A 41,477-nucleotide genomic window follows, 5' to 3' on the forward strand; every position below is an offset into this window, starting at 1 on the left:
GATTCTCCCTGTCGCGTTGCGACAGGGAGAGCAGTAAAAGGGAAAGTAGAGTGATAACCCGTTTGGGCGAGGTGGGAAAAATCACCAGTAAACTCCCGCCTCCAAGTTTGGGGCCCTTTTCAGATTTTGGTTTCGTTTCTGCGCGACGCGCAGAGGCGAAACCAAAATCTAAATGGGTGCAGCGATACGCTGCCGCCCCACGCGTAGTGGGAAAAAGCGTATCAGCGCGGCTCGCGTCTCAAACGCGAACAGCCCCTAGTACCAGCGGTACAAAAACAGATACACGAGCACGCCGGTGATCGATACGTAATACCAGATGGGGAAGGTCCAGCGTGCCCACGCGCGGTGGCGTACGGTGTCGCCCCGAATCGCCAGCAAAAAGGTGCGCGGCACGAGGTAGGCGATCGACATCGCGAGCAGCACATGCGAGAGGAGCATCGCGTAATACACGGTGCGTATCGCGCCTTCACCGCCGAAGGGCGTGTGCACGCCGCGCACGAGTGCCTTGTGCGTCACGTAGCCGACGAGAAACACTGCCGAGACCGTGCAGGCCCCGATCATGATGCGTCGGTGCAGTTCGCGCTTGCCGCACTTGATTGCGATAAAGCCCACCGTGAGGAGCACGGTCGCCAGTGCGTTGAGCCCGGCGTTGAGTGCCGGAATGTCGTTAACTTGCATTTGTGTTCTTAAGTTTTCCCTAAAAAAAGAGGAGCCGGTCGGCGAGTAGCCCCATCAGCACGACGGGCAGGTAGAGCAGCGAGGTGATAAAGAGCGCGCGTGCAGCGAGCTCCCGCGCGTTGCCTGCGCCCGCGCTTGCGCTCCGGTCGTCGCTTGGGCGTAGAAACCGCCACGCTCGCCAGCAAAACCACAGGCCGCTCAGCGCGGCGACCATGCCATAATAGCCGCTTGCGAGCCCCAGCCACCAAGGCAGCAGGCTGACGCCGAGCAGTGCGATCGCGTTGATGAGCGACCACGCGGCAGTCCAGTTTCCGCTCTCGTCGCGCACGGCCAGCATCGGGAAGTCGACCGCTGAGTAGTCGCGCCGATACACCCACGCAATCGCCATGAAGTGCGGGATTTGCCACAGGGCGAGGATGCCAAAGAGGATCCACCCGAGCGGCGAAATCCCCGCCTCGGCCGCCGCCCAGCCGATGAGTGGCGGGAAGGCCCCGGCGATCGCGCCGATCTCGGTCGACCAGCGCGAGCGCCGTTTTGCGGGCGTATACCAGCCGACGTAGGACGCGATGGTGAGCAGCGTAAAGATCGCCGCCATGCCGTTGATGTTTACAAAAATCACAGCGAGCGCGGCCGTGCACAGCAGCGCGCCGAGCACGAACGCGGAGCCGGGCGGGATTTTTCCTGTGGGGATGGGCCGGGTGGCGGTGCGCCGCATGCGCGCATCGGTGTCGGCTTCCAGCCATTGGTTGAGTGCGGCGACGCCTGCGGCGGCCAAGCAGGTGCCGACGATCAGCGAGGCAAATTCCAGAAAAATCCACGGTGGGCGCGCGGCGACGTAGCCGATCAGTGCGGTCAAGACCGACATCAGGCTCAGTCGCGGCTTAGTCAGCGCGAGGTAATCGCCGAGCGTGGCTTTCGGCGGCGCAGTATCGGGAAGCGCGGTCATGATGTGTGGGCCTGTTTTCTGCTTTCGCTGCGCGCGTTGCTCGCGGTCTCAATCACGTCGCGGTAAGCGAGGCAGGTGAGCCAAAAGGTCGTAGCCAGGAGCAAGGCCCCGCAGACGACATGGCCGGTCGTGACGTGCGGCTCGCGAAGCTGCCAAATCACATGCGCGCCAAGCATGATTTGAAACACGAGGAGCGCGATCATCAGTGACGCCCCGCAGCGCATGACGAGCGTCGCCCCGCGCTCGCGCCAGAGTTTTGCGGCAAACCACAGGAGGGCTACGCCGAGCAGCGCGGCGATGGCACGATGCGCAAAGTTGAGCGCAATCCGGTAATCCCAACTTGCAGGTAAGAGGTCGTTTGCAGCGGTCGAGTAGGGGAAGGTCGGGATGGCGAGTCCGGCGAAGTTGTGCCGCATCGAGGCGGCGACCGTGAGCTGCACGAGCAGCAGCCCCACGCACAGCGCGCCCGTGCGGCGTAGCCCGGCGGAGGGCGGCAGGCGCCCCGCCGCGCGCTCTACCCAGCCGCGCGAGAGTCCGGCGGCGATTGCGATTAAGAGACACACATAGACTTGAGCCAAAATCCCGTGCGGGATTCGTAGCATTTGCCCGTAAGTCATCTCAAAGCCCGGCACGGAGAGCGAATCCAGCAGCACGCGTTTCCCGCCGATGATTCCTTGGATGATGACGATTGCCAAGGCCGCCCAGCCCGCGCGCCGCAGCCAAGCCCGCTCTTCGCTGCGCCACAGCCACACGGCGAGCGTGATCGTGATTAACCCCATGACCATGCCGCTTAGCCGGTGCGAATGTTCGGCAAACATGGCGATGTTTTGGAGCCAGCCTTCGGGATTGATCGAGCCGTTCGAGAGCGGCCAGTCGGGGAAAATCATCCCTGCGCCGATACTTGTGGTAAACGCGCCTAGGGCCACGAGGACGAACACCCACGCCGCACCCAAGGCAGCGACCCACGCTAGCGGCGCGTTGTATTTCGGGAGGCCGCAGACCCCATTTTTTTGGCGGCGCGCGGCAGTCGTAGACAGGGCCTCGCCTCCTTTTCGCGCAGAGGCGAGGGAGGCCGCTTTCGACATGGGCGGCTCGGTTTGTGGCGGGTTGCGGTCACTCATCAGAACAAGAAATGCGGGATAGAAGCCCGCCCGCTACTTGCGGCAAACTCTTTGACAATTATTTCCCGGGACCAATCCCTCAACGCATGCAGAGCATTACTCGGGCTACTCGTGTGGGCCTCTTCGGACTTCTTATTTTTGCGGCGAGCTGTGATCGAAATGCCCCTCCCGCCGAAGCCGAGTCCGCGCAGGAAACGGGCTACCCGCTCGTCGGTGAAGTGATCTCAGTGGATGCGGCGGCGCGCATCCTCGTCGTGCACCACGAGGAAATCCCCGATTATATGCCAGAGATGGTGATGGAGTTTTCCGTTTCGGCGGGCGACGTCGCTAACGCGCAAGTCGGCCAAAAGATTCGCGCCAAAATGATTCCGCAAGACGGCGGCCCTTATCGGCTTGTCGAGATTTGGCCGCTCGACCCGATGAGCGACAGCCTCGTGAAGGCCGGTGCCGATGCACTGCGCCAGGATACGATGATTCGCGGGCGTGGCGTCTATCGCGAGGTCGGCGAATCGCTGCCCGGGTTCACGCTCTACGACCAGACGGGCGCAGTCGTCCAAAGCACCCGTTTTCGCGGCAAACAGGTCATGCTTAACTTTATCTATACCCGTTGCCCCGTCGCCACGATGTGCCCCGCCGCGACGATGAAAATGATGGAGACGCAGCGGCTCGCTGCGGAAGCGGGCGTGCAAAATTTGGAGCTCATCTCCATCACGCTCGACCCCGAGTATGACAGCCCGGGAGTGCTTCGCGATTACGCCGCCGCGCGCGGCATTGATACGGTGAACTTTAGTTTTTTGACCGGCCCCGAGCGCGCCATCCGCGACTTGCTCGCCCAGTTCGGTGTTTTGGCAAAATTCGAGGGCCCACTCATTAACCACACGCTCGCCACGCTGCTCATCGATACCGATGGCCGCATCATTCACCGCGCGGATGGCACGCAGTGGGAGCCGCGCGACTTCGTCGCTAAAATGCATCGGCAGTGAGTCGCGCGCGTATGGGAGAGTTACCAGAAACTAACCCTGAGGTGACGCGAGGCCCACGCGCCTCGCGCCCAAAAAAGCAGCGGTCTGCGATTGCGCAAATCGGCGCGATTACTGCGGTCGCGGTCGCGGTCTATGTCGGGTTTCGGGTGATGCCGACTGGCACGAACTTGAGCCACATGGACTTTCGCGTGGAGGGCGAAAACACCCTGCAAATGTGCGACCCGGGAAACCCGCAGTTTTTACCCGTGGTGAATGTGCGCTCGCCGGTCAGCCTCGCGCTCTCGCCGAGTGCCGCCGTGCCCCGCGCGGGCGAGGAGTGGACGACCACGCTGCGGCTTACGACCTATCAAGGAAAGGCGATCGGGCCTGCAGACCTGTGGCGCGTGCACACCGAGTTTCTGCACCTGATGATCATCGACCCGGACTTGCTGGACTACCACCACATCCACCCGCAGCCGACCGATACGCCCGGCGAGTGGCAGTTTAGCTTCACGCCGCGTTACGGCGGCGAGTATCGGATTTTTGCCGACTTTACCCCGGCGGCGACGGGGCTCGGGCTTTATGCTTCGGCACAAGTCCTTGTGGAGGGGGCAGCGCCGAGCGCGGAGGAGGTCACCGCCGCTCAAGTGCCGTCGTGGCGCTCGCAAATCGCCGGAGTCGATTTCGAGCTCAAGCCGATCGCCGAAAAAGGCGCGACAAAGGCGGCGCAGGCCGAGGCGACCTCTGAAGTCCGCGCGCGGCGCGAAGTGACGATGCGGCTGGCCCTTTCGCGCGCGGACGGCGGCGAAGTGCCGCTTTTGCCGATAATGGACGCCTTTGCCCATGTCGTTGCCTTTGACATCGGGCGCACCGGCTTCGCGCACCTGCACCCGCAAGAGACTGACCTAAACACGCCGCCCGATCCGCAAAACCCCGCGCTCACCTTTCGCGTACTGATCCCCAGCCCCGGCCGCTACGTCGCGTGGGCGCAGGTCAACCACGCCGGCACCGAGCGCTTTGCCCCGTTTTGGTTTGAGGTGAAGTAGGGGGCGGGCGAGTGCGACTCGCGCTGTTCGCGCAAACACTAGATGGGGGGCTTCTTTGGGCACTTTGGAGAGCTGGGGAAATGGGACTTGATTTGCGTGTATATACGTATCTTGATACGTCTTTCTTTGGCGGGAGAGGGGCGCGAATCGGGTGTATTCGCTCCTCCCTTACGTCACATTATGCGTGTCCTATCTTCTTTGTTAGCTTTGTTCGCTGCCAGTGCGACTGTCGTTTGCCCTATGCGTGCTGCGATTGCCGATGGTGGCGACTTGGTTGAGCTTGATCGCTATGAGGTCGCGGGCTTGCGGCTCGAGGATTCGATTAATCCGTTGGCGCGGGCGAGTGATGGGATTTTTGGCGATATGCGTGGCCCGCTCGATACACCGCGGGCCGTGTCGACGGTCACACAGGCGTTGCTGCGCGAGCGCGGCATAAGTGGTGTGCGCGAGTTTACCGCTTACGCGGCGGGGACGAGTGCGCCATCAAGCTACGGGTCACTTTCGACGCCCAATATTCGCGGCGATGTGGCGGAGACTTTTCTCAATGGACAGCGGCTTAGCTATAACCGTTTTGGCGTGCTCCCGTCGTTCAATGGTGTGGAGGCAATCGAGGTCGTGCGTGGGCCGGGCTCGGCGATTTACGGAAGCGGGCTTTTGACGGGTGGCTATGTGAACTACGTGACGAAGCAGCCGCAGTTTACGCCGGAGACGACGCTGACCTTGCGCATGGGTACTTGGGTGCCGGGCGGCGGCGCGGGCGCGGCCTCTTGGCTCAATAGTTCGTGGCAAGTCGATACGACTGCACCGACTGCGGGTGGCCGCTCGGCGTGGCGCCTGAGCTACGAGGGCAAGGCGGATAAGACCTTCTTTCGCCGAGCGGGTGCGCGCGACGACCGCCAAGATTTGTTTCTCGCATGGACTCGGCGGCCGGCGGGCCACAGCAGCGGCGGGCTCACGCTCGATGCGAACGCGCAAGTCCTCTGGCAGGCAGCGCCGCAGGTGCTGGGTGTAAACCGGCCCACGCAGGAGCTGATTGACCATGGGATTTATTATAGCGGGGCGGTGCCCAACCTCGGGATTAATCCGAAGACGGGGGCTCCGGCGGGCACGATTAACGGCGTGACCAAGGCGAAGCTGCCGCGTGATGCGACGCTGCTAACGCCAGCGGATTTTTCCAATGCGCTGCTCGCTCGCGCGCAGTTTATTGCGACGGCGCAGCCTAGCGCCGACCATAAGTTTATCAGTCGCACCTTTGGCGAATACACCCGCCGGCGTCGCTATAACTCTAGCGATGAAAACACTGAGTACCGTGAGCAGTTTACGCTTGAGACACGAGGCGAGTGGCAGGCGCGAGCCGAGTTTTTAGGGCGTGCGCATGCGTTGGTCGCGGGCGGCACGCTGCGCTACGAGGAGCGCGAGAGCTTCGTAAATTATTTTAACGGCTACCCGTTTCTATACGACTTGAGCGCGCCGCGCGGCGCAGAGTCGCCAGAGCAGCCCGCTTACAGTTTTGTGCGCGATTACGTGGACTCGTATTTGGAGGGGATTCCGGGTGGGCCGGGCGGGCGGCTTTTCTTTGCGTCTTCTCAAGGAGTCCCGGAAACGTCGGATTCGGCCCTGTGGAATCCGGCACTGTTTGTGCAGGACGATGTTGCGCTGAGCGAGCGGCTCGGGTTGCTCGCAGGGGCGCGGCTGGATGCTTATGCGGCCAAGGCGCGTGACCCACTCGGTGCGGTTACTGGTATCGACTGGAGCGATACACACAGCGAGACCGCGTTTTCGTGGAATGGCAGCCTGCGCTACACCCTGCCGCCCAGTGTGGGGAGCGGCATGTTTTACGCGACTTATCAGCGTGCGTACTCGGTGCAGGGGCATACGTCGGGCGGTGGCATCATGTTGAAGCGCGACCCGAATGACCCGACACGCGGGATCATCGAGCCGAGCGAGTTTACCCCGCTAAGCCGGCTCACCGAGCTGGGGGCGAAGTTTGCGCTGAGCGAAAACGCGTTGTATCTGGGGCTTGCGCTTTTTGAACAGCAGCGGATTCAAGTCGGGCGCGGCGGCATAAACAGGACGTTAAAGTCGCGGGGGACAGAGCTCGAACTCGTCTACCAACCGAACGCTCGATTTAACGCGACCCTCAACGCCTCGCTTTCCGATGTGCGCTACCTCAACACGAGCCTTAGCCATTCGGGCGGGAACTCGCTTTACAATATTTATGAAACAGGCACGGGGCCGGGTGGCCTCGGTAATGGGCGTGGCTTTGTGTGGGAAAGCTTTCCCGTGGGCGACTACCGCGTCACCGGCCATTCGCGCTTAATGCTCAACTCCAGCGCATCCTATCAACTGAAGAGCGGCTTTGGCGCCGGCTTTGTGGCCAGTTGGCAGAGTGAACAACTCGGAAATTTCGCCAACGAATACCATATCCCCGAGCAGGTATTCCTCGATGTGTATCTGTTTTATCGAGGCCCGAAGTGGAGCGTGAATCTCGATATTCTCAACGTGCTCGAACGCCGCAACTGGCTTCACAACGGCGATAACCTCTCCAGCCATAGCCTCATCTGGCAGGACTTGCCCATGCGCATTGAGGGCTATGTGAAGCTGCGGTTTTAGAACAGCCACTACGCGTGGGGCGGCAGCGTGTCGCTGCACCCATTTACAGAGCCGCTTGGTGCCGTGCATTCGCACAGCAGCCAAGCGGCTCTGTGAAAAGGACCCCAAACTTGGAGACGGGAGTTTACTGGTGATTTTTCCCACCTCGCCCAAACGGGTTATCACTCTACTCCTTGTCGCAACGCGACAAGGGAAGGGACTTCAAATTTGGGAATTGGCCCCGTCGCGAAGCGACGGGGCCAATTCCCAAATTGAACGGGTGCAGCGACACGCTGCCGCCCCACGCGTAGTGGAGAAAAAGGCTGGGGCGATAGGCTTCAATTTTGAGGCTTTGTGGAGATTGGGCTTGTGTTGAGTTGTGGGCGGCGTTTTCACCGCCCCTGCCTGTAGGGGTGTCCTCCGCGGAGGGCTGAGATTGCGGCGCGTTACGGCTGCTCGACCCTTCGAACCTGAAACGGATCATGCCGACGAAGGAAACAGCAGGCGCACATCTCTAGAGCGAGCGCGCCACCCCTGACGAAAATGGACGGACGGTATCGCGTTTACTCGTGTGCGCCGCCGCCTCCGTGGGAGTCCGCATCGGGTTGTATTCGGGCAAGCCTTACACAACACACCCATGCAAAAAACACCCTTCCTTCTGCTTAGTGCAGCGCTGTTCTTTGGCGGCGTAAGCGACGCGGCCTCTTCCGGTGATCGGGCCGACTTTAGCGATAGCGACTTGGTCGAGCTCGATCGCTACGAAGTCGCGGGTCTGCCCTTGGCCGACTCGATTAACCCGCTCGCGCGTGCGACCGACGGCCTCTTTGGCGACTACCGCAGCCCGCTCGAAACGCCGCGTGCGGCCTCGACGATCACGCAAGCCCTGTTGCGCGAGCGCGGCATCGGTGGCGTGCGCGAGTTTATGCTCTACACGCCTGGGGCGCGTGCGGCGGCCAGCTTTGGTAAGGTCACTGCGCCTACCGTTCGCGGCGACGTGGCAGAGACTTTTCTCAACGGCCAGCGGATCAGTTATAACTATTTTGGCGTGTTCCCGTCGTTTAATGGCATCGAGGCGATCGACGTCGTGCGTGGGCCGGGCTCGGCGATTTACGGCAGTGGGTTTTTCACCGGTGGCTATGTGAACTACGTGACGAAGCAGCCGCAGTTTATCCCGGAGACGACGCTGACCTTGCGCGTGGGCACTTGGGTGCCGGGCGGCGGCGCGGGCTCGGCCTCTTGGCTCAATGGTTCGTGGCAAGTCGATACGACTGCACCGACTGCGGATGGCCGCTCGGCGTGGCGCGTGAGCTACGAGGGCAAGGCGGATAAGACTTTCTTTCGCCGAGCGGGTGCGCGCGACGACCGCCAGGATTTGTTTCTCGCATGGACTCGGCGGCCGTCGGGCAGCAGCAGCGGCGGGCTCACGCTGGACGCCAACGCGCAGGTCCTTTGGCAGGCATCGCCGCAGCTCCTAGGGGTAAACCGGCCTACGCAGGAGCTGATTGACCACGGGATTTATTACAGCGGTGCCTTGCCCGACCTGGGGCTCAATCCTGATACGGGCGCAATCGCGGGTACGATTAATGGAGTGACGACGGCGAAGATAAGGCGCGATGCGACGTTGTTTTCTCCGGGGGATTTTTCCAACGCGGTGCTCACTCGCGGGCAGTTTATCGCGACGGCGCGACCGAGCGCCGACCAGAAATTCATTAACCGCACACTTGGGGAATACATTAATCGTCGTCGGTATCATGAGTTTGAATACGCGGAATATGCTGAGCAGCTCACGATTGAGAATCGCAGCGAGTGGCATACGCGTTTCGCGCTCTGGGGGCGACCGCATGCGCTGATCGCGGGCGGCACGCTGCGCTACGAGGAGCGCGAGAGTTATACGAATTACTTTAACGAATACTTCTTCCAATACGACTTGAGTGCGCCGCCGAAGCCGGAGGATGGGAAGGCCGCGCGTTACAATCACCCGCGCGATTATCCGCAGTCGTATTGGGAGGGATTTCGCGGGCCGGGCGGGCGCTTGTTCTTTCCGCTATCGTATGGGAGTTCTGAGACGAGTGCCTCGACCTTGTGGAATCCGGCACTGTTTGTGCAGGACGATGTCGAGCTGACCGATTCGCTTGCGCTTCTGGTGGGCGGGCGGCTTGACGGGTTCATCGCCAAGGCGCGCGACCCGCTCGGTGAGGCGAGCGGTATTGATTGGCGCGATACACGCAGCGAGAGTGCGTTTTCGTGGAATGGGAGCTTGCGTTACAGGCCGCGCGGTCTGGCGGATCGCGCGAGTTTCTATGCGACTTACCAGCGCGCTTACGCGGTGCAGGGGCATGTGGCGGGCGGTGGGATCATCCTCAAGGAGGACCCAGACGACCCGACGCGCGGCGTGATCGACCCCGATGACTTTGCGAATCTGAGCCGACTCGCGGAGCTGGGGGCGAAGTTCGCGCTGCGCGAAAATGCGCTCTACCTAGGAGTAGCGTTGTACGACCAGCGACGCAGCGAGTTCGAGCTGGGCGGTGGGCGCAAAAACCTAAAAGCGCGCGGCGCGGAGTTGGAGTTGGTTTACCAACCGGATGCGCGGCTTAACGCGACCTTCAACGTCGCGCTGAGCGATGCCCGCCTCGATAACTCGACTGCGAGCCAAGCTGGCGGCACTTCGCTTTACAACCTGTATGCCAAAGGCGCGGGCCCGGGCGGGCGTGGTAACGGGAAGGGCTTTACTTGGGAAAAGTTGCCGCCGGGCGACTATCGGATCGCCGGACACTCGCGTTTGGTGTTCAACACGAGCGGTTCATACCAACTCAAAAACGGCTTTGGCGCGGGGCTGGGGGCGAGTTGGCAGAGCGAGGCGCCGGGGAATTTGACCAACGAATACCACATCCCCGCGCAGCTTTTTGTGGACGTATTTGTGTTTTATCGCGGGCCGCGCTGGAGCGTGAACCTCGATATCCTCAATGCGCTTGACCGGCGAAATTGGGCGCACAATGGGGGGAACTTCTCGAACCACCAAATCGTTTTCCAGGAGCTGCCATTGCGCTTTGAGGGTTACGTGAAGCGGCGCTTTTAGCAGTCGCAGAGTTGTTTTTGCGGTGGGGCTCGTCGCGGTCGTAGCGCGGGCCTCGCCGTCCTGAGGAGTGAAGAGGGATAGAGGACGGCGCAGGATTCATTTTTGCGCCGCTCGCGTGGGGCGAGAGTTGCATGCAGGCGTGGTTTGCACTCCGCTTCGCATTTATGATTTCGCTCCTCGAAGGTAGTGCGGCCAAAGTGCGCAAGAAGGTCCCCGAAAAGGTCTTCGCGCTGCGCTTGGAAATCGTGGGCACCGCGCCCGTGATTTGGCGGCGACTACTCGTGCGCGAGAGCATGTGGGTCTCCCAACTTCACGAGGCGATTCAGGTGGTGTTCGATTGGTTCGATTACCAGACGCACGCGTTCGTGTTTGATGGGCTGCGGCTGGGGAATCCAGTGCGCCGCGATGATTGGCTGGTGGAGGACGACCGTGACGTGCGGCTCTCTGACCTCAACATTGAGCAGCTCGGCCGGTTTGGCTACGAGTATCACTTTGGCGAGAGCTGGCGGGTGAGTGCGACGGTCGAGCATGTGGGCCTTTTGGAAAAAGGTCAGGTGTATCCGCACTGCGCTGCTGGTGAGCGCGCTGGGCCGCCCGAGGATTGCGGCGGGCTGGAGTCGTTTGCCGATATGCTGCACTGCATCCGCGAGCCGGACTCCGAACTCGGGCGCGAGTGGCTGGAGTGGCTGGGCGAGAGCTACGACCCGCAACACTGCGACCTGGAGAAAATCAACAAGGCACTGGGCAAGCTGCTGAAAAGCTAAGCGGTCTGGCGGGCCCCGCGATTGCGCGGCGGCGGCGCATGCGGCGTTGGGCAGGCCGAGGTCGAGAGGCTTGGCAGGCGGGTAATTGTACCAGTTTTGAAACAGTCAAAAACACGGCTTGACGCGTGCATTGAGGCTCGCACAGGTAGCGCCTGTTCTTTGTCACCCGTATTCGTGGTCGGCTGGGAGGGATTGGAATTAGCCGATCCTTCCGTTCGACCATGAACACAAAGTACAGGATTACGTTTGTTATGCAGCCTGGGGGTTTCGGGCCCACGGGAGCGTTTGTCTCGATTGGCGAGGGTAAATCCCCCGCGGTGATCGAGGACGCCGGTTGGCCCAAGCGCCGCAATGGAGAGCCCATCTCCGTGCGTTGCGCAGAGGCTCCTGCCACTGCCGGACAAGCAATCGATAATCAGAACTGGATTCGCACGGTCATAAGCCTCCCCAAGGCCCTAGGCCGGTCGGTCTGGTCTCCGCTCGCTCGTCGGGGTAAGCCGCTCCGAGCAGCATAAAAAATCAAGAAAATCATACCGGGGTGTGAGAGTAGTTTCTCACTCCCCGGTTTTTTTGTGCCTGTATGAAATACGCGTGGTGGCGGTAGCGAGTGCAGCGGCGCGGCTGCGTGCGTAGGCGTTGCCTTAGCTCAGGCGTGTGAGGCGCGAGGCGACTTCCGCCCGCAGTCGGTCGATTTTGGCGAGGGCGAAGTCCTCCACGCGCAGTGTGTCGTCGTGAGCGAGCGGGCTGAGGTCGATGGCCCAACACAGTTCACTCAATTGGTCGCTAGCGTGCGCGTCGAGGAAGGTGGCGTTGGCGCGGCGGCGGCCTAGGGCGGCGTCGTCGTAGCGTTTGCCGCCGACGACTTGCGAGGCGAAGACTTCGATCAGCGGGCGTTTGAGCGAGTCGTGCGCGCTTGCGTCGAGCGCAACGAGATCTTCGGCGAGAAGCCATTCGAGGCTGCGCCACGCCTCGACGCCGAGAACGCGGGGCGGGCGCGCCTGGCGTGGTAGCGAGCGGATGGCTTCGAGTGCTCGCAGAAAGGTGGCCACATGCGTGTCGTGCTTATCGAGCGGCTGGTGCAGATAGACGACTTGAGGGCGGCAGTTTTCGAAAATCATGCGCAGGTCGGCGCGCACGGCCTCGTTGTTGGGGGCTTTGACGGCGGAGCTGGGGTGGGCGAGCTGGATTTGCAGGCCGTAGCCGCCGAGCCGTGCGGCGCGGCGCTGCTCCTCGGCGCGTACAGCTTTCATTTCTTCGTCGCTGTAGTTGGCGTAAGGGCCGCTGCGCGAAGAGCCCGCGCCATCGGTTACGATTACGCCGCTTAGGTGCCGGTCGGCGCGACCAAAGCACTCGGCGACGGCGGGGTAGGCGTTGATCTCGATATCATCTTGGTGAGCGAGAACGCAGAGGTGAGTGGTGCGGGCGAGGGCAGTGGCGGGGTCTGCTCCGTCGGGGGTAAAGATGTCGGCCTTGGGCTGTGAGAATTTCATAAAGTCGCAGGCTCCTTTATTTGGCGGTCCGCCTGACGGCGTGCACAGGACGACTTTAGTCGCCGAGCCGTCGTCAAGTGTTGGCGGGCCGTCAGGGTGATGGCGGTGTTGTGCGCTTGCGGAAATGTTAGTCGATATGGCTTTCGAGGATCGAGTTAACCGCGTCCGTTTGCGCGGTGATGGAGCGTACGAGGGCGAGTTGGGTGCGGGCTCGCACGAGGTTGTGATCGGGGTATTGGGTTTTGAAATACACGTCGCCTTGCAGGTAATCGGTGAGGAAGCGCAGTGCGGTTTCGTAGGTCATGAGTTTGCCAGCGAATCCCAGGTGGGCGCGCTCGGTGGCGTTGAGCACAGGGCCGATTTCGGAGCCGAGGTAGCCTTCGACGAGGGCTTCGAAAAGTGTGACTTCAAAGCGCATATTGGCGGGGTCGGGGTCGTCTTCGAGTGTGGAGCTGGTGGCCGTGCGCACCATGTCGCCGAAGTCGTAGAGTGGGAGTCCGGGCATGAGGGTGTCGAAGTCGATGACGGCGACGGCGCGGCCTGTCGCGTTGTCCAGCATCACGTTATTAATCTTGGTGTCGTTGTGAGTGATGCGTTCGGAGACCTCGCCGCGTGCGAGTAGCTCGAGGAGCGGGTCACAGTCGGCTTCGAGCGAGAGGGCGTAGTCAATTTCGGGTTGGGCGTTGGAGGCGCGCCCGAGGGAGTCAGTGGCCAGCGCGACGCGGAAGCTGTCGAAACGGCTGCGAGTGTTGTGAAAGTTGAGGATCGTTTCGTGTAGGCGTGGGCCGGGCAGATCGCTGAGCTGGGCTTGGAAGTCGCCAAAAGCGTGTGCGGTTTCGCGGGCTTGGTGGACTGTGGTGACGCGGTCGATGGTGTGGGCTCCTTCGATAAAGTCGTAAATGCGCCACCACTCACCGTCTGCATCGCGAGCGTAGGGGGCAGCGTCTACGGTGGGGATTAGGGTGAGTTGGCGGTTGCGCTTGGGCGGAGCTACTTTTCGCGCGAGGTGCTCGGTCACGCGCTTCACATTATCCATCAGCGCAGGGATGTTTTTAAAAATCCGGTCGTTGATTCGCTGTGCGATGTAGCGGCGGGCTTGTCCGGTGGGGGCTTCGCAGTGGACGAGGAAGGTGTCGTTGATATGGCCGCTGCCGTAGGCGGTGGCGTTGGCAAAGCGGCCTTCGATTTCAAAGAGATTGAGGACCTCGGCGAGCTTTGCTGGGGGCGGGGTAGTGCTCATGGGGCGTTAGGCGCGTGGAGTGAGGGGCGTGGGTTAAAAGAGTTTTTTCGGGTACTCGCCCGCCGCGACGAGTGCGGCGATTCGGGCGACGACTTGGGCGCGGTCTTCGCGATAGGTGACGCCAAACCATTGGCTCGTGGTGGGGAGGAGTTGTACGGTCGTCTCGTTGCGGGCGATGAGGGCCGAGACGGCGGCGGGCAGGTAGAATTCGCTTTTGAGATCTCGGCCTTGTGAGTCGAGGAAGTGGCGCAGTTCTGTATCGAGTCCGTCGAGAAAGGCAGAGCTTGGGGCGCCAAAGCCCCAGCAATTCATCGAGGTGATTTCGTCGCCCGAATAGCGGGCTGATGGCGCCGTGCCTACCTCGGTTGCGAGGATGCCGGTGTGTTCTGTGATTGATTGGAGCTGGCCGCTTTGGGCATCGGCGAGGCAGATGCCGCGTGAGACTGCGCCGTTTTCTGAAAGCGTGTTTTTGAGTTGGAAGCCGACCATTGCCGCGCGTGCCTTCGAGGCATTTTCGGGCGACGCATTTTGCAGAAACTGGGCAAGTTGCGCGAAGGAGTCGGCTCCGTAAAAATCGTCGGCATTGATTACGGCGAAGGGGCCATCGAGTTGCTCGCGTGCACACCACACTGCGTGGCCCGTGCCCCAAGGCTTTTCGCGGCCCTCCGGCATGCGGTAGCCCTTGGGTAGGGCGTCGAGCGCTTGGTAAGCGTAGTCGACTGCGAGGTGCCCGGCGTACTTTGCGCCGACTTGATTGCGAAACTGCGCGTCGAAATCGCGTCGGATAATAAACACTACGCGCCCAAAGCCTGCGCGCGCGGCGTCGTACACGCCGTAGTCGAGCACGGTCTCGCCCGAAGGGCCGAGCGGGTCGAGTTGCTTGAGCCCGCCGTAGCGTGAGCCCATTCCGGCAGCGAGGACGAGGAGGGTAGGGGGCGGCAGCATAAGGGCCGCGAGCAGAAGGGCGCGGCGCGGGCGTATCGACTGTTTTCCCCTTCCTTACGCAAAAATCCCCGTGCAGGTGAGTTTAGCTGCGTGGGTTTGGGTGTTCCGGGGAGAGCGTGATTGGCGAGCCAGCTCCGGCCTGCCGCTGTGGTTATAGAGCGTTGCTGCGGGCTGTTGGGCGAGTGGGGGCGCGGCCTCGCTATCCCGCCTAGCTAAGTGACTCCAGCGCACCGATACGGATCATGTGAATGGCGATCGCAGCGAGCAGCATGGACACGATTTTGGAAATCGCTCGCAGCCCTGTTTGCCCGATTTTTTCACCCAGCCAATCGCTGTACGCAAAGGCCAGTGCCATGATGCCGAGGTTCGAGATGAGTGCGGCCAGTGTCATCCAAAGCCCGACCGTGTGCGTGAGCAGCAGCAGTGCAGCGATCATTGCGGGGCCTGCGATGAGCGGCATCCCAAGCGGCACTACACCGAAGCCTTCGGACAAGGTCTCGGGCAGTTCGGAGGTGGAGTGGATGAGGTCGCGCGCGGCGAGGATGAAGAGGATGAGCCCACCGGCGACTTGGAAGTCGCTTACGCTAATCCCGATGGCCTCGAAAATGCTCTTCCCTAAAAACAGGAAAATCAGCGCGACACCGCCTCCGGTGAGGAGGGCATGGCGGGCGATACGCTGCCGCTGCGGGCGCGCCGTCCCGCGTGCCAGTGCGAGGAAAATCGCGACCAGCCCTATCGGATCGACGGCCACGAAGAGTGGGAGGAATGCTTGTGCAAAATTCTTAATCATGCGGCTGAGAATCGCCGCTTGGCCCGCTATCGCGCAAGGGGGCGAGTGCTACCTCATCACGTCATAAGCGTGCAGCATGAAGGCTGCGCTGGAGCTTGAGAGTAGTCCGTTGACGAAGCGTGTGGAGCGTTTCTGCTGTCCGCTCACACTGCGTCCCCGCTCGGTGAATTCTTCTGCTTTTGCCCTCACTTTTAGGTGCCCCTTAGCCATGAAAATCAACTCACAGATTACCCCGCAAAAGTTGCTCAAAAAGACCGAGCGTGTCCTCGAGCTTGCTGGGCGAAAGATCCGCTCAATCGACGCGAGTTGGGACAGCGCGCAAGGCACGCCTGTCTTTACTGTGAAGGGCCGCTACACCTCGCGCGGGTGGACGGAGTGGACGCAGGGCTTTCAGTTTGGGATGGCACTGCTCCAGTACGACGCGACGGGTGAGGAGGCATTTTTGGCGTTGGGCCGCGAGAAGACGCTGCGCCACATGGCTTCGCACGTTTCGCACATCGGTGTGCACGACCACGGGTTTAACAACGTGTCCACCTACGGGAACCTGCGCCGCCTGATGCTCGAAGGGGCAATGCCCTTTAACCAAGACGAGCTCAACTATGCCGAGCTCGCGCTAAAAGTCTCCGGTGCGGTGCAGGCGGCGAGGCACGCGACGACCGACCAGCGCGAGCCTTGGTCGCCGCGCACGCCGAAAACCGGCGAGGGCGGCGGCTGCCGCGGTCTAGTCCCCAGCGGCTACCTGTACTCGTTTAACGGGCCGCAGTCGCTCTTTGCCGATACGATCCGCAGCCTGCGTGCGCTGGTGCTGGCGCACTCGCTCGGCCATGCGCTGATGGGGGAGGGCGACCGGCGGATAAACCTGCTGCACCGCGCGGTCGAGCACGCCGCCACGACTGCGCGCTACAACGTCTTCTTTGGCCAAGGGCGCGACGCCTACGACGTCCGAGGCCGCGTGGCGCACGAGTCGATCTTTAACCGCAACGACGGCCAGTTCCGTTGCCCGAGTACACAGCAAGGTTACTCGCCCTTTACGACTTGGACGCGCGGGGCCGCTTGGATCATTTGTGGCTACGCCGAGCAGCTCGAGTTTTTGGAAACCATCGGCACGGGTGAGCTCCGTGCTGTGGGCGGTCGCGCTGCCGTCGCCGACCTGTATCTCGAAACCGCGAGAGCGGCGAGTGACTATTACATCGACGGCTACTCTGCGCTCGACGGGGTGCCCTACTGGGACAGCGCCGCGCTCAACACGCACCAACTTGGCGACTACAGGGCCCACCCTGCCGATCCCTACAACGCGCACGAGCCCGTCGATAGCTCCGCCGCCGCGATCGCCGCCCAAGGCCTTATTCGCTTGGGGACTTACCTAAAAGGCCGTGGCGATGAGGCCGGCGCCCGTCGTTATTTTCAGGCTGGGCTCACCATCGCCGACACGCTCTTTGCCGAGCCTTATCTTTCTACTGATCCCAAACACCAAGGGCTACTCTTGCACAGCGTGTACCACCGGCCCAATGGCTGGGACTACGTGCCCAAAGGCCAGCGCATCCCTTGTGGCGAATCCTCCATGTGGGGTGATTATCACGCACTGGAGCTTGCACTGCTTATCCGCCGCCTCAGCGAAGGTGAGTATTACACTTTCTTCTAGGGGCTGTTCCCGCTTCAAGACCCTCGGAACAAATTTGCCCACAACGAACTCAAAAGCCCGCTCCCTTTCTAAACCCCCCCTGCTTCCTACTTATTATGAGCGATACCCCAGCCTTTTTTGCGACACCCGGCTATGGCGAGCGGCAGCTAAAGACCTTCCACTATTCGCAAGCCGTGCGCGTGGGGGCTCGTATCGAGACCAGCGGGCAAGGCGGGTGGACGGATGATTTTCAATTTCCGCACGCCGAGCTGCGCGACGAGATCGCCCAAGCCTTTGAAAATGTGGGCCGGACACTCGCTTGCGCGGGAGCGAGCTGGGAACACGTCATTCAGGTTAATTCTTACCACGTCGGCTTCACTCCCGAGGTGAACACAATTATGACCGAGCTGTTTCGTAAACATATGCCCAACCATGCGCCAATATGGACGCTTCTCGGCGTCGCCGCACTCGGTGACCCAAAGATGCGCGTCGAAATCCGCGTGACAGCCATCGTGTCCGCGTGACACTGCTTGCCCCCTTTCCTAATTCTCCCAACCACATAACAAACAACACCCATGACTACCCTGATTAAACTACCCAAGGCACTCGCCTTCATCTTGTTATTGCCGCTGCTAAGTGCGGTGGGCCTGGCAGAAACCGTGACTGTTTATCTGGAGAACGGCACCGAGAGGCAGATCTCTATCAATATCCCTATGACACAGTTCGGGAAGTCTGATCACTATCGTAAAGCCTACGTGCTCGAATATATGGAGTGGTGGAATATCGGTATAGGGCTCTCTACGAGAAACCTGCCTTATACCTTCGATCGCGAAAAATATAAAAACACGACTCCGCCGCTCGAAATTGATAAGCGGGTTGAGCAGGCCGTGAGAGATCACTTTCTGAAAGGGAATCCCCGCAAGGGCGACTCATTCTACCGGAAAGTGGAGCGAGAAGCCCAAGCGTACCTTCAGAAAGTTCGCTACACTGGTGATCAAAACGTGAGCGAGATGGTAGTGGATAAAATCGGCGGCCTCGGGCTTCAGCCGAATATCAAAGTGCCCATCCCCCCGCGTTTCTCTAGCCGAGCGGAAGAATATGCAAAGGCATATGCGATCCAGTACATGCGTCACTGGAACTCGCTTTGGCTCGAAAAATCTGATGACTACCCCAATCTCTCCATTACGCGTAATAGCTATGACTTCGGGCGCTATGAGAGGCGTGAGCCTTTCGTTTCGGGTGATATCAAAAAATACGTAGAACAGGTTTTCGCCAGGGAGGGGATTGATAATAAGGTGGCGGACGCCCTAGAAGAGCACCTCAAAGCTCAGAGTAAGAAGAAAAAGTAGGGTTTGCTCGCCTTGCTGCCATCCGGAAGACCTCAGCATGCCAGCTCGCCCACGTGTTGATTTGTATTCGCTGACGCGGGCCGAGCTGGGCGAGGTCTTGGCGGCTTGGGGCGTAAATCCCGTGCACGCCGGGCCAGCGTGGCGTGCGCTCTATTGGGACTGCGTGCGGGATTTTGCCGAGCTGCGAGCGGTGGGCTGCGTGCCGCCGCGGGTGTGTGCGCTGCTCGAGGAGCGGGCGACACTGGGCACTTTGCCTGCGGTGCTGGAGGGCGACTCGAGCGATGGGTTTACGCGCAAATTCCTGCTCGGCTTGCACGATGGCGAGCGAATCGAGACGGTGCTGATGCGCTACACAGGGCGGGTGACCGCGTGCGTGAGTTCGCAGGTCGGTTGCGCGATGGGCTGTGTGTTTTGCGCAACGGGCCAGCGCGGCTACACGCGCCACCTCACTGCGGGCGAAATCGTGGCTCAAGCCGTGTACGTCCAAAGAGCATTACTTGGAGGCGACGCGTGCGGATTACCATCCGTCACCAACCCTGCATCGCGTGCCAAAGTGTCCGTGCGAGATGCATCCCAGCGGCTTAGGAACATCGTGTTGATGGGCATGGGCGAGCCTTTGCACAACTACGAGGCGGTGATGCGTGCGGTGGAGATTTTGAGCGACGGCACGGGGCTCGCGATTGCGGCCGAGCGGATCACGCTTTCGACCGTGGGGGTAGTGCCCGGGATTTTGCGGCTGGCGCGCGAGCAGCGACGCGTGCACCTCGCCGTCTCTCTGCACGCGGCGAACCAAGAAGAGCGCGCGGCGATCGTCCCCACTGCGCGCAAGTGGCCGCTGGCCCAACTGATGGACGCATGCCGCACTTACAGTGCCGAGACGGGGCGGCGGATTTTTTACGAGTGGACGCTGATTGAGGGGAAAAACGATTCGCCGGAGCAGGCGCGTGAAGTCGGGAGGCTGCTTGCCGGACTGCCCGCGCAGGTGAATCTCATCCCGCTCAACCCGACCAAGGGCTATGCGGGGGCGGCGACACGCAGCGAAGCGGCTCGGGCCTTTCAGCGCGTGTTGATTGAGGAGTTTGGCATCCCTTCGACCGTGCGCCAACGGCGCGGCATCGACATCGCGGCGGGCTGCGGTCAGCTAGCCGCCAGCGCCAGCTAGCGCGTGAGAGATCCTTTTTTCTCCACTACGCGTGGTGCGGCAGCGTGTCGCTGCACCCATTTACCGAACGCTTGGTTGCCGTGCATTCGCACGGCAGCCAAGCGCTCGGTAGAAAGGAACCCAAACTTGGAGGCGGCGAGTTTACTGGTGATTTTCCCCACTTCGCCCAAACGGGTTATCACTCTACTTTCTCCTCCTTGTCGCAACGCGACAAGGGAAGGGACTTCAAATTTGGGAATTGGTTTCGTCGCGAAGCGACGAGGCCAATTCCCAAATTAAACGGGTGCAGGCACAGCCTGCCGCCCCACGCGCAGTGGAAAAAAGTTACCTGCTTTGTCCTGTCGCCAACGAGCTCGCTGTAAAACAGCGTGGGGCTGCGCGCAGTGAGTTGGTCATTTGTTCGGACTGCTTGCTTAGAGGGCTAGGGCGCTGCGGGCGGTGGCGACTTGTTTGCTTTGCTCGGAGTCGGGCGAAGTGCGTGCGGAGCCGTCGTCAAGTGAAGTCGCTGCGTCCAGTGTTTTGGTGAGTTCGACGAGGTCGGTTTCGTCGATTGCGCGGAGGTCTCGGGCGCGGGCGAGGAGTGTGAGTGAGGCTAGCGCTGTGGCGGTGCTTTCCTTCTCGCGTTGAGCCGCGCTGAGTGCGTCGCGGATCAGCGCTTTGAGGGGCGGGATTTGGTCGCGTGCGAGGACGTCTTTTCCGGCGAGAAAGAGCGTGAGCGAAGTGCCGAGCGTGTGTAGCCAGCGCAGCGCTTGCGCGGGTGGCGAGTAGCGGAGTGCGGCCGCACGGGGCTCGCCTGCGCTGCCGTCTCTCCACTCCATGAATTGACGCAGATAAGCGTGGAGTTTGGCGAGTTCGGCGTCGGCGCTGGCGGGCGTCCAGCGGAGGACGATTTTTTTGCGTTCGCGGAATTTGCGCACCTCCCACACGCGGAGGGTGAGCGTGGTGTCTGCGTTTTTTTCCTGAAGCGAGCCGGTGAAAATGTAATCAAGCCCTCTCGCCTCAGCTCCCGAGGCTTCGACGAGTTGGCGGAGGTTTTCGGTCGTCCATTCGCTGGGGAAGAGCGCGTAGTGGCCGGGGGTTCCCGAGCTGTGGCGCACGCCGACGGCGGCCAGCGGCGCGTAGAGGGGAGAGTAGCTAAACGTTTCGGCAAGCCAGAGCGGAATCGCGCGCGAGAGGCGGCCGAGTTCGTCTTCGGGTTTTGCGGCGAGTTCGTGCGTGTCTTCGAGCCCAAGCACTGCGAGTTGGGCAAAGGCCACGCGGCGCACGTTCTTCTCGGCCTCGCGGACCGGGAAGAGTTCGCCGAGGGCGTCCTCCAGCCCGTAGCTCCAGATGGGTTTGCTGATAGTGACTAAGCTAACGTGTGCACTCGGGCTTGGGGCAGTCCCGGTAGCGGCGCTCGTTTCTGCCGGTCCGACACTGGGCGAGACGGGTGCGTTGGGGGCGAATTGGCCTTGGGCCATCAACTCGGCAATCGCGTTGGAAAACCCGTGAAGTCGGTCTTCGAGTTCGGGCCGCCCGAGGCCGAAGAGGATGTCGAGGATGTGTTGCGCGGCATCGACATTGCGCAGCGCGATGTAGGCTTGCAGGAGGTTGAGGCCGGTGGCGGGGCCGTGTTTTTGAGCGTCGTAGTGCGGGCCTACGAGTTCGGTGATTTCGCGCAGGTGGCCGGTGCTGCCCAGGTCGCCAGAGATGGTGACGAGCACGTCGGCGCGGGCGGCGACGCCGCTGTCTTCGGCGAGGAGCTTTTCGTAAATCGCGAGTGCGGCTTGCGTGTCTTTCGCATCGAGCCGGTCGCGGGCTTCGGCAAGTAAGGGCTTCACAGTTCCGCTTGGAGTGACTGCACGGGCTGTCGCAGCAGTTTCGGCGGTGTCTGATTCTGGTTTTGGAGTGGCTTGGGGGGCTGCCGGTTTGGCTTGGCGGGGGGCGAAGAAGCGGTCGAAAAGTCCCATAGGTTTTCCCACGCAAGCGGGCTGCCGTGCGGGAGGCGAATCGAAATGACGTGGCGGTGAAACACCGTGCAGCGGTCTGAGCCCGTCGCGCGCCAAACTCGAAACACGCGAAGACTGCGTTTGACCGCTGCGCGGCTTACGCGCTTAAAACGGCCCTTCCCGTCCTTCCTACAAGTGAACCGCGTCTACATAAAAACCTATGGCTGCCAGATGAACGAGCGCGACAGCGAGGCAGTCGCTGCGATGTTGCGCGGGCGCGGATATCGGATCGTGGACGACGAGAACGCCTGCGACATCTTGCTGCTCAATACCTGTAGCGTGCGCGATGCCGCCGAGCAAAAGGCACTGGGCAAGGCGGGCTACGCTGCGGCGCGCAAAAAGCGGCAGCCGGACTTCGTTATCGGGATACTCGGCTGCATGGCGCAAAATCGCGGTGCGGCGATTCTCGATACCTTGCCCGATGTCGATTTGGTGATTGGCACGCAGAAGTTTCACCAAGTGCCCGGCTACCTCGATAACTTGCGCGCGGCGCGGGAGGCGGGCTTGCCCATCGGGGCCTCCATTGTGGACATCGCCGAAGAGGCGGGCTCGCAAAACACGATTCGCGATCACCTCGATGCGGAGGCCGGGGCCGCGCCCCAAGTCAGTGCGTTTGTGTCAATCCAGCAGGGCTGCAACATGGATTGCCACTTTTGCATCGTGCCGAAAACGCGTGGTGACGAGCGTTCGCGCCCGATGGAGGCGATCGTCGCCGAGTGCCGCTCGCTCGCCTCGAAGGGCGTGCGCGAGATCACGCTCTTGGGGCAAATCGTGACCAGTTACGGGCGGCGCGATTACCGGCACACGGACGGCGTGAGCCCGTTTGTGCAACTGCTCGAAAAGGTGCACGAGATCGACGGCATTGAGCGGATCCGCTTTACCTCGCCTCATCCGCGTGGGTTTAAGGACGACCTCGTCGCGGCCTACGCGCGGCTGCCCAAGCTCTGTGAATACGTGCACTTGCCCATGCAGAGCGGCAGCGACCGAATCTTGCGCGCGATGAATCGCCCGTATTCACGCGAGCGATACCTTAAAATCGTCGAGGCCCTGCGCAGCGCCCGGCCCGACATGTATTTTTCGACCGACATCATTGTGGGCTACCCGGGCGAGACGGAGGCGGATTTTGAGCAGACTCGCGAACTCTTCGAGTCCTGTAACTACGACATGGCCTACATTTTTAAATACTCTGTGCGCAGCGGCACGGTTGCTGCTGAGCTGGCCGACCAAGTGCCCGAGGCCGAGAAAGAGCGGCGCAACCAAGTGCTGCTCGACATCCTGCATCGCAACTCCGAGCAGCGCACCGCGGCGCTTATCGGCACGACGCAAGAAGTGCTCGTCGATGGGCCCGACAAGACAGGCCGCCGCTTTACCGGCCGCACACGAGGAAACCGCGTGTGCATTTTCGACGCCGACCCACGACTCATCGGCCAACTCGTGCCGCTACACATCGAGCGCGCCTCAGTGAGCACGCTCTACGGCTCGCTCGTGCTGGCGGGCGTAAGCGATCGCGCCGGCGAGACTCACAGTGCGCCGCGTGCCGCCCCTGCTTCTGCTGCCGCTTGATACGCTTGATACGGTTTTCCGCTCTTTTCCTGCCTTCGCCAAAATCCAAAAATGTCACTCGCGCTCGCCACTCTCATTCCCGCCGCATTGCTCCTCGTCCTCGGTCTCGCGTTGCTCAGCGGTCGGGCGATGGTGGCGGCGCTAGCCAAGCAATTCCCGCGCTCCACTGCGGCGGCACTTGTGTTTTTCGGCGGCGCGGCGGCGTGGTTCCTTTACAGAGTGTGGCACTTGCCGGAGGCGGACTTTGGCAACCACCGCACGCTCCTGGCGATCGGGTTTGGGGCGATTGCGGCGCTGTCGTTTAAATACGTGCCGGATTTTCTGGCGGTGCGCGGGTTGGCGATACTCGTGTTGCTCAGTGCCTCGCCGCTGCTCGGTGCGGCGTATATGAGATACGAGGCGCCGCAGCGGCTTTTCATGGTGAGCCTCGTCTACCTCGCTATCGCGCTTGCGCTGTATCTGGGCGCGGTGCCTTACCGACTGCGCGATTTTGTTGAGTGGCTCTTTGTCCGACCGACGCGAAGCCGCGTTTTTGGTGCGCTGCTTGTGAGTTACGGCGCGCTGCTCAGCTACGTTGCTACCACTTATTGAGCCAGAGCCATAAGCGGATCCGCGCGCGCCTCGCTTTCTCCTGTCGATTAACCCCACTCCTCTTTTCCCAATCCGTGCCTAATCTTACCGCTCCTTCTGAAGTCACTCCAAATGCGGCTTCCGGTTCGCCGCTCTTTCTTGTTCTCGCGGGCCCCACGGCCTCGGGGAAAAGCACGCTTTGCGAGCGGCTTGTGGCGGACGCCGCACTCGGCTTTGCTAGAGTGGTGACGACAACCACGCGTGCACCGCGTCCGGGCGAGGTCGATGGCGTGCATTACCACTTTTTGAGTCCGGCGGCTTTTGAGGAAAAACAACGTGCTGGCGAGTTTTTGGAATGGGCTTGGGTGCACGGTGATCGCCGCTACGGGACCCTCGCTTCGTCGGTGATCGAACCGCTCGCGCGCGGGCAAGCCCTCGTGGCCAATGTCGATGTGCAAGGTGTCGCGAGCTTCCGCGAAGCGCGTGCGCAGTATCCCTTATTGGCACAGAGCCTGGTGACTGTGTTTATCGAAATCGCGCCCGAACAGCTCCAAGCGCGTATCCGCGCGCGCGGGACAGATGACGAAGCAGAAATCGCCCGCCGCGTGGCGACCGCCGAGCGCGAAATGGCCGAGGCAGCAAAGTTTGAATACCGGATTAAAAGCGGCAGCCGCGACCAAGACTACGCCGCGCTTTTGGCAATCATTGCTCAGGCAAAATCGCGCCTCCGCTAAACGTGGAAGCCCGAGCTAGGGCCTGTTCGCGTTTTAAACGCGAGCCGCGCCGGAGGCAGATTTTCCACTACGCGTGGGGCGGCAGGCTGTGCCTGCACCCATTCAATTTGGGATTTCGCATCGCGCTATCGCGCGAAAGCGAAATCCCAAATTTGAAAGCATTCCCCCCTGTCGCGTTGCGACAAGGAGGGGAAACTAGCGTGATAACCCGTTTGGGCGCAGTGGGGAAAATCACCAGTAAACTCCCGCCGCCAAATAAAACAGCCTGCGGCTGCGCCCCACGCGTAGTGGGAAAAAGCGTATTAGCGCGGCTACGTTTGAGGCGGGAGCCGAGCTTAGCTGCTAGTCTGTTTTAGACAGCTTTTCGGCGAGTGAGGCTTCGGTGCGAAACGCGTAGCTGCGGCCCAGCTTGGAAACTGTCAGTAGCCCGCGCTCGGCGAGTGCGAAGAGGTCATCGCGTGCGGTTTGGTGGGTGACTCCGTGACTGCGGGCGTGTGCGGTGATCTGATACACGGTGCCGGGCTCGCGCAGGGCATGGGCGAGGAGCGCTTGTTGGCGATAGTTCAGGCCGGGGACTTTATTTAGGTAGCTGCTCGCGGCGCGTCGTTCGCGTTGTTTACGCTGGTGATAGGCGTGCAGTGCTTTGGCCGCTTCCCGAATGACCGCGGCTTGGTGCAGGATGAAATAAGTGAGGTCGTTATCGTCGGTCTCGGTGTAAAGAAAGGCGCGTGCGTAGCGGGTCGGAGCGCGCAGCAAGGCATGAGAGATCGAGATAATCTCAAACAGCGGATAGTCGGCGCGCAGCATGAACCAGTAAAAGAGTGCGCGTGCCGTGCGTCCGTTGCCGTCGTAGAAGGGGTGGATGTAAGCCAGCGCAAAATGCAAGATGATGCCTCGCAAGACGGGGTGGATGAAGCGGGTGCCGGAATTTGCGTCGGGCGCTACATTGGCAAAGTCACACAGGGCGCGAAGTCTCTCAGGGAGTTCTTCGGTGGGCGGAGGGATGTGATAGTCGACTGCTCCCGAGAAGTCACCCACTCGAATCTGCTCGTCACTTCTGCGGAGCCGTCCGGCTGCCTCGGGCTTGTCGAGCGTGTCTTGTGTAATCTGCCGATGCAGTTCCAGCACTAGCTCAATACTCAAAGGCTGATCCTTAAGCTCACGAATGCGCTGCATGGTGAGATAGTTGTTTAAAATCATTCGCTCGCCGAGGTCGCGCGGAGGGCGGTTGGCGCGCAGCATTTCTTTGGCGATTACACGCGTGGTCGCCGCACCTTCGAGTTGGCTGGAGGTAATCGACTCTTCGATGAGTGTATTGAGCGCGTAGTTGTCGCGTTCTGCAGAGGGCGTGCTTGCCGCAGCGAGTCCGCCTGCAAACCCGAGCCCTCGATCAATTTGCTGCAAAAGCTCCGTGAGCTGCGAAGGCATCCCAAAAACAAAGGCTCTTCCGTATTTATCTTTTAGCGGGACCTCGCGATAGGTCGCGTGCCGGATTGACTTTGCGATGAACCAGCACTCTTCGGCACTGAAGCCTTCGGGCATGGGCCGGTGCCGAAACTCATCCCAATGGAGATAGCGGTCATTATCCCGCCAATAGCTGCGCAGCTCTGGGGCCGAGTAGAGCTCGGCTATCCGGGACGCTGGAGTCTTACTGACGAATGCGGGCCAAGAAGGAGGGGCGAGAGGGAGCTTCATTTCATCCTAATTTAGGACAAATTAGGATGAAACTAGGATAAGCCTTCAAATCCTAATTTTTTATGAATTAGGACTAGGCTAGGATGTTCTTAACTCAATTAGCTAAAGTGAGTTACTGATAAAAACTCGCCGCTTGGGCGTTCTCGTGCCTCGTCCGCTTAATTAGGCTGCTGGGCAGTGCTGGGGCGGGAGCGTAGGTAGTGGCAGCCTTTGCTAATGGGGTTGAGGCTGGCGGCGCGCACGACGAGTAGGGATGTCTCGATAGCGTTGCGCAGTTCGACGAGTTCGCGCGTTACGCGGCAGTCCCGATAAAAGCTCTGAATCTCTTCGCGTAGTTCGAGCAGGATGCGGCGCGCGCGGGTGAGCCGCTTGGGGCTGCGGACGACGCCCGCGTAGTTCCACATTGTGGAGCGCAGCAGTTGCAGGTCTTGGCGGATGAGGGTCGGGTCGGCGTCGCGTTTGGCGGCTTTCCAGGCGGGTGGCTTGGGGAGCCGGAAGCCGCTGTCGCCGAGTGTGGCGATTTCTGCGGCGTCGGCTTGCGCGGTAAATTGGGCACTGGTCAGGCACTCTAGGAGGGAGGTGCTGGCGAGGCGATTCGCGCCGTGCAGGCCCGTGCAGCCGGTTTCGCCGATGGCGTTGAGGTGGCGGACGTTGGTGCGGCCTTGCAGGTCGCTGTGCACGCCGCCGCAAGAGAAGTGCGCGGCGGGGACGACCGGGATGGGGTCGCGCGTAATATCCACACCGTGCTCGGCGCAGCGGGCGAGGATAGCGGGGAAGCGGTTTTTAATAAAATCGGGCGCGAGCGCCGAGAGGTCGAGGTAGACGCAAGGCTCGCCAGTGGCGGCGAGTTCCTCGTGGATGGCGCGTGAGACGATGTCGCGTGGGGCGAGCTCGCCGAGCGGGTGCGCGGCCTCCATGAAGCGATTGCCGCGTGCGTTGACGAGCACTGCGCCTTCGCCGCGAATCGCTTCGGTAATGAGAAAGCGCGGTGCGTTTTTTTTAAAAAATACGGTGGGGTGAAACTGGACGTATTCGAGGTCGATGAGTCGTGCGCCCACGCGGTAGGCCATCGCGATCCCGTGCCCGACGCTGCCGGGCTGGTTGGTCGAATGCCTGAAAATTTGGCCTAAGCCGCCGGTCGCGAGCACCGTTTTTTTGGCGATGATGGCGCGGACTTCGCCGCGTGTTGAATCGAGCACGTAGGCGCCGTAACAGGTGAGTGGCGCGTAGCGGTCGGCGGGCTCGCGGCTGTTGTGCGAGAGCGTGAGTAGGTCGATTGCGACCCCGCCGCTGCGGCGGGTGATGTTGGGCGTGGCGTCTACGCGCTGGGCGACGGTTTTGAGGATGGCGTGGCCAGTGGTGTCTTTGGCGTGGATGATCCGGCGGGTGGAGTGGCCGCCTTCGCGGGTAAATTCGAGGCCGCCGCCCGTGTCGCGGTCGAAGGGCACGGCGAGTTCGTCGAGGAGCAGGGCTTTGAGCGCAGCGGGGCCTTCGCGGACGAGGTGTTCGACGGCGGCGGGGTTAGCGGTGCCGTCACTCGCGGTGATGATGTCGGCGGCGAGCAACTCGGGCTGGGCCGAGTTTTCGTAAATGATACCGCCTTGGGCCCAGTCACTATTGGCGGCGAGTGGGGTGTCGAGGCAGAGGAGCTCGACGCGCAGCCCGGCGCGTGCGGCGTGCAGGGCGTAAGCCGAGCCCGCGAGGCCCGAGCCGATTACGAGGCAATCTGTGTGAATAATCTCCACGGTCGTTGGCGCGTTTACTCCGCGACGATATCGAGGCTGAGGTCGGCGGCGGTTGCGCTGTGGGTGAGGGCTCCGATGCTGATGAGGTCAACGCCGGGGAGCGCGTAGTCGCGTAGCGTCTGGTAGGTGACGCCGCCGGAGACTTCGACGAGGGCCGCGCCGCCAATCACCGCGACCGCGGCAGCGATCTGCTCAGGGCTCATGTTGTCGAGGAGGATGATGTCGGCAGCGGCGCGGAGGGCTTCCTGCACCTGGTCGAGCGTGGCGGCTTCGACTTCGATCCGTGCGCCGTGGGGCGCGGCGTCGCGGCAGAGTGCAACGGCGCGCGTGAGCGAGCCCGCTGCGGCGATGTGGTTGTCTTTAATTAAGACATGCTCGCCGAGCGTGGCGCGGTGGTTGTGCGCACCGCCGCAGCGCACAGCGTACTTTTCGAGCGCGCGCCAAGCCGGAGTCGTCTTGCGCGTATCGACGATGCGAACGCCCGTGCCTTCGACAGCGGCGGCGTAGCGGCGGGCTTGGGTGGCGATGCCGCTGAGGCGTTGGAGGAAGTTGAGCGCGGTGCGTTCGGCAGTGAGGAGCGCGAGGGTGGGGCCGCTGATGTGGAGGACGGGGGCACCGGCGGCGAGTGAGTCGCCATCGGCGGCGGCGGGTTCGATTTGGAAGCACGGGTCGAGTCGCGTAAAGGTGCGCGCGGCGATTTCGACGCCACAGAGGACGAGCGGCTCTTTGGCTTTAATGAGGGCGCGGGAGCGCTGCGTGGGCGCAAAGATAGCGCGGCTGGTGAGGTCGCCGAGAGCGGCGTCTTCTTCGAGTGCGAGGTCGATTAAATGTTCAGTGCGCGGTGTGAGGAGCATGCGATTGCAGGCGTTGTGATGTGTTCCTGCGCTTAGGGACAGTTCCGAATGGAGCGGGCAGGCGGTTTTTATTGGTCCGGCCTGTTCGCGTTTCAACCGCGCAGCCGCAGGCTGTTTTATTTGGCGGCGGGCTCGTTGGCCCGCCGTCGCCTAGCGCTGATACGCTTTTTCCCACTGCGCGTGGGGCGGCAGGCTGTGCCTGCACCCGTTCAATTTGGGATTTCTCATCGCGCTATCGCGCGAAAGCGAAATCCCAAATTTGAAAGCATTCCCCTGTCCCGTTGGGACAGGAACGGAGGGCCTATTCAAAATCGCGATTTGTGTTCGGGCGCGAAGCGTCCGAGCCAAATCGCGATTTAAATGGGAGTGGCAGCATGCCACCGCCCCACGCGTAGTGGGAAAAAGCGTATCAGCGCGGCTCGCGGTTGAAACGGGAACAGACTCTGGGGCCTTTGTGGTGGTGGGTGGGTCTTTTAGGCGTTGAGCCAGTGCCAAAATGAGACGCTCATTTTTTGCGCAGCGGTGCCTAGGAGGAGCAGGTAGAGCAGCCCCGCGATGGAGGCGATGTAGCCAAGCAGGATGAAGAGTCCGTCGCGCTCGAGGTTTCCGGAGGCGATGAGAAGAATCGCCCACGCGGGAAAGGTGTTGCTGAAGGGGATAGGCAGCGGGAGCAGCAGGATGATGGCGCAGATGAGAATGACGACGGCGTGGGCTTGTTGTGCGAGTGCAGGGCGGCTCACCCACGCTAAGCGCGGGCGCAGGACTCGCTCTAGCCAAGCGATGACTCGGCCTGCGATCGTGAAGGTTTTCTTGAAAAATCCGGCGGGCAGCTCGCGGCGTTGCCACGATTTTGGGAGCCAAGGCCGGAGCCCGAGCGACTGCCGTAGCGCGATGAAACCGATGACTAGGCCGAGTGGCGTCGAGAGGCCGGGCAGCGGGATGGGCGTGACGAAGGGCAGCGCGAAGAGGATGACGACGAGCACGTAGGCGCGACCTCGCAGCGTGGCGATCACCTCGCACAGCGTGACCGGTCGGTTGCCGAGGCGGTCGCGCAGCCGCGCGAGCTCGACCGATAGCTTTTGTGGTGCGGGCGCGTCGCTCATGTGTGCAAGCACTGGATACAGTGGCCGATACGGAAGCAACAGCTCGCTTAGCGTTTTCGCCGGAGCGTGGTTGGTGCCATTGATTCGCCAAGGGAGCTCCGTAGTTTTTCGACTATCCTAGGTAAGTTTCGTGCTGTTAGTCTGGAGGGGCTTCATGAGAAGTCTGTTGCTAGCTGTGCTGTTTGGAGGGCTGACGCTTTTTGGCGGCGCCGGGTCGTGGCTGCACGGGCAGATCATCCTGAATAACGACTCCGTTTTGTTGTTAACCGAGGATTTTACGGGTGGACTCGGGACGGGGCCCGGAGAGGTGACTTGGGCGGGATCGGGCGGATTCGCGGCAGTGGGGGGCGACCGCAGCGTGCGGATTGGCGACTCTACGGCTATAATTGACTGGGATGCGCCGAATTTTATCGGGAGCGGGCGCACGCTGATTTTGGGCGATCCGAATGCGGATGGCACACTCATTTGGGATAACGCAATCAACCTAGGCTTTACTAACCGGAGTATCCGTGTGGTGCACGGGACGGGAAACACGACTCGAGCGGATGCGCGCTTCGATAGAGCTTTGAGAGGAAACTTCCTCACTATTGAGGGAAATGGGCGACTCGATATAACGGCTAATAATCCTAACCTGAGACAAGCTATTTTGATATATGGAGCGGAGTTGCGGCTTAATGATAAGGGTAAGTTTGGTGGACTCCGCTCTATACAGATTTATAATGGAGGCACTTTGACGCTTGATAATGCGGGGACGAGTGACTCTGCGACGGGGGGGCAGTATAGTGCAGATCGCCTTTTGGATAATGGGAGTATCCGGCTAGAAGCGGGCAGCTTTCGTTATATTGGGCAAACTGAAGCGGGCGACTCTGTAGAGAGACTTGCCCTTATCGACCTTTACCTTGGGAGTAGTACGATTGATATTATCAATAACCGTTTGGGTTTCGTTACTGAAGTGAGAGTTGGGCGGCTGCGACAGATGAGCCCGGGGGCTACACTTAACTTTATCAGTTCTTCGGGGGTAAGTCGCTTTGGCGATGGTGCGACGCTGCGGGTTGAGCAAGCTCTTGCGGATTTCGGAGGTATTTTGCCGTATGCTACAGTGAGTGGTGAGGACTGGGCCTCCCTAGGTTTGGCGAATTCAGATGGGCGTCCTATTGTCGCTTACTTTGGTTATAATACGGGTGCGCAAGACAGTTGGGGCCCGACTACAAATGCTTCGCCGATAGCCGACCAAGTCTTAAGTGGGAGTCGGAATATTAATTCGCTGCGGCTTACCGATGGACGGCAGGTCGATTTGTCAGGGAGGACGCTTCTAGTAAGCGCGAGCGCACTCCTTTCTGTCGGCGCGGCCGATACTACAATCCATTCAGGCACCCTAAACTTACTTAACCAAGCCTATGTGCATGTGTATAATACAGGCGCTTCGGGGCTCACGATCAGTTCGAGGATTATAGGCCGGGGACTCACTAAGACAGGGCCCGGGCATCTGACCCTATCGGGCGCGGTGTCCAATCAGATAATAGGCTCTATTTATGTAAATGAGGGACTGCTTATTTTAAATAAAAGTGCGGGGGTGGCAGCGATTCATCAGGCATCTGCGGGGCGGATCGAAATAGGCGATCGGAGGCACTCCGCAACGCTGCGGCTCGATAAGAGTGAGCAAATAAGCAATTCGATGAATGTTTGGCTGCGGGGCGGTTTTGCGGATACGGCGCGCTATGTGGGGCAGGAGGTGGAGGGGGTATTACACTTTAACGGAGCAGGTGGCGCGGGGCTCACCGAGACCTTTCGCGAACTAGTGGTTCTGGGGCGCGGCGTGGTCGACTTTCAGGGTGGCACACTGGCCTCACCCAATTGGCTAATCCTTGATGATTTAAAAGTTTTCCACAGTGAAGGCAGCTCGGTGCTCCTAGTGCGAAACTGGGTGGACCTTGAGGACCGACTTTTGGTGCGCCGGTCGGGTGGGGATCTCGCCGCGTCGCTACCGTATATTCACTTCGAAGGCTACGCGCCGGGCGCAATAACACGCGACTACGACGCACAGTTTTGGGAAGTGGTGCCTGCTCCTGAAGCAAGCACCTGCGGCGCAGTGTTTGGCGCGGTGGGGCTAGGGCTCTGGGCGAGACGGCGGCGGCAGCTCAAGGGCATATGAGCTACCCCGGCGGGCAAGTCGTTAGCTTTTCCTTTGTCAGCGGCGTGTCGGCAGCTACTCATCCGCCACTATGCCTTCTGCTGCCGTTGCTGCCTCTGCGACTCCCCTTCGCACTCCCGCTCATGCTTGGACGTTTTTTCGCACCGGCGGGATAGACCAGGTCGCGCTCGGCAGCGGCGAGGATTTGCGGCACTTGGCCGAGCTGGATCAGAAGCTTTGGGTTGCGCTGAGCTGTCCGGTTAAGGGGCTCGAAATCGACGAGCAAACGCTTGCGCTAATCGATAGCGATGAAGACGGGCGGATTCGCGCTCCCGAACTTATTGCGGCGGTCAACTGGGCCTGCGCACGGCTCAAGGACGCGGGCGATCTGCTCGCCGGAGCGGACAGGCTCGCGCTCGACGCGATTGATACTTCAACGCCCGAGGGCGCTATCCTTGAGTCGAGTGCGCGGCAGATTTTGCGCAGTCTGGGCAAGTCTAAGGACTCGGCGATTACGACGGCGGACGCGGCGAACACGGCGGCGATTTTTTCGGCGAGTGTGCTAAATGGTTCGGGCGTCATCCCGCCTGCGGCGGCGGAGGAACCCGCCGTGCAGGCACTCATCAAGGACATCATTACTTGTCTAGGCGGGACGGCGTCGCGAAACGGCGCGACGGGGGTGACGGCGGCGCAGATTGATACGTTTTTTAAGGACTTGGCCGCCTACGCGAGTTGGGTTGAGCAGAGCGGGACAAAGGAGATCGCGGTCCTCGGCGATGCGACGGCGGAGGCGTGCAGTGCGATAAAGCTGCTGCGCTCAAAGGTGGAGGACTACTTTGCGCGCTGCCGGATGGCGGCTTTTGACCCGCGGGCGATTGAGGCGCTCAACCGCAGCGAGTCTGAGTATCTCGCGCGTGCCGCAGAGGATATGCGCTTGAGCGCGGCGGAGATTGCAGAGTTCCCGCTGGCGCGAATCGACGAGACGCAGCGGCTGCCGCTTTTGAGTGGGGTGAATCCGGCGTGGGGCGAGGCACTGGCACACTTGCACGAGTGCGCGGTGACGCCGATTTTTGGCGCGGAGCAGACGAGCCTAAGTGTCGAGGAGTGGCGCACGCTCAACGCGAAGCTCGCGCCTTACGAGACTTGGCAAGGCGACAAGGTGGGCTCGGCGGTCGAGAAGCTCGGGCTGCCGCGTGCCAAGGAAATCCTCGCGAGCGAGGGGCGCGCCGCGCTCGCGGCCTTGGTCGCGAAGGACAAGACCTTGGAGCCGGAGTTTCGCGCGATTAGCGATGTGGAGCGGCTCGCGCGTTACCACCGCGATTTGCGCGACTTGTTGCATAACTTTATCAACTTTGCGGATTTCTTCGACCGTGCGCGCCCCGCGATTTTCCAAGCAGGCACCCTGTTTTTAGACAGTCGCTCGTGCGACTTGTGCATCCGCGTGGACGACCCGGCCAAGCACGCGACGCTCGCGGCGATGAGTAAGGCGTATATCGCCTATGTGGACTGCGTGCGCCCGGGCGGCGAGCGGGTGCAGATCGCGGCGTGTTTCACACAGGGCGATAGCGACTACCTTTTCGTCGGCCGGCATGGGATCTTTTACGACCGAAAGGGGCGCGACTGGGACGCCACAATTACGCGCTTAATCGATAATCCGATTAGCGTGCGGCAGGCGTTTTGGGCCCCGTATAAAAAATTCGTCCGCTTTATTGAGGAGCAGGTGGCTAAGCGCGCGGCGGCGGCGGATAGCGAGGCGACGAGTAAGCTGGAAAACGTCGCCACCAACACCGTGAGCACGGTCGCCAGCGGGAAGCCGGCGGCGGCGGGCGGAGCGGTGGGCGCCTTGGCCGCAGCAGGTGGCGGCAGGCCGAAGTTTGAGGTCGGTACGGTCGCCGCGCTCGGCGTGGGCTTGGGCGCGATCGGGACCTTGCTCGGCGGCTTGGTTGCGGGTTTTCTCGGCTTGGGCGTGTGGATGCCGCTGGGTATTTTGGGAATCGTTTTGGCGATCTCGGGTCCGTCGATGCTCATCGCTTGGATAAAGCTGCGGCAGCGCAATCTCGGCCCAATCCTAGACGCCAACGGCTGGGCGATTAATGGCCGCGTGAAAATCTCGGTGCCTTTTGGCACGGCACTGACCGATCAAGCGAAACTGCCCAAAAACGCGCGTCGGATGATGCGCGACCCGTATGCGCAGCGGTCGAAGTCGCTGCGGCACTGGTTGGGCGCAGCACTCGTGTTGGTGGTGCTGGGGGCGGTCGCCACACAGGTCGATCGTCAGCGTCGCGGTCACTATTTTTGGCAGAGTGCCCCCGTTGTGGAAGTGGCCGAAGAGGCGTCCGCGCTTCCTATTTCGGATGGCGAAGCGGGGGTCGAAGCAGGGATCGATTAAGGGCGCGGCGGCAGGATTAAGGGCGCGGCGATAGGATTAAGGCCGCGGTGACAGGAGCGAAATTCCGCTTGGGCGAGCTGAGGCGCTGCGCCCAGTAGCGCTGCGCATTTGCGCACTTGGGGGGAGTTACGGAGCAAATAGTTAGGAGGACTGCGTATATTTTATTGAAATTAGTTCTCAGTATCAGCGAATTCCGCGCCTCCTACTATGAAAACCAGACTCGGTCTCTTCTCTGATCTCTGCGACGTGCGGGGTTTACTTGCGCGCTTTTTCGTCGCGCCTGCCAGTGCGTTGGCACTGCTGCTTGCGGGGCTCGTGGCGGCGAGTTTCCCGGCTCAAGCCCAGTCTCGCGCTGCGGCCAGAGCGTACTCGGGCGATTTTAGCGATTTGGCGGATAGCGATTTTACAACCCTGCCTGAAATGACCGTGAGCGATAGCCGTACTGCCCTAGACGAGGCTGCGGCAGCGCTGGGGGGCGGACAAGTCGCCCGTGGAGCTCGGATGGGGCTGCTGGGCACGACGGATGTGATGGACACGCCGTTTAGTGTTACGAGTTACACGGACGAAGCGATTCGCGACATGCAGGCGCAGTCGATGGCGGACTTGCTCGCCGCCGACCCGTCAGTGCGAGCGACTGGAGGGCGCGCGTGGATGTCGGAAAGCATGTCGATCCGCGGTTTCTCGGTTGGCGCGGCGGACACGGCTTTCAACGGGATGTTTGGTGTCGCTCCCGCCGGTCGAGTGTTTCTGGAAAGCGTTGAGCGTTCGGAGGTGATCAAAGGGCCTTCGGCGGCACTGTTTGGGATGTCGCCGGGCGGGAGCATCGGCGGCGTGGTGAATCTGGTGCCAAAACGCGCGCACAACGAGCCCATTACTCGCCTCAACATCGGGCTGCGCCAAGACTCCGTGCGCTCGACGCACGCAGACATCGGGCGGCGCTTTGGGCCGGGCGGTGCCTTTGGCCTGCGGACAAACGCAGTGTATCTCGCGGGCGATACTGCGATGTATGACCAGTCTATGCATCGTCGCGCGGGGGCGATCGGCGCGGACTTTCGCGGACAGAAATTGAGCGTTTCGCTGGATCTGCTTTGGAGCCATGAGGACGTGAACAACGCCACCCGCCCATTCAATGTGGGCTCGGCACTCAAAGTGATCCCCCCTGCACCCAGCGGACGAAATGCCTACCCCGGCTCGGGCGAATTCGAGACCGAAAACGGCAGCGGCCTCCTAAAGGCTGAGTACGAAATCAACTCCGATCTGAGCGTTTACGCCGGCTATGGTCAGCATGTCTATACGACCGATGGGGCGTTAATCTATCCGACCATGGAAACGACCGATGGCGACTACACATGGGTCTATCGCCAGTGGAAACAGCGCGATGACCGTGAGTCGATGGAGGCGGGCCTACGCGGTGCCTTTGAGCATCCGGGGGTGAAGCACCGCTACGGTTTCAGTGTCTCTTTTCTTCATAGAGATAGCGGAACTTTCGTGCCCAATCGCGGCTCGGGACGCTCTAATATTTGGAACCCCGTCGCGCCGCCGAAGTTGCCCCGATTGCCGAATCGGATTACGCCCGGCTCCGAACTTGAGCTGACAAGCTTTGCCTTAGCCGATCAGGTCGAGGTGTTTAACGGGCAGCTCTTGCTCACACTTGGCGTGCGCCGCCAAGAGGTAGACTCACTGAGCCTGACGAGCACCAATCCGCTGACGCGCCACTACAACAAGAAGGCCACCTCGCCAGTCTTCGGCCTCGTTTACAAGCCCGTGCACTGGGCCTCGCTCTACGTGAGCTATGTCGAAGGGCTGTCAACCGGCGGTACCGCTCCAAATGATCCCGTCTATATCAACGCGAATGAACAGCTCGCGCCGTATGTCTCTGAGCAATACGAAGCGGGGGCGAAGTTCAGCCTTGGCGGCAACTGGATGGCGACTGTCGCGGCTTACGAGCTGACGCGCCCCACCGCGGGGGCGCAGTTCCTGCCCGGGCCGATCCCTCCGGGCGAGCCCGATCGCATCTACGGTATCTATGGCGACCAGCGCGCCCGAGGCATCGAGATCAACGTTTCCGGACAAGTTGTTGAGGGGTTGCGGCTGCTTGGCGGCGTCGCGCTCGCCGAGCCTAAAATCCACAAGAGCCCTAATCCCGATGTCGTGGGCAAGCGGCTCACTGGCACGGCGAAGGTCAATGCAAACTTCGGTGCGGATTGGGATGTTCCTTTCATTACGGGACTCGCGCTCAGTGCCCGCTTCATCTACACAGACAGTGCCTACGCGGACGAGGCCAACCAAGTCGTGCTTCCCAGTTGGAGGCGAGTAGACGCGGGTGCCCGCTACCGTTTCCAAGATTCGCGCGGCATAGCCTACACGCTGCGGCTCAATATCGATAACCTCAGCGACGCACGCTACTGGAACCAATCTGCGCGCTTTTCACTCGCACAACCGCGCGCCTGGGCCCTCTCGCTAGAGACGAGCTTTTAGCCCAGGCTGGCCGTCCGCGCACACAGACCTCCACTGCGCGTGGAGCGCAGCCGCAGGCTGTTTTATTTGGCGGCGGGCTCGTTGGCCCGCCGTCCATCGCTGCACCCATTTACAGAGCCGCTTGGTTGCCGTGCATTCGCACAGCAGCCAAGCGGCTCTGTGAAAAGGACCCCAAACTTGGAGGCGGGAGTTTACTGGTGATTTTCCCCACTTCGCCCAAACGGGTTATCACTCTCCCCTCTCTGCCGCCCCACGCGCAGTGGGAAGTATCAGCGTGGCGGCACATCCGTCGTGTGTGCCGCCATGTTTTAGCCCGCTAGCACGCGGGGTATGGGGTGAGGGACGGTGATTTTTAGCGGTATTCGAGCCACTCGGGCGACGAGTATTGCTCAATGAGTCCTTCGAGTTCGGCTTCGGCGAAGTCGGGCCAGCCAAGGGGCTCAACCTCGATGTCGAGCAGGTGGGCGAGCTCGGTGGCGAAGTCGGCGTAAAACCGATCCCAGTCGGTGGCCTCGCCAGCGGCGGCGGCGCGGCTTACCGAGCCTTGAAAGAGGAGGCCGTGTTTTGTGCGTTTCTGCGCAGCGCCGGCGATTTTCGTTTCCGCACGGGCCGTGCCACTGTGGTCGGCGCGGATGACATCGAAGCACTCCGCGCGTTGGAAGCATTGGGTCGCGGGCGCGACTTTTTGGGCTGTGGCTTTAGGGGTAGAGCAAGTATCGCTCGCGCGTTTTAAGGTGGCTGGAACTCCTTGGTTGGTGAGCGCGGCGGCGAGTGCTTTGTGGACGAGCCGGTAGCTTTGCGAAGCGGGCCGCGCCTCTAAGTCGTGTCCGCGCGGGATTACGAGCGCGTAAGTCCAGTCATCACGATGGTCGACCAAGCCGCCGCCAGTGGCGCGGCGGGTGAGGTCAAAGTGCCCGCCGTCGGGCGCGATGGCGGCGAGCTGCTCGCGGACGAGCGCGTACTTTTGGGAATAGCCGAAGGTGATCGCGGGGCGCTGCCAAGTGTAGTGGCGCAGCCTTACGGCGGCGGGCGCAGTCGGATAACGCTGCAGGAGCAGAAGATCGGTCGCCATGTTTTCGGCAGCACTGCCGCAGCGCTCGGGGAGCAGGTGGAGCTTCATGGGCGGGGCGGGGAGCTAGGCGGCTTCGCCGTTAGCTGGGTTTGCGGAGCCGGCTGTGACGAGGGGCAGGACGATTTCGAAAATCGCGCCTTGGGGCGCGGCGTTGCGCGCGGTGATCGTGCCGCCGCTGCGTTTTACCACGCTGTCGACGAAGAACAGTCCGAGCCCGACGCCTTTGCCCGTGCGCTTGGTCGTGAAAAAGGGCTCAAACAGGCGCGCGTGAACGGACTCATCGATGCCGGTTCCGTTGTCGACGATGCTGAGCGCGACGGCTTGGGTGTTACTGCACTCTCCCGTACGTAGTTCGATTTTTAGTACGACCTCACCCTTGGCTTGGCCGCTTACCGCGTCGCGCGCATTGGCGACTAGGTGGTGGAGGGCTTGCTTGAATTGCTCCGTATCGGTTTGCACGCGACAAGGTTCGGGGCTTGCCGCTTCGACGTGCAGGCTTGCTCTGCTGATTGCGACTAGCCCCGTGAGGTAGCTGCGCTGCTCTTGGACAAGGGAGTTTAGGTCGACCGTTTGTGGCTCAAAGCTCTGCTTCCCACTAAGGCCCATGAGAAGCCGCGAGAGCTCGACGGCCTTTTTCCCTGCTTTGTGAATCTCGGCAACTTGTGCGGCGATCTCAGGCTGCGGCTCCAGCTCAGGGGCCAGCATCTCGCAGTAGCCGTTGATGACAGAGAGTAGGTTGTTGTAGTCGTGCACGGCCATGCTCGCGAAGCGGGCGACTGCTTCGAGCCGGTCGCTTTGCGAGCGGGCCCGCTCGGCTTCGAGCAATCGCAGGGCTTCGTCGAGCGTGCTAGGCGTGGGCGCCGTCGGCGGCGTTGTGGGGAAAGCAGACATGCTGCTGTGCCTAGGCGGGTGGGGCGCGAACTCAAGGGGAGAGTCGTTCGATTATCCACTCCCCACCTTCGCTTTCGCGGCGGTAGCGTAACCGGTCGTGCAAGCGGCTGCGCCGCCCTTGCCAAAACTCCACGCTTTCAGGCGCGAGCCGGTATCCGCCCCAATAAGGAGGCAGCGGGATAGGCCGCTCGGCGTATTGGGCGTCGAGTGCGCGAAGCCGTTCGTCGAGCACGTCGCGACTGGGGATGACGCTGCTTTGCTGAGACGCCCACGCTCCGAGCTGGCTGGCGCGCGGGCGACTGTGGAAGTACGCGAGTGCTTCTTCTTGGGCGACCTTGGTGACTTGGCCGCTGACGATCACTTGCCGCTCTATCGGTAGCCAGGCAAAGAGCAGCGTCGCGTGTGGGTTTTCGGAGAGTTCGTGGCCTTTGCGGCTTTCGAAATTGGTGTAAAAAACAAAACCGCGCGTATCGAAGTTTTTAAGGAGGACTACGCGTGCGGAGGCTCGTCCGTCGTGCGTCGCAGTGGCTAGGGTCATCGCATTGGGCTCGAGGATTTGGGCCGCCTGGGCTTCCCCGAACCACTTATCGAATTGGCGAAAGGGATCTTTCTCCAAGTCGCTCTCCCGTAAGCCCGCGAGGCTGTATTCCTGTCTTAGATCGGCCAGTGACATTGTAGCGCGGATTCAAAGCCCGGAGGCATTTGGCATGCAAACCTGAAGCGTGGTGCTCGCGTTTGCCCTCTCGGTCGATCTCCGGTCTTCTGATCTGGAACCCGGCCCCAAAAAAACTCCGCCGTGGTTTTCGGTGGAGTTCTTTGAAAAAGTGGCGGGATGGACGGGACTCGAACCCGCGGCCTTCTGCGTGACAGGCAGACGCTCTAACCAACTGAGCTACCACCCCAAGTGGGGAAGAGAGCCGACGCTTGAGGGGCGCGAGTGCCACGTCAAGCGTGGTTTTTCCTTGTCCGAAACAGACTGTAGCGTAGGCACTGCGTCATCGCCTGCTCAGGCCCTGTTTGCGGTGGTAGCTCAGTCGGATAGAGCAACGGTTTTCTAAACCGTCGGTCGTGGGTTCGAGCCCCACCCACCGTAGCGGGAGCGAATCAGGATGCCCGCCCGCCCGCCCTTTGGAGGTTTTTTGTGCTGAGTTCTTTCTTGCGCGTGCGGGGGCCTGGGGCAGCATTCGGCCCCCTGCGGCTGGCGCGGTGCAGTGTGCGTTCGCCTTCCTTTCCTCAAGTCTGTCCAAGCTGTCCTTTTATCCTATGTCTAAAGCACTTCCCGGTCGTTCTATTGGCTCTAGTAATGTGAGCCGAGAGAAGAACATAGAGTTGGCGGTATCGAGTATCACCAAGCAGTTTGGAGAGGGGTCGATCATGCGCCTAGGGAGCAATCAGAAGATGGCGGTGGATTGCTTGAGCACGGGCTCCTTGTTAATTGATCTCGCTTTAGGCGGCGGCGGGCTTCCAAAGGGGCGGATTATTGAGATTTACGGCCCAGAATCTTCTGGTAAGACGACGTTTTGTTTAAGCGTAATTGCCCAAGCACAAAAACTGGGCGGTTTGGCTGCGTTTATTGATGTAGAGCACGCGCTTGATCCGAAATACGCGCGCACAGTGGGAGTGAAACTCGACGACTTGCTGGTTTCTCAACCTGATTCCGGCGAAGATGCGCTAAATATAATGGAGACACTAATCCGCTCGAACTCGATTGATGTAATCGTGCTCGACTCGGTGGCGGCATTGACAACTAAGGCCGAGCTAGAAGGTCAGATGGGCGACGCAACAGTCGGAGCGCAAGCGCGGCTAATGTCGCAAGCGATGCGTCGGCTGACCGCAGTGGTGAATAAGACGAAATGTATTTGTATCTTTACTAATCAAATTCGCGAGAAAATCGGCGTAATGTATGGGAGCCCAGAAACCACCTCCGGAGGGCGTGCGCTAAAGTTTTTTGCCAGTGTGCGTATCGATATACGCCGCCGCGAACCGCTGAAAGGGGCTGAGGGCACGATCGTAGGCAACCGTACGAAGATAAAAGTGGTGAAGAATAAAATCGCGCCACCCTTCACAGAGGTGGAGTTCGATATTATGTATGACGAGGGGATTTCGTCGAGTGGCTCGCTCTTAGATCTAGGGCTGCATCATAAAGTTTTAGAAAAACGCGGCTCCTGGATTGCGTTTAACGGCGAGCTAATTGGCCAAGGGCGCGACGCCACCCGGCTCACGCTCAAAGAAAAACCAGAATTGGCCGAGAAAATCCAAGCAGCGGTAATGGCAAAAGTGGACGCGCTAAAAGGCGGTGAAGACGCCGCTCTCCCAGACCCCAGCACAGAAAACTCAGACACAGATGCAGGGGCGTAGCCTCTAGCCGAGGCTATTTGGTAAATAGCGCAGAGCTCACAGACACCTCCACTACGCGTGGTGCGGCGGTCAGTGACCGCTTCCATTTAATTTGGGATTTCTCATCGCGCTATCGCGCGAAAGC

General features: G+C 61.0%; 33 protein-coding genes, 2 tRNA genes and 1 riboswitch. Of the genes, 18 read left to right on the forward strand and 17 right to left on the reverse strand.

Annotated features, from left to right (window positions below):
* Positions 1–255: 255 nt before the first annotated feature.
* Genes AXK12_RS05840 through AXK12_RS05850 form a run of 3 tightly spaced genes read right to left on the reverse strand, consistent with a single transcriptional unit; the run spans position 256 to position 2,745 of the window.
* A complete protein-coding gene (locus tag AXK12_RS05840) occupies positions 256–678 on the reverse strand; it encodes a DUF420 domain-containing protein (protein WP_068712432.1) in 423 nt (140 codons plus the stop codon).
* Between the two features lie 19 nt (positions 679–697).
* Positions 698–1,624 (reverse strand): heme o synthase, encoded by a 927-nt coding sequence (gene cyoE / locus AXK12_RS05845; RefSeq protein WP_068712434.1) that lies wholly within the window; start codon positions 1,622–1,624, stop codon positions 698–700.
* Positions 1,621–2,745 (reverse strand): COX15/CtaA family protein, encoded by a 1,125-nt coding sequence (locus AXK12_RS05850; protein WP_231863558.1) that lies wholly within the window; start codon positions 2,743–2,745, stop codon positions 1,621–1,623. Before AXK12_RS05850 ends, cyoE begins: the two co-directional genes overlap by 4 nt.
* An 86-nt stretch (positions 2,746–2,831) precedes the next feature.
* On the opposite strand from AXK12_RS05850, the gene AXK12_RS05855 reads away from it, so the two are divergent.
* The 6 genes from AXK12_RS05855 (at position 2,832) to AXK12_RS09075 (ending at position 11,700) form a co-directional block, all read left to right on the forward strand.
* Complete coding sequence (locus AXK12_RS05855) at positions 2,832–3,728, forward strand: SCO family protein (RefSeq protein WP_068712436.1); 897 nt, start codon at positions 2,832–2,834, stop codon at positions 3,726–3,728.
* Positions 3,729–3,739: 11 nt separating this feature from the next.
* On the forward strand, positions 3,740–4,753 hold the full coding sequence (locus tag AXK12_RS05860; protein ID WP_068712438.1) for a hypothetical protein: 1,014 nt from the start codon (positions 3,740–3,742) through the stop codon (positions 4,751–4,753).
* A gap of 240 nt (positions 4,754–4,993) precedes the next feature.
* Positions 4,994–7,366, forward strand: coding sequence for a TonB-dependent receptor (locus AXK12_RS09500; RefSeq protein ID WP_068712440.1), 2,373 nt, complete (start codon positions 4,994–4,996; stop codon positions 7,364–7,366).
* A 378-nt stretch (positions 7,367–7,744) separates the two neighbouring features.
* Positions 7,745–7,859, forward strand: a riboswitch (TPP riboswitch).
* A gap of 123 nt (positions 7,860–7,982) precedes the next feature.
* Positions 7,983–10,421 (forward strand): TonB-dependent receptor, encoded by a 2,439-nt coding sequence (locus AXK12_RS05870; RefSeq protein ID WP_068712442.1) that lies wholly within the window; start codon positions 7,983–7,985, stop codon positions 10,419–10,421.
* Between the two features lie 164 nt (positions 10,422–10,585).
* Positions 10,586–11,185, forward strand: a complete 600-nt coding sequence (locus tag AXK12_RS05875; RefSeq protein ID WP_197457011.1) for a plasmid pRiA4b ORF-3 family protein — start codon at positions 10,586–10,588, stop codon at positions 11,183–11,185.
* A gap of 221 nt (positions 11,186–11,406) precedes the next feature.
* Positions 11,407–11,700 (forward strand): hypothetical protein, encoded by a 294-nt coding sequence (locus AXK12_RS09075; RefSeq protein WP_156468898.1) that lies wholly within the window; start codon positions 11,407–11,409, stop codon positions 11,698–11,700.
* 126 nt (positions 11,701–11,826) lie between these two features.
* Here the strand turns inward: AXK12_RS09075 and AXK12_RS05880 are convergent, their stop codons facing one another.
* The 4 genes from AXK12_RS05880 to AXK12_RS05895 form a co-directional block, all read right to left on the reverse strand.
* Positions 11,827–12,675: a PIG-L deacetylase family protein gene (locus AXK12_RS05880; RefSeq protein ID WP_068712447.1), complete on the reverse strand. Its 849-nt coding sequence runs from the start codon at positions 12,673–12,675 to the stop codon at positions 11,827–11,829.
* A gap of 127 nt (positions 12,676–12,802) precedes the next feature.
* Positions 12,803–13,915: a phosphotransferase enzyme family protein gene (locus tag AXK12_RS05885; protein WP_068712449.1), complete on the reverse strand. Its 1,113-nt coding sequence runs from the start codon at positions 13,913–13,915 to the stop codon at positions 12,803–12,805.
* A 33-nt stretch (positions 13,916–13,948) separates the two neighbouring features.
* Positions 13,949–14,860 (reverse strand): nucleotidyltransferase family protein, encoded by a 912-nt coding sequence (locus AXK12_RS05890; RefSeq protein WP_068712451.1) that lies wholly within the window; start codon positions 14,858–14,860, stop codon positions 13,949–13,951.
* 208 nt (positions 14,861–15,068) lie between these two features.
* Positions 15,069–15,650 carry a MarC family protein gene (locus AXK12_RS05895; RefSeq protein ID WP_068712453.1) on the reverse strand — a complete coding sequence of 194 codons (582 nt, stop codon included), beginning with the start codon at positions 15,648–15,650 and terminating at the stop codon, positions 15,069–15,071.
* 208 nt (positions 15,651–15,858) lie between these two features.
* Here AXK12_RS05895 and AXK12_RS05900 point away from each other — a divergent pair, with 208 nt between their 5' ends.
* The 4 genes from AXK12_RS05900 to rlmN all read left to right on the forward strand — a co-directional run bounded on the left by AXK12_RS05900 (position 15,859) and on the right by rlmN (position 19,782).
* On the forward strand, positions 15,859–17,292 hold the full coding sequence (locus AXK12_RS05900; RefSeq protein ID WP_068712455.1) for a glycosyl hydrolase: 1,434 nt from the start codon (positions 15,859–15,861) through the stop codon (positions 17,290–17,292).
* Between the two features lie 95 nt (positions 17,293–17,387).
* Complete coding sequence (locus tag AXK12_RS05905) at positions 17,388–17,795, forward strand: RidA family protein (RefSeq protein WP_068712457.1); 408 nt, start codon at positions 17,388–17,390, stop codon at positions 17,793–17,795.
* 51 nt (positions 17,796–17,846) lie between these two features.
* Entirely contained in the window at positions 17,847–18,620 is a 774-nt protein-coding gene (locus tag AXK12_RS05910; RefSeq protein ID WP_068712459.1) for a hypothetical protein, read from the forward strand.
* A 37-nt stretch (positions 18,621–18,657) separates the two neighbouring features.
* Positions 18,658–19,782 carry a dual-specificity RNA methyltransferase RlmN gene (gene rlmN / locus AXK12_RS05915; protein WP_068712461.1) on the forward strand — a complete coding sequence of 375 codons (1,125 nt, stop codon included), beginning with the start codon at positions 18,658–18,660 and terminating at the stop codon, positions 19,780–19,782.
* Here the strand turns inward: rlmN and AXK12_RS09080 are convergent.
* Positions 19,779–19,964 (reverse strand): hypothetical protein, encoded by a 186-nt coding sequence (locus tag AXK12_RS09080; protein ID WP_156468899.1) that lies wholly within the window; start codon positions 19,962–19,964, stop codon positions 19,779–19,781. The two genes, rlmN and AXK12_RS09080, sit on opposite strands and share 4 nt — an antisense overlap.
* Before the next feature lie 231 nt (positions 19,965–20,195).
* The gene (locus AXK12_RS05920; protein ID WP_068712463.1) at positions 20,196–21,602 is read right to left on the reverse strand and encodes a hypothetical protein; all 1,407 of its coding nucleotides are present in this window, start codon (positions 21,600–21,602) and stop codon (positions 20,196–20,198) included.
* A gap of 303 nt (positions 21,603–21,905) precedes the next feature.
* Between AXK12_RS05920 and miaB the strand changes: the two genes are divergently transcribed.
* From miaB to AXK12_RS05940, 3 genes are all read left to right on the forward strand, one after another.
* Positions 21,906–23,333 (forward strand): tRNA (N6-isopentenyl adenosine(37)-C2)-methylthiotransferase MiaB, encoded by a 1,428-nt coding sequence (miaB, locus tag AXK12_RS05930; RefSeq protein WP_068712490.1) that lies wholly within the window; start codon positions 21,906–21,908, stop codon positions 23,331–23,333.
* 51 nt (positions 23,334–23,384) lie between these two features.
* Positions 23,385–23,924, forward strand: coding sequence for a hypothetical protein (locus tag AXK12_RS05935; RefSeq protein WP_068712467.1), 540 nt, complete (start codon positions 23,385–23,387; stop codon positions 23,922–23,924).
* A gap of 74 nt (positions 23,925–23,998) precedes the next feature.
* Complete coding sequence (locus AXK12_RS05940) at positions 23,999–24,637, forward strand: guanylate kinase (protein WP_068712492.1); 639 nt, start codon at positions 23,999–24,001, stop codon at positions 24,635–24,637.
* A 342-nt stretch (positions 24,638–24,979) separates the two neighbouring features.
* On the opposite strand, the gene AXK12_RS05945 is transcribed toward AXK12_RS05940, so the two are convergent.
* The 4 genes from AXK12_RS05945 to AXK12_RS05960 all read right to left on the reverse strand — a co-directional run bounded on the left by AXK12_RS05945 (position 24,980) and on the right by AXK12_RS05960 (position 30,034).
* On the reverse strand, positions 24,980–26,332 hold the full coding sequence (locus AXK12_RS05945; RefSeq protein WP_068712469.1) for a Fic family protein: 1,353 nt from the start codon (positions 26,330–26,332) through the stop codon (positions 24,980–24,982).
* Positions 26,333–26,490: 158 nt separating this feature from the next.
* Complete coding sequence (nadB, locus tag AXK12_RS05950; protein WP_082782696.1) at positions 26,491–28,077, reverse strand: L-aspartate oxidase; 1,587 nt, start codon at positions 28,075–28,077, stop codon at positions 26,491–26,493.
* A gap of 14 nt (positions 28,078–28,091) precedes the next feature.
* Complete coding sequence (gene nadC / locus AXK12_RS05955; protein WP_068712471.1) at positions 28,092–28,931, reverse strand: carboxylating nicotinate-nucleotide diphosphorylase; 840 nt, start codon at positions 28,929–28,931, stop codon at positions 28,092–28,094.
* Positions 28,932–29,404: 473 nt separating this feature from the next.
* Positions 29,405–30,034 carry an exopolysaccharide biosynthesis protein gene (locus AXK12_RS05960; RefSeq protein ID WP_068712473.1) on the reverse strand — a complete coding sequence of 210 codons (630 nt, stop codon included), beginning with the start codon at positions 30,032–30,034 and terminating at the stop codon, positions 29,405–29,407.
* 154 nt (positions 30,035–30,188) lie between these two features.
* Between AXK12_RS05960 and AXK12_RS05965 the strand changes: the two genes are divergently transcribed.
* From AXK12_RS05965 to AXK12_RS05975, 3 genes are all read left to right on the forward strand, one after another.
* Positions 30,189–32,186: a hypothetical protein gene (locus AXK12_RS05965; protein ID WP_156468902.1), complete on the forward strand. Its 1,998-nt coding sequence runs from the start codon at positions 30,189–30,191 to the stop codon at positions 32,184–32,186.
* Between the two features lie 70 nt (positions 32,187–32,256).
* A complete protein-coding gene (locus tag AXK12_RS05970) occupies positions 32,257–34,554 on the forward strand; it encodes a hypothetical protein (RefSeq protein WP_068712477.1) in 2,298 nt (765 codons plus the stop codon).
* 207 nt (positions 34,555–34,761) lie between these two features.
* Positions 34,762–37,032: a TonB-dependent receptor gene (locus tag AXK12_RS05975; RefSeq protein ID WP_068712479.1), complete on the forward strand. Its 2,271-nt coding sequence runs from the start codon at positions 34,762–34,764 to the stop codon at positions 37,030–37,032.
* A 352-nt stretch (positions 37,033–37,384) separates the two neighbouring features.
* On the opposite strand, the gene AXK12_RS05980 is transcribed toward AXK12_RS05975, so the two are convergent.
* The 4 genes from AXK12_RS05980 to AXK12_RS05995 all read right to left on the reverse strand — a co-directional run bounded on the left by AXK12_RS05980 (position 37,385) and on the right by AXK12_RS05995 (position 39,897).
* Complete coding sequence (locus AXK12_RS05980) at positions 37,385–38,152, reverse strand: lipoate--protein ligase family protein (RefSeq protein ID WP_068712482.1); 768 nt, start codon at positions 38,150–38,152, stop codon at positions 37,385–37,387.
* A gap of 15 nt (positions 38,153–38,167) precedes the next feature.
* On the reverse strand, positions 38,168–38,995 hold the full coding sequence (locus AXK12_RS05985) for a sensor histidine kinase (RefSeq protein WP_068712484.1): 828 nt from the start codon (positions 38,993–38,995) through the stop codon (positions 38,168–38,170).
* Positions 38,996–39,026: 31 nt separating this feature from the next.
* Positions 39,027–39,668 (reverse strand): pyridoxamine 5'-phosphate oxidase, encoded by a 642-nt coding sequence (gene pdxH / locus AXK12_RS05990; RefSeq protein WP_068712486.1) that lies wholly within the window; start codon positions 39,666–39,668, stop codon positions 39,027–39,029.
* Between the two features lie 152 nt (positions 39,669–39,820).
* A tRNA-Asp gene (locus AXK12_RS05995) sits at positions 39,821–39,897 on the reverse strand.
* Between the two features lie 117 nt (positions 39,898–40,014).
* Here AXK12_RS05995 and AXK12_RS06000 point away from each other — a divergent pair.
* Both AXK12_RS06000 and recA read left to right on the forward strand, forming a co-directional pair.
* Positions 40,015–40,088: transfer RNA gene (locus AXK12_RS06000), tRNA-Arg, on the forward strand.
* Positions 40,089–40,258: 170 nt separating this feature from the next.
* Positions 40,259–41,353 (forward strand): recombinase RecA, encoded by a 1,095-nt coding sequence (gene recA, locus AXK12_RS06005; protein WP_068712488.1) that lies wholly within the window; start codon positions 40,259–40,261, stop codon positions 41,351–41,353.
* Positions 41,354–41,477 lie beyond the last annotated feature (124 nt).

The sequence above is a fragment of the Cephaloticoccus capnophilus genome (assembly GCF_001580045.1).
GTDB lineage: Bacteria > Verrucomicrobiota > Verrucomicrobiia > Opitutales > Opitutaceae > Cephaloticoccus > Cephaloticoccus capnophilus.

Coding starts and splice junctions, on each gene's coding strand:
- AXK12_RS05840 (WP_068712432.1), bottom strand. CDS start 678: ATGCAAGTTAACGACATTCCGGCACTCAACGCCGGGCTCAACGCACTG.
- cyoE (WP_068712434.1), bottom strand. CDS start 1,624: ATGACCGCGCTTCCCGATACTGCGCCGCCGAAAGCCACGCTCGGCGAT.
- AXK12_RS05850 (WP_231863558.1), bottom strand. CDS start 2,745: ATGAGTGACCGCAACCCGCCACAAACCGAGCCGCCCATGTCGAAAGCG.
- AXK12_RS05855 (WP_068712436.1), top strand. CDS start 2,832: ATGCAGAGCATTACTCGGGCTACTCGTGTGGGCCTCTTCGGACTTCTT.
- AXK12_RS05860 (WP_068712438.1), top strand. CDS start 3,740: ATGGGAGAGTTACCAGAAACTAACCCTGAGGTGACGCGAGGCCCACGC.
- AXK12_RS09500 (WP_068712440.1), top strand. CDS start 4,994: ATGCGTGCTGCGATTGCCGATGGTGGCGACTTGGTTGAGCTTGATCGC.
- AXK12_RS05870 (WP_068712442.1), top strand. CDS start 7,983: ATGCAAAAAACACCCTTCCTTCTGCTTAGTGCAGCGCTGTTCTTTGGC.
- AXK12_RS05875 (WP_197457011.1), top strand. CDS start 10,586: ATGATTTCGCTCCTCGAAGGTAGTGCGGCCAAAGTGCGCAAGAAGGTC.
- AXK12_RS09075 (WP_156468898.1), top strand. CDS start 11,407: ATGAACACAAAGTACAGGATTACGTTTGTTATGCAGCCTGGGGGTTTC.
- AXK12_RS05880 (WP_068712447.1), bottom strand. CDS start 12,675: ATGAAATTCTCACAGCCCAAGGCCGACATCTTTACCCCCGACGGAGCA.
- AXK12_RS05885 (WP_068712449.1), bottom strand. CDS start 13,915: ATGAGCACTACCCCGCCCCCAGCAAAGCTCGCCGAGGTCCTCAATCTC.
- AXK12_RS05890 (WP_068712451.1), bottom strand. CDS start 14,860: ATGCTGCCGCCCCCTACCCTCCTCGTCCTCGCTGCCGGAATGGGCTCA.
- AXK12_RS05895 (WP_068712453.1), bottom strand. CDS start 15,650: ATGATTAAGAATTTTGCACAAGCATTCCTCCCACTCTTCGTGGCCGTC.
- AXK12_RS05900 (WP_068712455.1), top strand. CDS start 15,859: ATGAAAATCAACTCACAGATTACCCCGCAAAAGTTGCTCAAAAAGACC.
- AXK12_RS05905 (WP_068712457.1), top strand. CDS start 17,388: ATGAGCGATACCCCAGCCTTTTTTGCGACACCCGGCTATGGCGAGCGG.
- AXK12_RS05910 (WP_068712459.1), top strand. CDS start 17,847: ATGACTACCCTGATTAAACTACCCAAGGCACTCGCCTTCATCTTGTTA.
- rlmN (WP_068712461.1), top strand. CDS start 18,658: ATGCCAGCTCGCCCACGTGTTGATTTGTATTCGCTGACGCGGGCCGAG.
- AXK12_RS05935 (WP_068712467.1), top strand. CDS start 23,385: ATGTCACTCGCGCTCGCCACTCTCATTCCCGCCGCATTGCTCCTCGTC.
- AXK12_RS05945 (WP_068712469.1), bottom strand. CDS start 26,332: ATGAAGCTCCCTCTCGCCCCTCCTTCTTGGCCCGCATTCGTCAGTAAG.
- nadC (WP_068712471.1), bottom strand. CDS start 28,931: ATGCTCCTCACACCGCGCACTGAACATTTAATCGACCTCGCACTCGAA.
- AXK12_RS05960 (WP_068712473.1), bottom strand. CDS start 30,034: ATGAGCGACGCGCCCGCACCACAAAAGCTATCGGTCGAGCTCGCGCGG.
- AXK12_RS05965 (WP_156468902.1), top strand. CDS start 30,189: ATGAGAAGTCTGTTGCTAGCTGTGCTGTTTGGAGGGCTGACGCTTTTT.
- AXK12_RS05970 (WP_068712477.1), top strand. CDS start 32,257: ATGCCTTCTGCTGCCGTTGCTGCCTCTGCGACTCCCCTTCGCACTCCC.
- AXK12_RS05975 (WP_068712479.1), top strand. CDS start 34,762: ATGAAAACCAGACTCGGTCTCTTCTCTGATCTCTGCGACGTGCGGGGT.
- AXK12_RS05980 (WP_068712482.1), bottom strand. CDS start 38,152: ATGAAGCTCCACCTGCTCCCCGAGCGCTGCGGCAGTGCTGCCGAAAAC.
- AXK12_RS05985 (WP_068712484.1), bottom strand. CDS start 38,995: ATGTCTGCTTTCCCCACAACGCCGCCGACGGCGCCCACGCCTAGCACG.
- pdxH (WP_068712486.1), bottom strand. CDS start 39,668: ATGTCACTGGCCGATCTAAGACAGGAATACAGCCTCGCGGGCTTACGG.
- recA (WP_068712488.1), top strand. CDS start 40,259: ATGTCTAAAGCACTTCCCGGTCGTTCTATTGGCTCTAGTAATGTGAGC.